At 73.4% G+C, this 56,269-nt stretch carries 54 protein-coding genes and 2 rRNA genes (1 of these 56 cut by a window edge); 39 read left to right on the plus strand and 17 right to left on the minus strand.

Annotation, left to right across the window (positions count from 1 at the left end):
- The 4 genes from BM385_RS04260 to BM385_RS27470 form a co-directional block, all read left to right on the plus strand.
- Positions 1-342: ribosomal RNA gene (locus BM385_RS04260) — 23S ribosomal RNA — on the plus strand; the annotation flags it as partial.
- 103 nt (positions 343-445) lie between these two features.
- Positions 446-562: ribosomal RNA gene (gene rrf, locus BM385_RS04265) — 5S ribosomal RNA — on the plus strand.
- A gap of 230 nt (positions 563-792) precedes the next feature.
- On the plus strand, positions 793-1,668 hold the full coding sequence (locus BM385_RS27465; protein WP_217650942.1) for a hypothetical protein: 876 nt from the start codon (positions 793-795) through the stop codon (positions 1,666-1,668).
- Entirely contained in the window at positions 1,668-2,309 is a 642-nt protein-coding gene (locus BM385_RS27470; protein WP_019434650.1) for a hypothetical protein, read from the plus strand. Before BM385_RS27465 ends, BM385_RS27470 begins: the two co-directional genes overlap by 1 nt.
- Before the next feature lie 86 nt (positions 2,310-2,395).
- Here BM385_RS27470 and BM385_RS04275 read toward each other — a convergent pair whose 3' ends face one another.
- Genes BM385_RS04275 through BM385_RS04285 form a run of 3 tightly spaced genes read right to left on the minus strand, consistent with a single transcriptional unit; the run spans position 2,396 to position 6,238 of the window.
- Positions 2,396-4,261, minus strand: a complete 1,866-nt coding sequence (locus tag BM385_RS04275; protein WP_093842238.1) for an IucA/IucC family protein — start codon at positions 4,259-4,261, stop codon at positions 2,396-2,398.
- Positions 4,262-4,276: 15 nt separating this feature from the next.
- The gene (locus tag BM385_RS27610; protein ID WP_093842239.1) at positions 4,277-4,861 is read right to left on the minus strand and encodes a GNAT family N-acetyltransferase; all 585 of its coding nucleotides are present in this window, start codon (positions 4,859-4,861) and stop codon (positions 4,277-4,279) included.
- 48 nt (positions 4,862-4,909) lie between these two features.
- Positions 4,910-6,238 (minus strand): DUF1015 family protein, encoded by a 1,329-nt coding sequence (locus BM385_RS04285; RefSeq protein WP_019434647.1) that lies wholly within the window; start codon positions 6,236-6,238, stop codon positions 4,910-4,912.
- Between the two features lie 79 nt (positions 6,239-6,317).
- On the opposite strand from BM385_RS04285, the gene BM385_RS04290 reads away from it, so the two are divergent.
- Both BM385_RS04290 and BM385_RS04295 read left to right on the plus strand, forming a co-directional pair.
- Complete coding sequence (locus tag BM385_RS04290) at positions 6,318-7,409, plus strand: HAD hydrolase-like protein (protein ID WP_019434646.1); 1,092 nt, start codon at positions 6,318-6,320, stop codon at positions 7,407-7,409.
- On the plus strand, positions 7,406-7,870 hold the full coding sequence (locus BM385_RS04295; protein ID WP_026047569.1) for a GNAT family N-acetyltransferase: 465 nt from the start codon (positions 7,406-7,408) through the stop codon (positions 7,868-7,870). Before BM385_RS04290 ends, BM385_RS04295 begins: the two co-directional genes overlap by 4 nt.
- Positions 7,871-7,942: 72 nt before the next feature.
- Here the strand turns inward: BM385_RS04295 and BM385_RS04300 are convergent, their stop codons facing one another.
- Positions 7,943-8,851 (minus strand): siderophore-interacting protein, encoded by a 909-nt coding sequence (locus BM385_RS04300; protein ID WP_093842240.1) that lies wholly within the window; start codon positions 8,849-8,851, stop codon positions 7,943-7,945.
- Between the two features lie 234 nt (positions 8,852-9,085).
- Here BM385_RS04300 and BM385_RS27615 point away from each other — a divergent pair, with 234 nt between their 5' ends.
- The 5 genes from BM385_RS27615 to BM385_RS04325 all read left to right on the plus strand — a co-directional run bounded on the left by BM385_RS27615 (position 9,086) and on the right by BM385_RS04325 (position 14,197).
- A complete protein-coding gene (locus BM385_RS27615; RefSeq protein WP_019434643.1) occupies positions 9,086-9,400 on the plus strand; it encodes a hypothetical protein in 315 nt (104 codons plus the stop codon).
- A gap of 31 nt (positions 9,401-9,431) precedes the next feature.
- Complete coding sequence (locus tag BM385_RS04310; RefSeq protein WP_276035047.1) at positions 9,432-10,232, plus strand: TlyA family RNA methyltransferase; 801 nt, start codon at positions 9,432-9,434, stop codon at positions 10,230-10,232.
- A complete protein-coding gene (locus BM385_RS04315; RefSeq protein ID WP_019434641.1) occupies positions 10,229-11,152 on the plus strand; it encodes an NAD kinase in 924 nt (307 codons plus the stop codon). Before BM385_RS04310 ends, BM385_RS04315 begins: the two co-directional genes overlap by 4 nt.
- Before the next feature lie 41 nt (positions 11,153-11,193).
- A complete protein-coding gene (recN, locus tag BM385_RS04320) occupies positions 11,194-12,981 on the plus strand; it encodes a DNA repair protein RecN (protein WP_093842241.1) in 1,788 nt (595 codons plus the stop codon).
- A gap of 118 nt (positions 12,982-13,099) precedes the next feature.
- Positions 13,100-14,197 (plus strand): glycosyltransferase family 4 protein, encoded by a 1,098-nt coding sequence (locus BM385_RS04325; protein WP_019434639.1) that lies wholly within the window; start codon positions 13,100-13,102, stop codon positions 14,195-14,197.
- A gap of 16 nt (positions 14,198-14,213) precedes the next feature.
- On the opposite strand, the gene BM385_RS04330 is transcribed toward BM385_RS04325, so the two are convergent.
- On the minus strand, positions 14,214-15,017 hold the full coding sequence (locus BM385_RS04330) for a GntR family transcriptional regulator (protein WP_093842242.1): 804 nt from the start codon (positions 15,015-15,017) through the stop codon (positions 14,214-14,216).
- A 226-nt stretch (positions 15,018-15,243) separates the two neighbouring features.
- Between BM385_RS04330 and BM385_RS04335 the strand changes: the two genes are divergently transcribed.
- The gene (locus BM385_RS04335) at positions 15,244-15,522 is read left to right on the plus strand and encodes a hypothetical protein (RefSeq protein WP_093842243.1); all 279 of its coding nucleotides are present in this window, start codon (positions 15,244-15,246) and stop codon (positions 15,520-15,522) included.
- Positions 15,523-15,533: 11 nt separating this feature from the next.
- On the opposite strand, the gene BM385_RS04340 is transcribed toward BM385_RS04335, so the two are convergent.
- A complete protein-coding gene (locus BM385_RS04340) occupies positions 15,534-16,577 on the minus strand; it encodes a LacI family DNA-binding transcriptional regulator (protein ID WP_026047567.1) in 1,044 nt (347 codons plus the stop codon).
- 202 nt (positions 16,578-16,779) lie between these two features.
- Between BM385_RS04340 and BM385_RS04345 the strand changes: the two genes are divergently transcribed.
- Positions 16,780-17,952 (plus strand): beta-1,3-glucanase family protein, encoded by a 1,173-nt coding sequence (locus BM385_RS04345; RefSeq protein WP_093842244.1) that lies wholly within the window; start codon positions 16,780-16,782, stop codon positions 17,950-17,952.
- 77 nt (positions 17,953-18,029) lie between these two features.
- Here the strand turns inward: BM385_RS04345 and BM385_RS04350 are convergent, their stop codons facing one another.
- A complete protein-coding gene (locus BM385_RS04350) occupies positions 18,030-19,841 on the minus strand; it encodes a glycoside hydrolase family 15 protein (RefSeq protein ID WP_037756202.1) in 1,812 nt (603 codons plus the stop codon).
- 213 nt (positions 19,842-20,054) lie between these two features.
- Here BM385_RS04350 and pyrG point away from each other — a divergent pair, with 213 nt between their 5' ends.
- From pyrG to der, 13 genes are all read left to right on the plus strand, one after another.
- Positions 20,055-21,710, plus strand: a complete 1,656-nt coding sequence (gene pyrG / locus BM385_RS04355; RefSeq protein ID WP_019434633.1) for a CTP synthase — start codon at positions 20,055-20,057, stop codon at positions 21,708-21,710.
- Between the two features lie 7 nt (positions 21,711-21,717).
- Positions 21,718-22,350, plus strand: a complete 633-nt coding sequence (locus BM385_RS04360; RefSeq protein ID WP_093842245.1) for an NUDIX domain-containing protein — start codon at positions 21,718-21,720, stop codon at positions 22,348-22,350.
- Positions 22,351-22,674: 324 nt separating this feature from the next.
- A complete protein-coding gene (locus tag BM385_RS04365; protein ID WP_093842246.1) occupies positions 22,675-24,696 on the plus strand; it encodes an ATP-binding protein in 2,022 nt (673 codons plus the stop codon).
- 115 nt (positions 24,697-24,811) lie between these two features.
- Complete coding sequence (gene ald / locus BM385_RS04370; protein WP_093842566.1) at positions 24,812-25,927, plus strand: alanine dehydrogenase; 1,116 nt, start codon at positions 24,812-24,814, stop codon at positions 25,925-25,927.
- A 309-nt stretch (positions 25,928-26,236) separates the two neighbouring features.
- Positions 26,237-27,337: a ParA family protein gene (locus tag BM385_RS04375; RefSeq protein WP_078576194.1), complete on the plus strand. Its 1,101-nt coding sequence runs from the start codon at positions 26,237-26,239 to the stop codon at positions 27,335-27,337.
- A complete protein-coding gene (locus BM385_RS04380) occupies positions 27,334-27,837 on the plus strand; it encodes a hypothetical protein (RefSeq protein ID WP_380980094.1) in 504 nt (167 codons plus the stop codon). The genes BM385_RS04375 and BM385_RS04380 overlap by 4 nt, the downstream gene beginning before the upstream one ends.
- Before the next feature lie 234 nt (positions 27,838-28,071).
- Positions 28,072-29,325, plus strand: a complete 1,254-nt coding sequence (locus BM385_RS04385; RefSeq protein WP_093842248.1) for a segregation and condensation protein A — start codon at positions 28,072-28,074, stop codon at positions 29,323-29,325.
- Positions 29,318-29,941 (plus strand): SMC-Scp complex subunit ScpB, encoded by a 624-nt coding sequence (gene scpB / locus BM385_RS04390; RefSeq protein ID WP_093842249.1) that lies wholly within the window; start codon positions 29,318-29,320, stop codon positions 29,939-29,941. Before BM385_RS04385 ends, scpB begins: the two co-directional genes overlap by 8 nt.
- A complete protein-coding gene (locus tag BM385_RS04395) occupies positions 29,941-30,924 on the plus strand; it encodes a pseudouridine synthase (RefSeq protein WP_093842250.1) in 984 nt (327 codons plus the stop codon). Before scpB ends, BM385_RS04395 begins: the two co-directional genes overlap by 1 nt.
- Positions 30,925-30,953: 29 nt before the next feature.
- Positions 30,954-32,039, plus strand: a complete 1,086-nt coding sequence (locus BM385_RS04400) for a prephenate dehydrogenase (protein ID WP_019434624.1) — start codon at positions 30,954-30,956, stop codon at positions 32,037-32,039.
- 146 nt (positions 32,040-32,185) lie between these two features.
- Positions 32,186-32,887, plus strand: a complete 702-nt coding sequence (gene cmk / locus BM385_RS04405) for a (d)CMP kinase (protein WP_254791434.1) — start codon at positions 32,186-32,188, stop codon at positions 32,885-32,887.
- Positions 32,884-33,543, plus strand: a complete 660-nt coding sequence (locus tag BM385_RS04410; protein WP_093842252.1) for a lysophospholipid acyltransferase family protein — start codon at positions 32,884-32,886, stop codon at positions 33,541-33,543. Before cmk ends, BM385_RS04410 begins: the two co-directional genes overlap by 4 nt.
- Before the next feature lie 105 nt (positions 33,544-33,648).
- Positions 33,649-35,118, plus strand: coding sequence for a ribosome biogenesis GTPase Der (der, locus tag BM385_RS04415; RefSeq protein ID WP_019434621.1), 1,470 nt, complete (start codon positions 33,649-33,651; stop codon positions 35,116-35,118).
- 54 nt (positions 35,119-35,172) lie between these two features.
- On the opposite strand, the gene BM385_RS27620 is transcribed toward der, so the two are convergent.
- Positions 35,173-35,556, minus strand: coding sequence for a hypothetical protein (locus tag BM385_RS27620; protein WP_019434620.1), 384 nt, complete (start codon positions 35,554-35,556; stop codon positions 35,173-35,175).
- A gap of 78 nt (positions 35,557-35,634) precedes the next feature.
- Positions 35,635-36,447 (minus strand): DUF8842 C-terminal domain-containing protein, encoded by an 813-nt coding sequence (locus BM385_RS04425; protein WP_019434619.1) that lies wholly within the window; start codon positions 36,445-36,447, stop codon positions 35,635-35,637.
- A 439-nt stretch (positions 36,448-36,886) separates the two neighbouring features.
- Between BM385_RS04425 and BM385_RS04430 the strand changes: the two genes are divergently transcribed.
- Entirely contained in the window at positions 36,887-37,114 is a 228-nt protein-coding gene (locus BM385_RS04430; protein ID WP_019434618.1) for an I78 family peptidase inhibitor, read from the plus strand.
- Here BM385_RS04430 and BM385_RS04435 read toward each other — a convergent pair.
- Entirely contained in the window at positions 37,077-37,994 is a 918-nt protein-coding gene (locus BM385_RS04435; RefSeq protein ID WP_175542939.1) for a phosphatase PAP2 family protein, read from the minus strand. The genes BM385_RS04430 and BM385_RS04435 overlap by 38 nt on opposite strands.
- Positions 37,995-38,401: 407 nt before the next feature.
- Here BM385_RS04435 and BM385_RS04440 point away from each other — a divergent pair, with 407 nt between their 5' ends.
- Complete coding sequence (locus BM385_RS04440; RefSeq protein ID WP_019434616.1) at positions 38,402-40,006, plus strand: MFS transporter; 1,605 nt, start codon at positions 38,402-38,404, stop codon at positions 40,004-40,006.
- A 41-nt stretch (positions 40,007-40,047) separates the two neighbouring features.
- Positions 40,048-41,235 (plus strand): acyl-CoA dehydrogenase family protein, encoded by a 1,188-nt coding sequence (locus BM385_RS04445; RefSeq protein ID WP_019434615.1) that lies wholly within the window; start codon positions 40,048-40,050, stop codon positions 41,233-41,235.
- Between the two features lie 51 nt (positions 41,236-41,286).
- On the opposite strand, the gene BM385_RS04450 is transcribed toward BM385_RS04445, so the two are convergent.
- Entirely contained in the window at positions 41,287-41,727 is a 441-nt protein-coding gene (locus BM385_RS04450) for a cell division protein SepF (RefSeq protein WP_019434614.1), read from the minus strand.
- A 367-nt stretch (positions 41,728-42,094) separates the two neighbouring features.
- Between BM385_RS04450 and BM385_RS04455 the strand changes: the two genes are divergently transcribed.
- The 3 genes from BM385_RS04455 (at position 42,095) to BM385_RS04465 (ending at position 45,835) form a co-directional block, all read left to right on the plus strand.
- Positions 42,095-43,012, plus strand: a complete 918-nt coding sequence (locus BM385_RS04455; RefSeq protein ID WP_093842254.1) for a S1 family peptidase — start codon at positions 42,095-42,097, stop codon at positions 43,010-43,012.
- A 419-nt stretch (positions 43,013-43,431) separates the two neighbouring features.
- Positions 43,432-44,505, plus strand: a complete 1,074-nt coding sequence (locus BM385_RS04460) for a S1 family peptidase (RefSeq protein WP_026047563.1) — start codon at positions 43,432-43,434, stop codon at positions 44,503-44,505.
- Positions 44,506-44,632: 127 nt separating this feature from the next.
- Positions 44,633-45,835, plus strand: a complete 1,203-nt coding sequence (locus BM385_RS04465; protein ID WP_093842255.1) for a DUF5685 family protein — start codon at positions 44,633-44,635, stop codon at positions 45,833-45,835.
- Between the two features lie 84 nt (positions 45,836-45,919).
- Here BM385_RS04465 and BM385_RS04470 read toward each other — a convergent pair whose 3' ends face one another.
- Positions 45,920-46,951: an aspartate-semialdehyde dehydrogenase gene (locus BM385_RS04470; protein WP_019434610.1), complete on the minus strand. Its 1,032-nt coding sequence runs from the start codon at positions 46,949-46,951 to the stop codon at positions 45,920-45,922.
- A gap of 220 nt (positions 46,952-47,171) precedes the next feature.
- Here BM385_RS04470 and BM385_RS04475 point away from each other — a divergent pair, with 220 nt between their 5' ends.
- Genes BM385_RS04475 through BM385_RS04500 form a run of 6 tightly spaced genes read left to right on the plus strand, consistent with a single transcriptional unit; the run spans position 47,172 to position 51,679 of the window.
- Positions 47,172-47,474, plus strand: a complete 303-nt coding sequence (locus BM385_RS04475; protein WP_026047562.1) for an urease subunit gamma — start codon at positions 47,172-47,174, stop codon at positions 47,472-47,474.
- 24 nt (positions 47,475-47,498) lie between these two features.
- Positions 47,499-47,810 carry an urease subunit beta gene (locus tag BM385_RS04480; RefSeq protein WP_019434608.1) on the plus strand — a complete coding sequence of 104 codons (312 nt, stop codon included), beginning with the start codon at positions 47,499-47,501 and terminating at the stop codon, positions 47,808-47,810.
- Complete coding sequence (locus BM385_RS04485) at positions 47,803-49,527, plus strand: urease subunit alpha (protein WP_093842256.1); 1,725 nt, start codon at positions 47,803-47,805, stop codon at positions 49,525-49,527. The genes BM385_RS04480 and BM385_RS04485 overlap by 8 nt, the downstream gene beginning before the upstream one ends.
- Positions 49,527-50,204: an urease accessory protein UreF gene (locus tag BM385_RS04490; RefSeq protein ID WP_093842257.1), complete on the plus strand. Its 678-nt coding sequence runs from the start codon at positions 49,527-49,529 to the stop codon at positions 50,202-50,204. Before BM385_RS04485 ends, BM385_RS04490 begins: the two co-directional genes overlap by 1 nt.
- 12 nt (positions 50,205-50,216) lie before the next feature.
- Positions 50,217-50,915, plus strand: a complete 699-nt coding sequence (gene ureG / locus BM385_RS04495; protein WP_019434605.1) for an urease accessory protein UreG — start codon at positions 50,217-50,219, stop codon at positions 50,913-50,915.
- On the plus strand, positions 50,912-51,679 hold the full coding sequence (locus tag BM385_RS04500; RefSeq protein WP_093842258.1) for an urease accessory protein UreD: 768 nt from the start codon (positions 50,912-50,914) through the stop codon (positions 51,677-51,679). Before ureG ends, BM385_RS04500 begins: the two co-directional genes overlap by 4 nt.
- Before the next feature lie 25 nt (positions 51,680-51,704).
- Here BM385_RS04500 and BM385_RS04505 read toward each other — a convergent pair whose 3' ends face one another.
- From BM385_RS04505 to BM385_RS04525, 5 genes are all read right to left on the minus strand, one after another.
- A complete protein-coding gene (locus tag BM385_RS04505) occupies positions 51,705-52,340 on the minus strand; it encodes a response regulator (RefSeq protein ID WP_093842259.1) in 636 nt (211 codons plus the stop codon).
- On the minus strand, positions 52,333-53,571 hold the full coding sequence (locus tag BM385_RS04510; protein ID WP_019434602.1) for a sensor histidine kinase: 1,239 nt from the start codon (positions 53,569-53,571) through the stop codon (positions 52,333-52,335). Before BM385_RS04510 ends, BM385_RS04505 begins: the two co-directional genes overlap by 8 nt.
- 65 nt (positions 53,572-53,636) lie before the next feature.
- Complete coding sequence (locus tag BM385_RS04515) at positions 53,637-54,395, minus strand: ABC transporter permease (protein WP_019434601.1); 759 nt, start codon at positions 54,393-54,395, stop codon at positions 53,637-53,639.
- 1 nt (position 54,396) lies between these two features.
- Positions 54,397-55,305 carry an ABC transporter ATP-binding protein gene (locus BM385_RS04520; RefSeq protein WP_019434600.1) on the minus strand — a complete coding sequence of 303 codons (909 nt, stop codon included), beginning with the start codon at positions 55,303-55,305 and terminating at the stop codon, positions 54,397-54,399.
- Between the two features lie 138 nt (positions 55,306-55,443).
- Positions 55,444-56,106, minus strand: coding sequence for an HAD family hydrolase (locus tag BM385_RS04525; RefSeq protein ID WP_026047559.1), 663 nt, complete (start codon positions 56,104-56,106; stop codon positions 55,444-55,446).
- 66 nt (positions 56,107-56,172) lie between these two features.
- Between BM385_RS04525 and BM385_RS04530 the strand changes: the two genes are divergently transcribed.
- Positions 56,173-56,269, plus strand: partial view of an Lrp/AsnC family transcriptional regulator gene (locus BM385_RS04530; RefSeq protein WP_019434598.1) — the 5' end (the start) only. Its footprint extends 344 nt past the window's final position; the window shows 97 of its 441 coding nt (coding positions 1-97); it begins with the start codon at positions 56,173-56,175; the stop codon falls past the right edge of the window.

Below are 56,269 nucleotides of genomic sequence, written 5' to 3' on the forward strand. Positions count from 1 at the left end.
CCATTAAAGCGGTACGCGAGCTGGGTTTAGAACGTCGTGAGACAGTTCGGTCCCTATCCGCTGTGCGCGTTGGAGTCTTGAGAAGGGCTGTCCCTAGTACGAGAGGACCGGGACGGACGAACCTCTGGTGTGCCAGTTGTTCTGCCAAGGGCATGGCTGGTTGGCTACGTTCGGGAGGGATAACCGCTGAAAGCATCTAAGCGGGAAGCCTGCTTCGAGATGAGGGCTCCCACCCACTTGATGGGGTAAGGCTCCCTGTAGACGACAGGGTTGATAGGCCAGATATGGAAGCCTTGTGAGAGGTGGAGTTGACTGGTACTAATAGGCCGAGGGCTTGTCCTCAGATGCTCGCGTCCACTGTGAACTGTCCAAGAGGCAGATCTTGAACAACAAATTTCTTCAAACTGAAAAGTGTGCTTGTTCACGCTGAGACGTTTGTAAGCGTTTCGGTGGTCATGGCGAAAGGGAAACGCCCGGTTACATTCCGAACCCGGAAGCTAAGCCTTTCAGCGCCGATGGTACTGCATGGGGGACCGTGTGGGAGAGTAGGTCGCCGCCGAACAATCTTTAGAAGACCGGTTGGTCTTCCAGCACACTTGCTGGGAGACCAACCGGTCTTTTTTCATGCCGTAGGAACAGGAGCAGGACCCGCCATGTCGTATTCACCCGAGGACCGAACTGAGAGGCGTGGGCCCCGGCGTGACGACCGTCCGCGCCGTGATGGCGACCGGCCGGCCTTCCGGCGGGATGAGCGTCCGCGCTGGGAGGACCGTGACCGGCCCCGCCGGGACGATGGCCCGCGCGGCCAGGGGGAGCGGCCGGCTTTCCGCCGTGACGACCGGCGCGACGAGCGCCCGCGTCGCGATGGTGACCGGCCTCCGTTCCGGCGTGACGATCGCCGGGACGACCGGCCCCGTCGTGACGGCGATCGGCCTGCCTACCGGCGGGATGAGCAGCCGCGTCGTGACGGTGACCGGCCCGCCTATCGGCGCGATGACCGGCGCGATGACCGGCCCCGGCGTGACGGTGACCGGCCGGCTTTCCGCCGGGATGAGCGGCGGGACGATCGTCCGCGCCGTGATGGCGACCGGCCTCCGTTCCGGCGCGATGACCGCCGGGACGACCGGCGTGGCGGCGGCGGCGGATTCCGCCGCGACGAGCAGCCGCGTCGCGATGGTGACCGGCCCGCGTTCCGGCGTGACGACCGGCGGGATGACCGACCCCGTCGCGATGGCGATCGGCCCGCGTTCCGGCGCGATGACCGGCGCGACGACCGGCCCCGTCGTGAGGGTGACCGACCCTCCTTCCACCGGGATGAGCGGCGGGATGACCGTCCGCGCCGTGATGGCGACCGGCCTCCGTTCCGGCGCGATGACCGCCGGGACGACCGGCCCCGGCGTGACGGTGACCGCCCCGCCTACCGGCGGGATGACCGCCGGGACGATCGGCGCGGGGGCAACGGCGGTGGTGGGTTCCGCCGCGACGATCGGCGGGATGACCGGGGTGGCCGTGGAGGCGGCTACCGCGGGCGTGATGACCGGCGCGGTGGCGGCGGTGGCGGGTTCCGGCGCGATGACCGGGGGCAGCGGGGTCCCGCGCCGCGGAAGCTGCCGATCCCCGATGACGTCACCGGGGCCGAGATCGATCCTTCGGTGCGCCAGGAGCTGATGAGCCTGCCGAAGACGCTCGCCACCGACGTGGCGCGCAACCTCGTCATGTGTGCCCAGCTGCTGGACGAGGACCCCGAGCGCGCGTACGCGTACTCGCGGGTGGCGCTGCGGCTGGCCTCGCGGGTGGCCGCGGTGCGGGAGGCGGCGGGGTTCGCCTCGTACGCCGTGGAGAAGTACGCCGAGGCGCTGGCCGAGTTCCGGGCGGCGCGGCGGATGTCCGGCGCCGATCACCTGTGGCCGGTGATGGCCGACTGCGAGCGCGGTCTCGGGCGGCCCGAGCGGGCGCTGGCGATGGCCGGCGAGCCCGAGGTGCGGCGGCTGGACAAGGCCGGCCAGGTCGAGATGCGGCTGGTGGCGGCCGGTGCCCGGCGTGACATGGGCGAGGCCGAGGCCGCCGTCGTCACGTTGCAGAGCCCCGAGCTGAACTCCAGCTCCACCCAGCCGTGGGTGGCCAGGCTGCGGTACGCGTACGCGGACGCGCTGCTGGCGGTCGGGCGTGAGGCGGAGGCCAGGGACTGGTTCGCGAAGACGCTGGACGCGGATTCCGGTGGCGTGACCAATGCCTCGGACCGGCTGGCCGAGCTGGACGGCGTGGAGTTCGTCGACGCGCTCGACCCCGAGCTGGACGAAGAGGACTGAGCACCGCCGCACGCGGCGGCGGACCGTGAGCGGCAGGCGGTGGAAGGGAATCCTCCCTTCCACCGCCTGCTGTCGTTCCGGCTGGCTCAGGCGAATTTCGCGATCGGGTTGTCCAGGGTGCCGATGAACTGGAGGGCGCCCGAGGGGTCTGCCAGGTCGACCATCTGCTGGTTGTTGCGCAGCTGGAGGCGGTTGAGGCAGGACAGCGTGAACGTGCCCGCGAACAGGTCGTACCGCTTGAAGGCGTCGGCCAGTTCGGGGTGCTGGTCCTGGTAGTCGCTGACGCAGCGGGCGACCGTTTCCCAGAAGGCGTCCTCGGTGAGGACACCGGCCTCGGCCAGGATGGCGTTGAGGAAGCGGAGGAAGCAGTCGAAGACGTCCGTGAAGAGAGAGAGCACGCGCTCCTCCTCCGGGATGTCGATCTGGATGCGGCCGATCGCGGCGGGGACGGGGGTCGCCGGGTCGAAGACCGCGATCTCCTCGGCGATGTCCTTCATGATGGCCCGCTCGGGCACCCCGTCGCGCAGGACGAGGATGACGTTCTCGCCGTGCGGCATGTAGACGAGGCCGTACCGGTAGAAGCAGTGCAGCAGTGGGGTGAGGTAGGCGGTGAGGTACCGGCGCAGCCACTCCTCGGGGGCGAGTCCGGAGTCCTCGATGAGGGCGGCGGCCAGGGATTCGCCCCGGGCGTCCACGTGCAGCAGGGAGGCCATGGTGGCCAGCCGCCGGCCCGGTTCAAGGGAGGGCACGGGACTCTCCCGCCACAGGGCGGCCAGCATTTTCAGGTACGGGGAGCCCTTGCCGGCCGCGGCCTCGTACTGGCGGTGGTGGTAGCCGATGGCGGCGCGCTCGCGCAGGATGCTGAAGCCCAGGGCGCCCAGCTGCTCGTCGCCGGTGATGAGGTCGTGCAGCCAGTCGTTGATGGCGGGGGTGACGGCCATGTACGGGGTGGAGAGACCGCGCAGAAAGCCCATGTTGAGGACGGACAGCGCGGTTTTGACGTAGTGCTTGCCGGGGGCGCTGGTGTTGAAGAAGGTACGGATCGACTGCTGGGCGCGGTAGGTGTCCTCGCCGCTGCCGAGAAGGACGAGGTGGCGCCGGGCGACTTCGCCGGCGAAGGTGACGGAGATGCGGTTCCGCCACTGCCAGGGGTGGACGGGCAGGAGCCGGTAGTCGTCCGGGTCGAGGCCGAGGGCGGTGAGCCGGGCGGCGAAGGCGTCCCGGGTGGTGGGGGAGAGTTCGCCGCTGATGAGCCGGTCGTAGTCGAGTCCGGCGGAGGAGGCGAAGGTGGTGAGGTCGCGGCGGGCGGCCAGCCAGACGAGCTGGACGGGGCTGCCGGTCTCGGGGGCGTAGGCGTGGTACTCGGCGCTGTCGAGGCCGAGGCGGCCGTTGTTGGCGACGAAGCAGGGGTGGCCCTCGGTCATGCCGGCTTCGATGGTCTGGAAGTCGGCGCGGGCCAGTTCCGCGGCGCCGGGGCGGTGGGCCGCCGGAGTCGCCGGGGTCGCCGGGTCGGTGCCGAGTTCCCCGGCGAGTTTGTAGGCGCTGCCGGCGAGGGTGGAGCTGATCTCCTCCAGGTAGACGGGGAGGACGGTGTCGCTGAGGCCGAGGGTGGTGCGCAGTTCGACGAAGAAGTCGAGGGCGGACAGCGGCAGCCGGGTGCCGTCCCGGTCGTGGCGGGTGATGCTGTCGGCGTCGATGTGCCAGTGGTCCAGGGCGTACCGGCGGGCGGTGAAGCGGTAAGTGAGGGCGCCGTCGTCGGTGGGGACGGTGTAGTGGCCGGGCCGGCCTGGCTCTTCGGCGGGGGTGAGCAGGCGTTCGTGGGAGAACTCGGCGAGGGCCTTGCGTATGAGCCGGCGTTCGGCGTTCTCCCACAGTTCGGGGGTGAGGTGCGCGGTGGCCCGGTGGGGGTCCTGGGCGGGTGAGTGGCCGGGGGAGTGGGGGTGGGGGTGCATGGGTGGGTGTGCTCCTCAGTCGGTGGTTGCCGTGTGCTGCCGGAGGGTGGCGGCGGTGTACTGGTCGCGGGTGCAGAAGCTGAGCAGGGCCGCTTTGCCGGGCAGTTCGACGGTGGCGGCCACCTCGAAGCCCACGGCGGTGTTGAGGGCGTGGACGGGGCGGTTGCGGGCGTCGGGTTCGACGACGACGCGGTGGGTGGCCGGGTCGGCGAAGAGCAGTTCCATGACGGTGGTGATGACGGCGAGGGTGAAGCCGTGCCGCGGGGTGTCGGTGGGGGCGGTGAGGAAGTGCATGCCCACGTCGCCTTCCCGGACCGGGTAGACCTCGCCGACGGCTTCGGCCGCCGGGTCGTAGCGTTCGGCGAGGAAGGCGGGGTTTCCGTCGTGGAGGCCGAGGTAGGCATGGTGTGCGGGGGCCGCGGCGATGGCCTCGAAGTAGCGGCGCACCTCGTCCTGGGTGGTGTTCTGCATCAGCCAGAACGCCGATTTGGGGTGGGTGAGCCAGCGGTGCAGCAGCGGGGTGTCGGTGGCCGGGTCGACGGCGCGGACGGTGAAGCGGCCGAGGCGGTCGTCGGTGCGGGTGAACAGGGCGGTGCTCATGCGGCTCCCGGGTGCGATGGGGCAACTCGGAAGTGAGGTTAGCCTAACCTAATTTTCTGGGGCAACGGGTCCTTCCTCCAGCGGCCTGATCACCAGGCCCGAAGCGGGTTTCGGGCCGAACGACGTGGACTTGCGCGGCATCATGACGCCCGCTTCGGCCAGCGCGCGCACCGTCTCCTCGGCGACCGGGCGCAGCAGGACGGCGGTGCCGCCGGCGCGTTCGGCCTGTGCGAGGGCGGAGGCGGTGTCGTGCAGATAGCGGATGCTGCCGGGCTGGTCGGGAATCCGCCACACGGCCCGGAGCAGGGTGGAGTGCAGCACGGTGGCGTCCAGGGCGCGCCAGGCGGCGGGCCGGCCGGCCGGGACCGTACGGTCCAGCAGCGCGGGGTCGGGACGGTCCAGCAGGTGGAGCGCGCCCGGTTCCCGGCCGCTCAGCAGGAAGGCGGGGCCGGGAGCGGCGTCCAGGGTGCGCAGGGCGTCGTCGAGCGGGGCGGAGAGCCGGCGTACGCGGAAGGCGGCGGTGGCCCGTACCCGCTCCAGGGCCCGGTCGGCGGGGAGTCGGGGCAGTACCCGGTGGATGGCCTGGACCTGCAGGGGGTAGCGGGCGGTGTTGACCAGCAGCACCATGGCCCGGTCCCAGGGCGGCCGGCCGGCGTGTTCGTCGCGCAGCCGCAGGGAGGTGGCCCAGCGGTGGTGGCCGTCGCTGATCAGCGCCCGGTGCCGGTGCAGCGCGGCGCGCAGCCGGGTGAGGGCGGCGTGGTCGGTGACGGCCCACAGCCGGTGGGCGATGCCGTCGCCGGTGCGGGTGGCGAGCAGGGGTGCGGTGCGGGTGGCCGCGTCGATGACGTGGTCGGCGTCGTCGGGGTGCTCGGCCCGGTAGGAGAGCAGCAGGGGTTCGAGGTTGGCGGCGGTGGCGCGGGTGAGGGCGGCGCGGTCGGCGACGACGTCCGGCATGACGTCCTCGTGCGGCAGGACGGTGCCGTCGCCGGGGCCGGTCAGGGACAGCGCGCCGATGACTCCGCGCTGGAGGCTGCCGGGGGCGGGGCCGCGCTGCTCGTAGACGTACAGGGCGGGCCGCGGGTCCTGGCGGAGGACGCCCTCGGCGCGCCAGCGGCGCAGGGTGCGGGCGGCGCGGCGGTGGCCCTCGGCGGGGTCGGCGGCCTGCGGCAGGATCAGCCGGACGATGTTGTAGGGGTCGGCGGTCTCCAGTTCGTGCAGTCCGTCGGGGCGGACCACGACGTCGTACGGGGGTGAGGTGACGGCGGCCGGGTCGCCGACGCGGCCCGGCACGTAGCGCAGCCCCCGGAAGGGCGCGAGGTCCAGTCCTTCGGGGCCGGGGCCGGGGCCGGTGCGGGCGGCGGGGGCGTCGGGAACCATCCCGGCATGCTATGCCGATTGCCCCTGTCCGGGGCAGATGGGAGGCGATGGGTGCCGGTGGGGGATGATCGGGGGTGTTATGGCTGATGACAGGGTTGAGACGAAGGTCAGGACGAGCCCGGCGGGCAGCGAGGGCGCCCCGGCACGGGCGTACGACACGGCGCTGCTGGACCTGGACGGGGTGGTGTACGCGGGCGGTGCGGCGGTACCGCACGCGGTGGAGGCCCTGCGGCTGGCGCGCGAGGGCGGGATGCGGCTGGCGTACGTCACCAACAACGCCTCCCGGACGCCGCAGACGGTGGCCGCCCATCTGACGGAGCTGGGGGTGCCGGCGGAGGCGGCCGAGGTGGTGACGTCCGCGCAGGCGGTGGCGCGGCTGATCGCGGAGCGGCTGCCGGCCGGGTCGCGGGTGCTGTGCGTGGGCGGTGCGGGGCTGCGGGTGGCGCTGGCCGAGCGGGGGCTCGAACCGGTGGCGTCGGCGGACGACGATCCGGCGGCGGTGGTGCAGGGGTACGGCGGTCCCGAACTGCCGTGGGGGGCGCTGGCGGAGGCGACGCTGGCGGTGAACCGGGGGCTGCCGTGGTTCGCGTCGAACACCGATCTGACGATTCCGAGCGGGCGGGGCATCATGCCCGGCAACGGCGCGGCGGTCGAGGTGGTGCGGATCGGGTCCGGTGGGCGGGTGGAGCCGGTGGTGGCGGGGAAGCCGCTGCCGCCGATGCACCGGGAAACGATTCTGCGGACCGGGGCCGAGCGTCCGCTGGTGGTGGGGGACCGGCTGGACACCGATATCGAGGGCGCGTTCAACGGGGGCGTGGACTCGCTGCTGGTGCTGACCGGGGTGACGGACGCTGCGGGGCTGGTGGCGGCGCCGCCCGAGCACCGGCCGACGTTCGTGGCCGCGGATCTGCGCGGGCTGCTGGTGGCGCAGCCGCCGGTGACGGCGGAGCCGGGGGACGGCGGCGGGTTCCGGTGCGGCGGCTGGCGGGCGGTGGCCGGGGCCCGGGCGCTGGAGCTGACCGGGGACGGGGGCCGGGAGGCCGATCCGGTGGACGCGCTGCGGGCGCTGTGCGCGGCGGCCTGGACGGCGGCGGGGGAGGGGCGGTGCGGGCTCGCGCTGCCGGACGGGTTCGCGGCGTTGTTGGCCGCGGCGGCGGCCGGGCGCGGATGAGCGGGGCGACGGCGCCTTCCTGGTCGCTGCGACCGGCGGCGCAGGCGGATGTGGAGCGGATCGCCGAGCTGAAGGCCCAAGTCCTGCGGGCGGATCTGGAGCGGCTGGGCCGGTTCGACGCGCACCGGGTGCGGCAGCGGGCACGGGACGAATTCGCCGCCGGGTACACCTCGCTGATCGAGGCGGGGGACGGCTCCTTCGCCGGGAGTGTGACGTTCCGGCCGGCCGGGCCCGGGGAGTGGGCGCTCGGACACTTCTATCTGGCACCGGAGTTCCAGGGCCGGGGGCTGGGTTCTGCGGTGCTGGGCGCGTTGCTGGCGCGGGCGGACGCGGCCGGGGTGGCGGTGCGGCTGACGGTGCTGGCGGGGAGCGCGGCGTGCCGGCTGTACGAGCGGCACGGGTTCACCGTGGTGGGGCGGGACGCGATCGATGTGTTCATGGTGCGGCGGCCCGCGGGGTGACGGGCGGCCCGGTGCGGCTGTGGCGGAGGCCGTACCGGACCGCCCGGGTCGGGGGCGGCGGGCCGCCCGGGGTCAGGCGGTTGCCCCGGCCCGCGCCGCGCCGGCTGTCTCGCCGGCGGTGTCGCTGCCGTTGCTGTCGTCTTCGCTGGTGGCGGGGGCCGTGTCGGTGGCGATCTGGGCGATCAGGTCGTCCTCGGTGGTGCCCTTGCGCCAGTAGCCGGTGAACTTGATGTTCTTGCGGTCGATGCCCCGGTCGTTGACCAGGTGACGGCGCAGGGTGCGCACCGAGCCGGCCTCTCCGGCGATCCACGCGTAGGGGCGGCCGGCGGGCAGGTGGGTGGCGCGTACCGACTCCAGCAGGGTGGCGCCGGCGCGGTCGCGGATGATCCAGGTGATGTCGGCGTCGGCCTCGGTGGCCAGCTCCTGCCGGTCGTCGGGGTGGGCGACCTCCAGCCAGACCTTGGCGCGGATGCCGGGCGGCAGCCAGTCGAGGATGCCGGCGACGGCGGGCAGCGCGGTCTCGTCGCCGGTGATGAGCATCCAGTCGGCCTCCGGCGGCGGGCGGAAGTCGACGGCGGCGTTGTCCTCCTCCAGCGGGCCGAGGACGGCGACGGCGTCGCCGGGGGCGGCCTGCTCGGCCCAGCGGGAGGCGGGGCCGCCCTGCTCGCCGTGCAGGGCGAAGTCGATGTCCAGCTCGTCGGGTCCGCGGCGCTGCTCGCGGGCGGTGTAGGTGCGCATGATGCCGCGCTCGGCGGGGTCCATCCGCTGCCAGGCGGGCCACCAGGCGTGGCCGGCGTCCCGGGGGATGGCCACCTCGCGGCAACCGGGCTGGGGGAGGAAGAGTTTGAAGCGCTGGTCCCGGCCTCCGCTGGCGAACCGGTGGAGGGTGTCGCCCCCGAGGGTGACGCGGGTGAAGCTCGGGCTGATCCGGGTGGTGCGGAGCACCTGGAGATCGAAGAACTCGAAGGGCGCGGCGGTCATGGTCGTGTCCTCTCGTTGCCTCTCGGAAAGCCGGAACCGAAGGTTAGGCTAACCTAACTCAGCGCCGAGCGTGAGAGCTGCCGAGGGGAGTTGCGGGTGGGCGCGGAGGTGCGCAGGGGCGCGCCGGCGCCGGACGGGGCGCGTACGGCCCCCGTACACCACCCCGTTGGGCGGCTGCGCCGGGCCGCGCGGGGCGAGCACCCGCGGCGGCGGGCAGGCGGTAGCGTCGGGCGCATGGAAGAGCCCACCGCCATGGACCCCGCCGGAACCGGTACAGGCACCCGCAGCGGCACCGAAACCGGCACCGGGCCTGCGCACGGGCCGGAGGCCGCGGAGGCGCCCGAGGCCGGCGCGCCGCGCCCGCTGGGGGTCGGGGTCACCGCCACCGGGCACCCCGGGATCGATGCCGTACTGGCCCGGCTCGCCGACGCCGATCACCTCGCCGTCGGCGGCCACGGAGAGGTGTACGAGGATGTTCACCGCGGACTGCGTGACACGCTGACCGCGCTCGATGTCCCGCACCCCGATCCCGTGACCCCCAGGAGCTGAACCACCCGTGGCCGCAGCGACCCGCCGACGCCTGTCCCGTCTCGACGCCGAACTGGTGCGGCGCAAGCTCGCCCGCTCGCGCGAGCACGCCAGGACGCTGATCGAGGCCGGCCGGGTATCGGTCGACGGTCTGGTGGCGGCCAAGCCCGCCACCCAGGTCGCCACCAGCGCCGCCCTGCTGGTGCGCGAGGACGCCGACGACCCCGGCTACGTCTCGCGCGGCGGCCACAAACTCGCCGGCGCCCTGGACGCCTTCACCCCGCTCGGGCTGCGCGTCACCGGCCGCCGCGCGCTGGACGCGGGCGCCTCCACCGGCGGGTTCACCGACGTCCTGCTGCGGGCCGGCGCCGCGCACGTGATCGCGGTGGACGTCGGGTACGGGCAACTCGCCTGGACGCTCCAGGCGGACGAGCGCGTCACGGTACGGGACCGCACGAACGTACGGGAGATGACCCTCGAACAGATCGGCGGGGTCCCGGCGGAACTGATCGTCGGGGATCTGTCGTTCATCCCCCTAGGACTGGTGCTGCCCGCCCTGATCGCCTGCGCCGCGCCGGACGCCGATCTGGTGCTGATGGTCAAACCGCAGTTCGAGGTCGGCAAGGAACGGCTCGGCAGCGGAGGCGTCGTCCGCAGTCCGCGGCTGCGCGCCGAGGCGGTCACGGCCGTCGCGGAGCGGGCCGCGGAGCTGGGGCTCGGCGTCCGGGGCGTCACCGCCAGCCCGCTGCCCGGACCGTCGGGCAACGTCGAGTACTTCCTGTGGTTGCGCGCCGGCGCACCCGCACTCGACCCCGCCGATGTCGAACGCGCCGTGACGGAAGGGCCCCAGTGACCACGATCAACCCGCCGCGCACCGTCTTCCTGCTCGCCCACACCGGCCGGCCGGCGGCCGTGCGCAGCGCCGAACTCGTCGTGCGCGGACTGCTGACGCACGGTGTGGGGGTGCGGGTGCTGGCCGAGGAGGCCGCCGACCTGCCGATGCCGGGGCACGGCGCCTACGACGACCGGGTGGAGTGGGTGGAGCCGGGCCCCGGCGTTGCGGACGGCTGCGAACTGCTCATCGTGCTCGGCGGGGACGGCACCCTGCTGCGCGGCGCCGAGTTCGCGCGCGCCTCCGGGGTGCCGATGCTCGGGGTGAACCTGGGCCGGGTGGGCTTCCTCGCCGAGGCGGAGCGCGACGACCTGGACCAGGTGGTGGACCGGGTGGTCACCCGCGCCTACGAGGTCGAGGAGCGGATGACCCTGGACGTGCTGGTCACCGACGACGGCCGGGTCATCCACCGGGACTGGGCGCTGAACGAGGCGTCGGTGGAGAAGGCGGCCCGCGAGCGGCTGCTGGAGGTCGTCATCGAGGTGGATGGCCGCCCCGTCTCCGGGTTCGGCGGCGACGGGGTGGTGTGCGCGACCCCGACCGGCTCCACCGCGTACGCCTTCTCGGCCGGCGGGCCGGTGGTGTGGCCGGAGGTCGAGGCGCTGCTGATGGTGCCGATCAGCGCGCACGCGCTGTTCGCGAAACCGCTGGTCACCGCGCCCGGCTCGGTGCTCGCGGTGGAGGTGCGCCCGGACACCTGGCCCGCCGTGCTGTGGTGCGACGGGCGCCGCACGGTCGAACTGCCGGCCGGTGCCCGCGTGGAGGTACGGCGCGGGCTGGTGCCGGTCCGGCTGGCCCGGCTGCACCGGGCGCCGTTCACCGACCGGCTGGTGGCCAAGTTCGCCCTGCCGGTGGCCGGATGGCGTGGTGCTCCGCACTGATGTTCGACCCCGGGCGTCGCCACATCCCCCGATGACCTCGTATGGTCGTATCCGTGTTGGAGGAGATGCGGATCAAGGACCTGGGCGTGATCGACGACGCGATCGTCGAACTGTCCACCGGCTTCACCGCGGTGACCGGCGAGACCGGCGCCGGCAAGACCATGGTCGTCACCAGTCTCGGCCTGCTGCTCGGCGGGCGCGCCGATGCCGCGCTGGTGCGCGCCGGCGCGGCCACGGCCGTGGTGGAGGGCCGCATCAGCCTGCCGCCCGGAGCCCCGGCCGCGCACCGCGCCGAGGAGGCCGGCGCCGAACTCGACGAGGGCGCGCTGCTCATCAGCCGCACCGTCTCCGCCGAGGGACGCTCCCGGGCGTACGTCGGCGGCCGGTCGGTGCCCGCAGGGCTGCTCACCGAACTGGCCGACGAACTGGTCGCCGTGCACGGCCAGACCGACCAGCAAGGGCTGCTGCGCCCGGCCCGGCAGCGCGAGGCGCTCGACCGGTACGCGGGCGAGGCCGTCGCCGGGCCCCTGGCCGGCTACCGCGAGGCGTACCGGCGGCTGCGCGACGTCTCCGCCGAGCTGGCCGAGCTGACCACCCTGGCCCGCGAACGGATGCAGGAGGCCGACCTGCTGCGCTTCGGTCTGGAGGAGATCGCCGCCGCCGAGCCCCGGCCCGGCGAGGACGTCGAACTCGCCGCCGAGGCCGCCCGGCTCGGCCACGCCGAGGCCCTGGCCTCGGCCGCCGCCACCGCGCACGGCGCGCTGGCGGGCGACCCGGCCGACCCGTCCGGGGTGGACGCCGGCGAGCTGGTCGGCGGCGCGCACCGAGCCCTGGAGGCGGTACGCGGCCACGACCCGGCCCTGGCCGAACTCGCCGACCGCCTCGCCGAGGTTCACATCCTGCTCTCCGACGTCGCCGGTGAACTCGCCTCCTACGCCGACGGCCTGGACGCCGACCCGCTGCGGCTGGCCGCCGTCGAGGAGCGGCGCGCCACCCTGGCCCACCTCATCCGCAAGTACGGCGGCGGCCCCGAGGAGACGGCGGCGGGCGACGGCTGCTCGGCCCTGCTGGTGTGGGCCGAGGGCAGCGCCGCCCGGCTCGCCGAGCTGGAGGGCGACGACGAGCGGATCGCCGAGCTGACCGCCGAGCGGGACGCGCTGCGGGCGGAGCTGAGCGTGCTCGCGCAGCGGCTGAGCGACGCCAGGGCGGAGGCCGCCAAGCGGTTCGGCGAGGCCGTCACCGAGGAGCTGACCCAGCTGGCCATGGCGCACGCCCGGATCGAGGTGGCGCTGCGGCACACCGATGCCGCGCTGCCCGCCGAGGGCATCGAGGTCGGCGGGCGCACCGTGGCGTACGGGCCGCACGGGGTGGACGAGGTCGAGCTGCTGCTGGCCCCGCACCCCGGGGCCACCGCGCGGCCGATCGCCAAGGGCGCCTCCGGCGGTGAGCTGTCCCGGGTGATGCTGGCGATCGAGGTGGTGTTCGCCGGCTCCGCGCCGGTGCCCACCTACCTCTTCGACGAGGTGGACGCCGGCGTCGGCGGCAAGGCGGCGGTCGAGATCGGCCGCCGGCTGGCGAAGCTGGCCGACTCCGCGCAGGTGGTGGTGGTCACACATCTGCCGCAGGTCGCGGCCTTCGCCGACCGGCACCTGGTGGTGGAGAAGACCAGCGACGGCTCCGTCACCCGCAGCGGGGTGCAGTCCGTGCACGGGGAGGGCCGGGTGCGGGAGTTGTCCCGGATGCTGGCGGGGCAGGAGGACTCGGCGCTCGCCCGCGCGCACGCCGAGGAACTGCTGGCGACCGCCGCCCGCCTCGGCCGCCGGGGGTAGTCCAGGAGAGTGGCGCGCGCTACCGCGATGCCGCCGCCAACTGGCATTCTGGACGCCGCGCGCGGTGCGTGACCGCGACGTGACCCCGCACACAGCCGAGGAGAGGAGCGTGCCCGCCATGCCCGTGGTGCCGCCGGTGGCCGGACGTGCCCCGCAACTGCACGTCGTGCAGCTGCTCGGCGGTGGCAGCGCCGGCACGGGGGCGCATGTGCGCTCCCTGGCCGCCGGGCTCGACGCCCGGGGCGTGCGGGTCACCGTGTGCGCCTCCCAGTACGCCGAGCGCCGGTACGACTTCGGCGGCACCGGCGCCCGCTTCATCCCGCTGCCGGTACGCGCCCAGGCCGACGCCGTCCGCACCCTGCGGGCGATCTGCTGCGACGCCGACCTCGTCCACGCCCACGGCATGCGGGCCGGCCTGGTCGCCGCCCTGGCCCTGCGGCGCCGCTCCGTCCCGCTCGTCGTCACCTGGCACGCCAGGCCCGCCGACCAGGGCGTCCGCGAGCGGCTGCGGCGGCTCACCGAGCGGTGGGTGGCCCGCGCCGCCTCCGTGGTGCTCGGCGCCACATCCGACCTGGTGGCCCGCGCCCGGCGGCGCGGAGCGCGCGACGCCCGGCTGGCCCCCGTCGCGCTGCCCGCCCAGCGCACGGCCCGCAGCCAGGAGAGCGAGCCGCACAAGGTACGGGCCGAGCTGGGCGTCGTCGACCGGCCGCTGCTCATCGCCGAACAGGGCCACGACATGCTGCTGGCCGCCGCCCGCGGCTGGCGGTGGCTGGACCCGCAGCCGCTGCTGGTGATGGCCGGCGAGGGGCCGCAGCGCCCGGTGTGGCAGCGCCGCATCGAACGCGAGGGCCTGCCGGTGCGGCTCCTCGACCGCGCCCAGGACGTGCGGCGGCTGCTGCCCGTCGCGGACGTGGCGCTCGCCGCGCCGCGCTGGGAGGCCAGGCCGGAACTGGCCCAGGAGGCGCTGCGCGGCGGCGTCCCGCTGGTGGCCACGGCGGTGGGCGGCGTCCCGGAGCTGGTGGGCGACGCGGCGGTGCTGATCCCCTACGGTGAGGTCGCCGCCCTGACGGCGGCGGTCCGCACCCTGCTGGCCGACCCGGACCGACGCGCGGCCCTCACCCTGGCCGGCCGCGCCCGGGCCCGCTCCTGGCCGACGGAGGACACGACGGTGGCGCAGGTGCTGAGCGTGTACGACGAACTGTCCGGTACCCGGTGATCCCCGGCGACGCGGGTCAGCCCTGATAGAAGTCGGCGGTGGCCGGGGCGACCGGCCACGCTGCCGCGCCCCGCCGGGTCAGCGGGTACTTCACACTGAACAGTTCCCCGGACATCCGGATGTCGTTGACCTCCGCGATCAGGGTCTTCCCCTCGATCCGGACCGTCGAGGTACGGATCACCCGCAGCAGCGGAACGCCGGGCGGCAGCAGAAGTGCCGTGGCCTCGGACGGGCTCGGGGTCGCCGCGGTGATCTCCTCTTCCCACGCGATCGGCTGCCCCGCCCACTCCTCGATGCGGTCATAGATCCCGCCGAGCCCGGAGTCTCCCGTCAGCGCCGGCAGCTCAGCCACCACGGTCGGGTGCAGCCAGCTGTCGGTGAGCTGCCGGAACCGCTCGTTCTCCGGGTCGCCGTTGAGCCGCTTGCGCACCACAACGGGTTCGCCCGCGCCGACGCCGAGCAGTTCCGCGATGTCCGGCGGCACGGGGGCGGTTGCCACCTCCGTCCGGGTGCCGGCGACCAGGCGCCAGTGCTGCACGTTGCTGCCGGAGTAGTAGCCGAGACCGTCCCGCTCCATGGACCGGGAGCGCACCATCCGCCGCCCGGGACGCTCCCGCACGAAGGTCCCGGTCCGCCCGCCCTTGTACTCCACCAGCCCTTCGGCCTTGAGCTGGTTCAGTGCCTGCCGTGCGGTCTGCCGGGACACGCCGTGTTCTGCCGCCAGAGCCTCCATGGTCGGCAGCCGCTCACCAGGTGCCGCAGCTCCGGTCCGGATCAGCTCCCGCAGCTGGCTCGCGATCTCTTCCGCTGTCTGCGCCATGGGGGTGGCAGCTCCTCTCGTTTTCGCTCTCGCGTTCGCGACGTCAACTAAGTGCTAGCACCTAATCCTTGACGGCTGAATCCACCGCGGGCATCATCATGCTACGAGATAGGTGCTAGCACCTATTCTCCGATGGGCCTCAGTGTCCTGATTCCACCGCGCCTGCCCCCGGAACCGGGTGGGCCCGGCACCGACGTGTTTCCCCGACGCCGAAGGACGGATCATCATGAGCGAGGGCATCAGCCCCTGCCCCCCGGGATCAGCCGCGTACTACCTCGACCGCATTCAGCGGCTCAGCCACGTCGTCGACGACGCCAGCGCCGACCGTGACCTGGCTGTCCTCCGGGCGCATGAGCGCGGAGCCAGCCATCAGGAGATCGCCCGACGGGCGCATCTCAAGCCCGCCGAGGTGGAGGCCGTCGTCACCGCGCTGCTCGCCGAGGAGGACATCGCCGACTGGTGCGACGGGCCCGACTATCTGCCCGCCTACTCGCGCTACCACTGAGCCCGGGACGACTACGACGAGGCGCGCACCACCAGTTCCGCCGGGGTGACGATCGGGGCCGGCGGGCGGGTGTCCGTATCCGGCGATGCCGGGGTGGGGGTCAGCTGCCGCAGCAGCAGCTGGGCCATCAGGCGGCCCATCAGCTGGACGTCCTGGCGGACCGTGGTGAGGGCCGGTTCGGCCCAGGCCGCCGGTTCGAGGTCGTCGTAGCCGGTCACCGCCACGTCCTCGGGTACCCGCCGTCCGTGGCGGCGCAGGGTGCGCAGGGCGCCGGTGGCCATCAGGTCGTTGGCCGCGGCGACCGCGTCCAGGTCGGGGGCGCTCTCCAGCAGCCGGGACATCGCCGCCTCGCCGCCCCGTGCCGTGAAATCGCCGTGCGCCAGCAGGGCGGGGTCGGCCTCCGTGCGGCCGAGCGCGTCCAGGCAGCCGGCCAGCCGGTCCTGGGCGGCGGTCTGGTCGAGCGGGCCGGTGATCACCGCGATCCGGCGCCGGCCGCGGGCGAGCAGATGTTCCACGGCCTGCCGCGCCCCGTCCCGGTTGTCGGTGTCGACGTACAGCGGGGCCGGGCCCGTACCGGCGGCCTGCCAGCCCGGCCGGCCGCCGTAGACCGTGGGCAGCCCGGAAGAGCGGGCCAGGTCCGGCAGCGTGTCGTCGGTGTGCAGGGAGAACATCAGTACCCCGTCGACGTGGCCGCCCGCCAGATACCGGCCGATCCGGTCGTCGTCGCCCGGCCGTTCGACGAGCATCAGCAGCAGCTGCATGTCGTGGGCGGCCAGTTCGCGGCCGATGCCGCGCAATTGCTGGGCGAAGAACGGGTCGGCGAACACCCGTGACTCCGGCTCGGCGATCACCACGCCCACCGCCCCGGTGCGGCGGGTGACCAGGGAGCGGGCCGCGCTGTTGGGGACGTAGCCGAGCGCCGCCACCGACCGCCGGACCCGCTCGCGCAACTCCTCCCGCACCCCGGGCGTTCCGTTGACCACCCGCGAGACGGTGGCGCGCGAGACACCGGCGTGGGCGGCGACGGCTTCGAGTGTGGGCTGATGTTCTGACACCTTAAGGTCCCCTTGAGTCGCGGGCTCTTGACCGTACCGTCCGGCCCCGGCAAGGTGCTTGACAACGCTCTGAGAGCGCTCTCAATCAATCCCCCCACGGGACCTGTTCGACGTGACAACGCACCCCCACCGCCGCGACCGAACCCGGCCGCGCGTTGCGCGTCGACCGCGTCCCCGACCAGATCGGTGAGGTGTGATCCGCATGGTCAACCGCAGGAACCTGCTCAAGGGCGCCGCCGCCGGCGCGCTCGCCGTCCCGGCCGCCGGGCTGCTGGCCAGCCGGGCGTTCGGCGGTACGGACTCCGCCGCCCCGCCGGCTGCCGCCGCCACCCTCCCCGTCCACATCGTCAACAACACCGGCGAGTGGACCAACAGCAGCATCCACCTCTACGTCGTCGGCAACGTGGACGGCCGCCAGGTACGGCTCACCCCGGACGGCACCCTCGCCCCGATCTCGCTCGACGACAACGGCCCGGACGGCTTCACCGACTACGCCATCCCGCTGGCCGGCTCCGGCACCACCACCCTCCAGCTGCCGTACATGTCGGGCCGCATCTACACCGCGCTCGGCGACAAGCTCAAGTTCAAGGCGGTCCTGGACGGCAACGGTGTGCCCGCGCTCGCCTACCCGGCCGGCTGGGTGACCTCCGACCCCAACTACGAGGTGCTGCACGACTGCGCCGAGTTCACCTACAACGCGGACGGCATGTTCTGCAACGTCACCATGGTGGACATGTTCAGCGTGCCGCTGGACATCCGGCTCCAGGGCACCGCCGACCAGACGGCCGGCCGGCTCAAGGACGGCGGACGGCAGCAGATCTTCACCGAGGTCGGCCGGCACGAGGCGTTCGCGCCGCTGGTGATCGGCGACCGCCGGGTGCTCGCGCCCAGCCACGGCCTGGACGCCGGACTGTTCCCCAGCGGCTACTTCGACTCCTACATCGACCGGATCTGGGCGGACGGCCACCAGCTGAACATCCGTACCAACGAGGGCTACTACACCGGGCGCGCCGCCGGCGGCCGGCTGGTCTTCAACGGCCCGGCCGAAGTGATCGTCGACCGGCCGACCACCCGCGACCTGCTCTTCTGCGACGGGGCGCTGCACGCCCCCAACGACGGCATCCGCGGCCCGGTCGCCGCCATCCTCGGCGCAGCCCTCAACCGCACCACCGCGCACAGCCACCCCGAACAGCCGGTCACCGACGCGGCGGCGTTCTACCAGCACGACGTCACCCACCACTACGCCAAGGCGCTGCACGCGGCCATGGTGGACGGCCGCGCCTACGGGTTCGCCTTCGACGACGTGGCCGACTTCGCGTCCTACATCCAGGACCACGCGCCGCGGCAGTTCACGCTCACCATCAGCCCCTTCTGACGGACCGCCCCACAACGCCGGTGGCCGCCCCGGACTCCAGCCGGGGCGGCCACCTCCGCTCGTGCGCGGGCGCGCGATCAGCCGCCGTACGCCCCCGAGGCCGTCAGCCGCAGCGCGGTGTCGATCAGCGGCACGTGCGAGAACGCCTGCGGGAAGTTGCCGACCTGCCGCTGGCGGCGCGGGTCCCACTCCTCGGCCAGCAGCCCCAGGTCGTTGCGGAGCGACAGCAGCCGCTCGAACAGCTTGCGGGCCTCGTCCACCCGGCCGATCATCGCCAGGTCGTCGGCCAGCCAGAACGAGCAGGCCAGGAACGCGCCCTCGTCACCCTCCAGGCCGTCGACCCCCGCCTCGTCCCCGGCGGTCGGGTAGCGCAGGATGAAGCCGTCCAGGGTGGACAGCTCCCGCTGGATCGCCTCGATGGTGCCGATGACCCGCTTGTCGTCCGGCGGCAGGAAGCCCATCTGCGGGATGAGCAGCAGCGAGGCGTCCAGTTCCCGCGAACCGTAGGACTGGGTGAAGGTGTTGCGCTCCTTGTCGTAGCCGTGCTCGCACACGTCCCGGTGGATCTCGTCGCGCAGATCGCGCCACCGCTCCAGCGGGCCGTCCACCTCGCCCGACTCGATCAGCTTGACGGTGCGGTCCACCGCGACCCAGGCCATCACCTTGGAGTGCACGAAGTGCCGGCGCGGCCCGCGCACCTCCCAGATGCCCTCGTCCGGCTCGTTCCAGTGGTCCTCCAGGTAGCGGATGAGCTTCAGCTGGAGGAGATTGGCGTGATCGTTGCGGGCCAGGCCCGTCATGTGGCCCAGATGCAGTGCCTCGGTCACCTCGCCGTACACGTCCAGCTGGAGCTGGCCGGCCGCGCCGTTGCCGATCCGCACCGGCTGCGAGTTCTCGTAGCCGGGCAGCCAGCTCAGCTCGGCCTCGGACAGCTCGCGCTCGCCCGCCACGCCGTACATGATCTGGAGGTTCTGCGGGTCGCCGGCCACCGCGCGCAGCAGCCATTCGCGCCAGGCCCGCGCCTCCTCGTGATAGCCGGTGCGCAGCAGCGAGGAGAGGGTGATCGCCGCGTCCCGCAGCCAGGTGTAGCGGTAGTCCCAGTTGCGGGAGCCGCCGATCTCCTCGGGCAGCGAGGTGGTGGGGGCCGCGACGATGCCGCCGGTCGGCGCGTAGGTGAGCGCCTTGAGGGTGATCAGCGAGCGGATCACCGCCTCCCGGTACGGGCCGTGGTACGTGCAGTGGCTGACCCACTCGCGCCAGAACTCCTCGGTGGCGGTCAGCGCCTCCTCGGGCTGCGGCACCGGCGGCGGCTCCTTGTGCGAGGGCTGCCAGCTGATGGTGAACGCGATCCGGTCCCCGGGGGCCACGGTGAAGTCGGAGTAGGTGGTGAGGTTCTTCCCGTAGGTGTCGGCCTCGGTGTCCAGCCACACCGAGTCGGGGCCCGCCACCGCGACCGTACGGTCGTCAACCTTGTGCACCCACGGGACCACCCACCCGTAGGAGAAGCGCATCCGCAGCACCGAACGCATCGGCACCCGGCCGCTGACGCCCTCCACGATCCGCACCAGCTGCGGCGCGTCGCTGCCGCGCGGCGGCATGAAGTCGGTCACACGCACGGTGCCGCGCGTGGTGTCCCACTCGGACTCCAGAATGAGCGAGTCGCCCCGGTAACGGCGCCGGGTGGCGGGCGGCGGCGGCACGTCCTTGCCGTGCGCAGGCCCGATGCGCCAGAAACCGTGCTCATCTGAGCCCAGCAGACCCGCGAAGACCGCGTGGGAGTCAAAACGGGGCAGACACAGCCAATCAGCCGAGCCGTCCCGGCAGACAAGGGCGGCGGTCTGCATGTCGCCGATGAGTGCGTAATCCTCGATGCGCCCGGCCACTTGCATCTCCAGTCGAACGGTGGGGCCGCCCCCGTGGGACGTGCGATATCTCGGTCGCTCAATTGAGCGTCCGAGCAGGATACGACGGCTCGCGGGTGTCCGCGTGCCATTCGTGTACCGCCCGGCTACCGCCCGCTCACTGATACGCTGGTAGCCCGTGGAGCGGAGGGCAGCAGGACCCCCGAGCCGCATCCGACCTCGCGACCACGGGAGCCCGTTTTGGCCACTGCCTCCAGTCCCCGCACGACGACCAAGCACATCTTCGTCACCGGCGGGGTCGCCTCCTCGCTCGGCAAGGGGCTCACCGCCTCCTCACTCGGTGCCCTGCTCAAGGCGCGCGGGCTGCGCGTCACCATGCAGAAGCTGGACCCGTATCTGAACGTGGACCCCGGCACCATGAACCCCTTCCAGCACGGCGAGGTCTTCGTCACCAACGACGGGGCCGAGACCGACCTGGACATCGGCCACTACGAGCGCTTCCTCGACGTCGATCTCGACGGCACCGCCAACGTCACCACCGGGCAGATCTACTCCACCGTGATCGCCAAGGAGCGGCGCGGCGAGTACCTGGGCGACACCGTGCAGGTCATCCCGCACATCACCAACGAGATCAAGCACCGGGTCCGCCGGATGGCCGGCGACGACGTGGACGTGGTCATCACCGAGGTCGGCGGCACCGTCGGCGACATCGAGTCGCTGCCGTTCCTGGAGGCCGTGCGCCAGGTGCGGCACGAGGTGGGGCGGGACAACGTCTTCGTCGTGCACATCTCGCTGCTGCCCTACATCGGCCCCTCCGGCGAGCTGAAGACCAAGCCCACCCAGCACTCGGTGGCCGCGCTGCGCAACATCGGCATCCAGCCCGACGCGATCGTGCTGCGCGCCGACCGCGAGGTGCCGCTGGCCATCAAGCACAAGATCTCGCTGATGTGCGACGTCGACGAGGCCGCCGTGGTGGCCTGCATGGACGCCCCGTCCATCTACGACATCCCCAAGGTGCTGCACTCCGAGGGCCTGGACGCGTACGCCGTGCGCCGCCTCGACCTGCCGTTCCGCGACGTCAACTGGACGCAGTGGAACGATCTGCTGCGCGTCGTCCACCACCCCGAGCACGAGGTGCGGGTGGCGCTGGTGGGCAAGTACATCGACCTGCCCGACGCCTATCTGTCGGTGACCGAGGCGCTGCGGGCGGGCGGCTTCGCCAACAACGCCCGGGTGAAGATCAAGTGGGTCACCTCGGACGACTGCAAGACGCCGGGCGGCGCGGCCGAGCAGCTGGCCGACTGCGACGCGGTGTGCATCCCGGGCGGATTCGGTGACCGGGGCGTGGACGGCAAGATCTCCGCGATCACCTGGGCCCGGGAGAACCGGGTACCGCTGCTGGGCCTGTGCCTGGGCCTGCAGTGCGTGGTGATCGAGGCCGCGCGCAATCTGGCCGGGATCGAGGGCGCCGACTCCACCGAGTTCGACCGCGCCACCGCGCACCCGGTGATCTCCACCATGGCCGAGCAACTGGACATCGTGGCCGGTGAGGGTGACATGGGCGGCACCATGCGGCTCGGCCTGTACCCGGCGAAGCTGGCCGAGGGTTCGATCGTGCGCGAGGTGTACGGCGGCGAGCCGTACGTCGAGGAGCGCCACCGGCACCGGTACGAGGTCAACAACTCCTACCGGGCCGATCTGGAGAAGAAGGCCGGGCTGCTGTTCTCCGGGACCTCACCGGACAACAAGCTCGTCGAGTACGTCGAGTACCCGCGCGAGGTCCACCCGTACCTGGTCGCCACCCAGGCGCACCCGGAGCTGCGTTCCCGGCCCACCCGTCCGCATCCGCTGTTCGCCGGCCTGGTGAAGGCCGCAGTCGAGCGAAAGGCCGCCTGAGAAGACGATGACCGCCGAACTCCGCGACATTCCCGACTCCTGGCCGGTGCAGGCCACCGCCACCCCCTTCACCGGCAACAAGACCAGCGTCCGCACGGACGACGTGGTGATGCCGGACGGCTCCGTGGTGCGCCGCGACTACCAGGTGCACCCGGGTTCGGTGGCGGTCCTGGCGCTGGACGCGGCGGACCGGGTGGTGGTGATCCGGCAGTACCGGCACCCCGTACGGCAGCGGCTGTGGGAGATCCCGGCCGGGCTGCTGGACGTCCCCGGCGAGAACCCGCTGCACGCCGCCCAGCGCGAGCTGTACGAGGAGGCGCACATCAAGGCCGAGGACTGGCGGGTGCTGGCCGATGTGTACACCACGCCGGGCGGCTGCGACGAGGCGGTGCGGATCTTCCTGGCCCGCGAGCTGTCGGACGCGGAGGGCGAGCGGTACGCGGTGGCCGAGGAGGAGGCCGCGATGGAGCACGCCCGGGTGCCGCTGGCGGAACTGCTGCGGGGGGTGCTGGCGGGCGAGCTGCACAACAACTGTCTGGTGGTGGGCGCCCTGGCGCTGGCCGCCGCCCGGGCGGGCGAGGGCGAGGACGCGCTGCGTGATGCGCTGGCGCCCTGGCCGGCCAGGCCCTTCCCGGCGTAGGACTCTCCCGGGCCGGCCGCCCGGCCGGGGGCGCGGCGTGAGGGTGTGGCGGGTGGCGCAGCGCCGGGCGCGGTCCCGGGCCGCTGCCGTGCGCTGCCCGCCGGCCGCTGTACCCGGCGTCCGCACCGCCCGCCGCTTCTCTCCGGAGCCCGGCGCGTGCCGCGCCCCGGTACCTCCCGCGCGCCCGGCGTGCCCCGCCGGGAGCGGCCCGGACCGGGCGGCGGGGTCCCGTGTCATGGCAGGGCGCACGCCCCCGGTGGCATACGCTGCGCTCACCACTCACCACGCACGCGAAGCAGAGGGCGCGCAGTGACGGAAGCGGCGGTGCACGAGTCCCCTGGCCTCGGGGGACTGCTCGGACGGCAGGGCGAACTCGCGCGGTTGCGCGCCGACATCGACGGGGCCGGGCTGGCCACCCTGGCGGGCCGGCCGGCGCCGCGCAGCCGGGTGCTGCTGGTGGCCGGGCCACCCGGCAGCGGGCGGACCGCGCTGGCAGAGGAGTTCGCCCAGGAACAGCTGGCCACCGGCCGCTACCCGGACGGGCTGCTGCGCGCCCGGCTCACCGACCCGGGGGGCGAACCGGTCCCCGTGGAGCGCGCCGCCCGCGAGCTGCTGACCGCCCTCGACGTACCGGCTCCGGCGGGCGCGGACGAGGAGGAGCTGACCGACATCCTGCGCGGTGCCCTGGTCAAGCGGCGGGCGCTGCTGCTCCTGGACGATGTGAGCGCGGCGGGGCAGCTGGCCGAGCTGATCCCCGACACCCGCGACTGTCTGGTGCTGGCCGTCTCCCGGGGGCCGCTCACCGGGGTTCCGGACGTGCGGCCGTGCACCCTGGGCGGGCTCAAGCGGACCGCCGCGCTGGCCCTGCTGCGGCGCGGCGCCGGGGAGATCCGGATCACCGTGGACCCGACAGCGGCGGACCGGCTGATCGAGGTGTGCGGCGGGCTGCCGGCCGCCGTGGTGCTGACCGCCGGGTGGCTGGCGATGCGGCCGGAGGCCACGATCGCCGAGGCGCTGGCCCGGATCACCCGGCCGACCGACGAGGACGGGCTGGCCGGTCACGAGGACCCGGTGGCGCTGGCGTTCCGGCTGGTGTACGCGGCCCTGCCGCCGGCCGCCGCCCGTACGCTGCGGCTGCTGACCCTGGCCCCGGCCGGGGCGCTGGACGCGCACACCGTGGCGGCGCTGGCCGGCTGCTCGCTCGGGGCGGCGCGCGGCGCGCTGGAGAACTTCGCCCTGCTCGGCCTGGTCCGGGCCGCGCCGCCGGGCAGCGAACGCGGGGAGTACCGGCTGCCGGGCGCCCTCGATCCGCTGCTGCGGGTACTGCTGCGGACCGGGGAGCGTCCGGCCGAGGTACTGCTGGCCCGGGCCCGGATGCTGGAGCGCGCGGTGCGCCGGCTGCGGGCCGCGCAGGCGGTGACCGAGCCGCTGGGCAGTCCGGCCCGGCAGTGGCTGGCGGGGCTGCCGGCGGCGCTGCGGTTCGAGGACCCGGCGGACGCGGCGCGCTGGCTGTCGGCCGGGCTGCCCGCGCTGAGCGCCGCCGCCCGGACGGCGGTCGAGGACGGCGGGGATCTCGACACGCTGGCCAGACGGCTGGTGGGGGCGCTGACCGGGGCTTTGCTGGCGCACCGGGGGCGGGAGGGCGCGGCGCCCGAGCTGTACCGGCTGCACGAACTGGTGCTCGGGGTGGCGACCCGGCGCGGGATGGCGGGGGAGCGGGCGGCGGCGCTGCTGGTGCTGGGGGACCTGGATCTGGCGGCCGGGCGGTCGGCGCAGGCGCTGGAGCGCTACCGGGCGGCGCTGGACGCCGCGCGGGCCGACCGTGCCGGGCCGGACGGGCCGCTCGCCGCGCGCGCGGTGGAGTCGGTCGGGGACACCTACGCGGAGCTGGCGGACTGGCAGCGGGCCGCCGACTGGTACGGGCGGGCGCTGGCGAGCCGGCAGGCGCGCGGGGACGGCGCGGCGGTGGCCCGGCTGCACGGGCGCATCGGGGCGGCCCTCACCCGTACCCGGCACTGGGGCGAGGCGCTGCGGGCGTGGCGGGCGGCTGCCGCGGCGCACCGCCGGGAGGGGGACCGGCGGGGCCAGGCGGTGGCGCTGGCGGAGCTGGCCACGGTGCAGGAGTACGCGGGGCGGCCCCAGGAGGCGCTGCGCTCGGGAGAGGAGGCGCTGCGGCTGGCTTCCGCGCTGGGGGACCGGGAGCTGGCGGCGCAGCTGCGGGTGCTGCTGGCGCGGATCGCGGAGCGGATGGGGCGGATGGCGCAGGCGGCCGGATACCGCTCGGCGCAGGCGGGTTCCGGGGTGGAATCCTCTGGGAAACCCCAGGGAAGGACTTGCGAAACATAGAGTTCTCTCCCGGGTGATCGATCGAAAGTAAGGCTGGACAGGCTCCGCACCTTCTTTACACTGGTCTGACACTGCCCGTTCTGCCTTCGGCAATGACGCAAGGACCGTGATCCACGTGAAGGTCGGGATTCCCCGCGAGGTCAAGAACAACGAGTTCCGGGTCGCCATCACGCCGGCGGGCGTGCACGAACTGGTCACCGCAGGCCACCGGGTCGCCGTCGAGCGCGGCGCCGGGCTCGGCTCGGCGATCACCGACGAGGAGTACACGGCGGCCGGCGCCGTCATCGCGCCCGGCGCGGACGAGGTGTGGGCCGAGGCGGAGCTGGTGCTCAAGGTCAAGGAGCCGGTGGCCGAGGAGTACTCCCGCATGCGCAAGGGGCAGGTGCTGTTCACCTATCTCCATCTGGCCGCCTCCCGGGAGTGCACCCGGGCGCTGCTCGACTCCGGTACCACGGCCATCGCGTACGAGACGGTGGAGACCGCCGGACGGGCGCTGCCGCTGCTGGCTCCGATGTCGGAGGTGGCGGGCCGGATCGCGCCCCAGGTCGGCGCCTACCATCTGATGCGCTCGGCCGGCGGGCGCGGGGTGCTGCCCGGTGGCGTCCCGGGCACCGCGCCCGGCGAGGCGGTGGTGATCGGCGGCGGGGTCTCCGGCTGGCACGCCACCCAGATCGCGGTCGGGCTCGGCTTCCATGTGACGCTGCTGGACCGGGACGTGACCAAACTGCGCGAGGCGGACCGGATCTTCGGCACCCGGGTGAAGACCGTGGTCTCCAACGCCTTCGAGCTGGAGCGGGCCGTCCTCGGCGCCGATCTGGTGATCGGGGCGGTGCTCGTTCCCGGAGCCCGGGCACCGAAACTGGTCAGCAACGAGCTGGTGGCCCGGATGCGCCCGGGAAGTGTCCTTGTCGACATCGCGATCGACCAGGGCGGCTGCTTCGCCGACTCGCGGCCCACCACCCACGCCGAACCGACCTTCCGGGTACACGATTCGGTCTTCTACTGCGTGGCCAACATGCCCGGCGCGGTGCCCCACACCTCCACATATGCCCTGACGAGTGCCACTCTCCCGTATATCGTGGAGCTGGCCGGACGGGGCTGGGCGGACGCCCTGCGCCGCGACCCCGCGCTGGCCCTGGGCCTCAACATCCATGAGGGACAGGTCGTCTACGGTCCCGTCGCCGAGGCCCACGGACTGCCGCACACCGAACTGGGCGAAGTTCTGGCCTGATCCGATCGATCCGTCAACCGGAGGCGTCAACATCGGGAAGATCACATCCTCTTGTCGACACATCGGCTGACAGGACGGCGCCGGCTGCCGCCGGTGCCCCTTTCAACCAAGTGGGCGCGGCGGGAACGGACCTCGGGACGGCTCGCGCACCCTTGACAAGGGGGTGTGCGAAGCCCGACACATCGGTACCGGTCCGGCGGATTGTGTTGCCGCTGACCGCCGACACGCCATAGAGTCGCCAATCGTCGGCATGGTGCAACGCTGACTCTGTCCAGAAGTTTCCTGATCCCCATGGAGGTAGGACGACTTGTGAATGAGTCGACAATTACTCCCCGGGGAGGGCATGCGGGCAGCGGCTCCATCGCTGTCCGTACCTTCGCAACTCACCAAAGCCACGCAACCATGACAGCGCCTCAGAGCACGGACGGCCACGACGTGAAAGACGCCGACCGTATCCCCGATGACGAAGAGCTGGCCGACGGTCAGTTCTACGACCCGGACGCGGAATACGAACCCGACCCCGAATACGCGGCGACCATCGCGCCCGACGCGGCCCGACAGCGCCGCGAGCGCATCGGCCCCACCGGGCGCCCGCTGCCGTACTTCCCGATCCCCGGCCCGCTCACCGAGCGCGGGCCGGCCAAGATCATCGCCATGTGCAACCAGAAGGGCGGCGTCGGCAAAACGACCTCCGCCATCAACCTGGGTGCGGCGCTGGCCGAATACGGCCGCCGCGTCCTGCTGGTCGACTTCGACCCGCAGGGCGCCCTCTCGGTCGGCCTGGGGGTCAACCCCATGGAACTGGACCTCACCATCTACAACCTGCTGATGGAACGCGGCATGGCCGCGGACGAGGTCCTGCTGAAGACCGCCGTGGCCGGCATGGACCTGCTGCCGAGCAACATCGACCTGTCGGCGGCCGAGGTGCAGCTGGTGAGCGAGGTGGCGCGCGAGTCGACCCTCAGCCGCGCCCTGCAACCGCTGCTGCCCGACTACGACTTCATCGTCATCGACTGCCAGCCCTCGCTCGGCCTGCTCACCGTGAACGCGCTCACCGCCGCGCACAAGGTGATCGTGCCGCTGGAGTGCGAGTTCTTCGCGCTGCGCGGCGTCGCGCTGCTGACCGAGACGATCGAGAAGGTGCAGGAGCGGCTCAACCCCGCGCTGAGCCTGGACGGCATTCTCGCCACCATGTACGACTCCCGCACCGTGCACAGCCGCGAGGTGCTGGCGCGCGTCGTGGAGGCGTTCGACGACAGCGTGTACCACACCGTGATCGGACGCACCGTCCGCTTCCCGGAGACCACGGTCGCCGGTGAGCCCATCACCACCTACGCCTCCAACTCGGTGGGCGCCGCCGCCTACCGCCAGCTCGCCAGGGAGGTGCTCGCCCGGTGCCACGCCGAGTGAGTCTCCCGGCAGCCGACGAACTGTTCCGCACCACCGGGGGGTCGGCGGCCGTCCAGCCCTCCAACCCGAACGAACCAGCACAGCCCCCCGCCGAGAACCCGGCGCCCACGGCGCCGGGCGGCGGGGGAGGCGACAGCGGCGCCCCGGCGGCGGTGCCGGGGCAGGGCAAACGGCGCTCCCCGCCGCAGCAGCCCCCGGCCGGATCCGCGGGCGCGGCGGGCGCGGGGGCCGCCGCACCGGCGGCCGGCCAGCCGCAGCCGCGCAAAGGCCGCGCGGCGCGCCGGCCCAGCGGGCGCGAACGGCACGACGAGAAGATCACGGTCTACGTCTCCGCCGAGGAACTGATGGACCTCGAACACGCGCGCCTGGTGCTGCGCGGCGAGCACGGACTGGCGGTGGACCGGGGCCGGATCGTCCGGGAGGCGGTCGCCGTGGTCCTGGCCGATCTGGAATCCCGGGGCGACGCCAGCATCCTGGTACGGCGGCTGCGCGGCCGTTAGGGCCTGTCTGACACATAGCGCCGGTCAGGCCCGCGTCGTCTGGTGCGGTGCATCGCAAGGCGGAGGGGCGCCCTCGTAGTGGGCTACTCGGGCGACTCGACAACGCAGCGAGGTGCCGTGCCAGGCGACGCGGGCCAGGCGGGATTTGTCAGACAGGTCCTAGACCGGAGCGCCGGGGGTGTCGCCGACGCGGCACGTCCCAATTGTCAGCACCGAGGGGTAATGTGCCCCGCGATGTCCCCGGCCGACCCGTCCACCCCGCCACGCCGCCGTCCTCTGGGCCCCGGTGCGGCAGCGCTGCGCGCGTCCGGCACCGGGGAAACACCCGCGGCGCAGCCGAACGACGGCCCAAACCCGGGCACTTCGCCCGCACCGGAGGCCAAAGCGGCGTCCGGGCCGGACGAGACCGAGCGGCTGCGGCCCGGTGAGCACCCGGCCCCGGACGAGGACGCGGGCGGCCCGGCCCGGCCGGAACCGGCGGCGGACGGCGAGCCGTTGGCCGACGGCACGGCGGGCGACGGCACCGCATCCACCGGCACCGCGTCCACCGGCACCGTACGGACGGCACCGGGCGACGCCGCGAGCGCGCCCGGGCCCGGCGCTGACCGCGGCGGCACGGCGGAGCCCGTACCGCAGGACGCAGGACCGCGGGAAGCCCCCGACGCGGCGCAGGCCGATACCCCCGCCCCCGGCGAGGGCCGGTTCCGGCTCCGGCTCGACAACTTCGAAGGCCCCTTCGATCTGCTGCTCCAGCTGATCTCCCGGCACAGACTCGACGTCACCGAGATCGCGCTCGCCCGCGTCACCGACGAGTTCCTCGCCCATCTGCGGGCCATGGGCCCGGACGGCGACCTCGACCAGACCACCGAATTCCTGGTCGTCGCCGCCACCCTCCTCGACCTCAAGGCCGCCCGGCTGCTGCCCGCCGCCGAGGTCGAGGACGAAGGCGACCTGGCGCTGCTGGAGGCCCGCGACCTGCTCTTCGCCCGGCTGCTCCAGTACCGCGCGTACAAGCGCGTCGCCGAGATCTTCGCCGAACGGCTCGGCGCCGAGGCCCGCCGCCACCCCAGGACCGTCGGTCTGGAACCGCACCACGCCCAGCTGCTCCCCGAGGTGATGATCAGCGTCGGCCCCGAGGGGTTCGCCGCGCTCGCCGTCAAGGCCATGCAGCCCAAGCCGGTGCCCCAGGTGTACGTCGACCACATCCACGCCCCGCTGGTCAGCGTCCGGGAGCAGGCCGGGGTGGTCGTCGAGCGGCTGCGCGCCGCCGGAGCGGCCAGCTTCGCCGAGCTGACCGCCGACGCCCCCGACACCCTCACCGTCGTGGCCCGCTTCCTCGCCCTGCTGGAGCTCTACCGGGAGCGCGCCGTCCAGCTCGACCAGCCCGAGGCGCTCGGGCCGCTGCTGGTGCGCTGGAGCGGCACGGCACAGGAAGCGGGAGATCCGCTGGTGACCGACGAGTTCGATCAGGAGGCATCCGATGAGTGACCCGGACCCGGGCCCCGCGCCCGCCCCCGCGCTCAAGCCGTCCCTGGAGGCCGTGCTCATGGTCGTCGACGAGCCGGTCACCGAGGAGACACTGGCCAAGGTCCTGGACCGGCCCCGCCGGGAGATCGGCGACGCGCTGCGCGAACTGGCCGACGAGTACACCGTCCAGGACCGCGGCTTCGAGCTGCGCCACGTCGCCGGCGGCTGGCGCTACTACACCCGCGCCCGGTACGCGGAGGCCGTGGAGAACTTCGTGCTGGACGGGCAGCAGGCCCGGCTCACCCAGGCCGCGCTGGAGACCCTGGCCGTGGTCGCCTACCGGCAGCCGGTCAGCCGATCCCGGGTCTCGGCGGTCCGCGGCGTGAACTGCGACGGGGTCATGCGCACCCTGCTCCAGCGCGGGCTGATCCAGGAGGCGGGCACCGAACCCGAAACTAGTGCGATCCTGTACGGGACGACTCACTACTTCCTGGAGCGGCTGGGCCTCACCGGCCTGGACGAGCTCCCGCAGCTGGCTCCGTTTCTGCCCGAGGCCGATCAGGTCGAGGGCGAGAGCCGGGAAGGAGTGCCGTCGTTCGATGCAGACGACAGCGGCGAGACTCCTACGGATCATTGATGCGAAGCAGCGGCAACAACAGCAACCGGAACCACCGGGGCGCGGGCAACGGCCGCGACGACAAGCAGAAGCGGACGGGCAAACCCCCCCGTCCCGAAGAACGCAGGTACGGCAAGCAGGGCGGGCCCGGCGCCCCGGGCAAGCCGGCCCGCAAGCGGGCGGCGCCCGCCCGGTCCCGCGAGTACGACGCCCAGATCGAGGAGCGCAACCGCGCCCGGCACAGCAAGCAGGCGCCCAAGCTGCCCAAGACCCACGGGGAGCCCGAGGGCGAGCGGCTGCAGAAGGTGCTGGCGCGCGCCGGGCTCGGTTCCCGCCGCGCCTGTGAGGAGCTGATCGACCAGGCCAGGGTGGAGGTCAACGGCAGGATCGTCACCGAACAGGGCCGCCGGGTCGACCCGGACAAGGACGAGATCAAGGTCGACGGGCTGACCATCGCCTCTCAGTCGTACCTGTTCTTCGCGCTCAACAAGCCGGCCGGCGTCGTGGCCTCCATGGAGGACCCCGAGGGCCGCCAGTGCCTGGGCGACTACGTGCAGAACCGGGAGACCCGGCTCTTCCACGTCGGGCGCCTGGACACCGAGACCGAGGGCCTGATCCTGCTCACCAACCACGGCGAGCTGGCGCACCGGCTGACCCACCCCCGCTACGGCGTCAAGAAGAGCTACCTCGCCGCCATCCGCGGGCCCATCCCGCGCGACCTGGGCAAGCGGCTCAAGGACGGCATCAAGCTGGAGGACGGGTACGCCCGCGCCGACCACTTCAAGGTCGTGGAGAACACCGGGAACAACTACCTCGTCGAGGTGAGCCTGCACGAGGGCCGCAAGCACATCGTGCGCCGGATGCTCGCGGAGGCCGGTTTCCCCGTGGACAAGCTGGTCCGTACCCACTTCGGCCCGCTGGCTCTGGGCTCGCAGAAGTCCGGCTGGCTGCGCCGGCTCACCAACACGGAGGTGGGCCAGCTGATGCGGGAGGTCGGTCTGTGACCGTCCGCTGACCCCATTACGCTGGTCGGATGCGCACCGCCCTGGTCATCGGCACCGGTCTGATCGGTACCTCCGTCGCCCTCGCCCTCAGCGCCCGCGGCGTCCGGGTGCACCTGGAGGACCGGGACCCGGACCAGGCGCGGACCGCCGCCGCGCTGGGGGCCGGCACCGAGGAGCCGGTGACCGGGCGGGTGGAGCTGGCCGTGATCGCCGTGCCCCCCGCGCACATCGCGAAGGCGGTGGCCGAGGTCCAGCGGCGCGGGGTGGCGGACGGCTGCATCGACGTCGGCAGCGTCAAGGGGGTGCCGCGTCGCGAGCTGGCCGGGCTCGGCGGCGACCCCTCCCGGTACCTGGGCACCCACCCGATGTCCGGCAAGGAGCGCTCGGGGCCGCTGGCGGCCACCGCCGACCTGTTCGAGGGCCGGCCCTGGGTGCTCACCCCGACCCCCGAGACCCGCACCGAGGTGCTGAACCTGGTGCTGGAACTGGTCGCGCTGTGCCGCGCCGTCCCGGTGGTGATGGAGGCGGACGCCCACGACCGGGCGGTCGCCCTCGTCTCGCACACCCCGCAGCTGGTCTCCAGCCTGCTGGCCGCCCGGCTCCGGGACGCCGACGAATCGGCCGTCCGGCTCTCCGGGCAGGGCCTGCGCGACGTCACCCGGATCGCCGCCTCCACCCCGCAGATGTGGCTGGACATCCTGTCCGCCAACCCGGGCCCGGTCGCCGATGTGCTGGCCGCGCTCGCCGCGGACCTGGAGGAGACCGTACGGTCGCTGCGCGCCCTGGACTCCGGCGACCCGGAGCGGCGCGCCGACGGCCTGGCCGGCATCGAGTCGCTGCTGCGGCGCGGCAACGCCGGCCAGGAGCGGGTGCCGGGCAAGCACGGCACGGCGCCCGTCGTGTACGAGACGGTCGGGGTGCCGATCACCGACCGGCCGGGCGAGCTGGCCCGGATCTTCGCGGACGCGGGCGCGGCGGGCGTCAACATCGAGGACGTCCGGATCGAACACGCCACCGGTCAGCAGGCGGGCCTGGCGCAGCTGATGGTCGACCCGCTGGCCGCTCCCCGGCTGATCGCCTGGCTGCGCGAGCGCGGCTGGTCGATACGGCAGTGACCCACCCCCGTACACCTGTGCGGGAAGCCCGGGCGGGGCGCGGGAGGGGCACGGGGTGCCGGTACCCTTGGCCGGGGCCATCCGCTGCCTGATCCAGGAAGCGCGCCCGCTCTCCCCGCCCGCCGCTGAGAAAGGTGCGCAGCCACGTGTCCGCACATCCCGTCATCGTCGCCATCGACGGACCCTCCGGTACGGGTAAGTCCAGCACCTCCAAGGCGGTGGCCGCGCGGCTGGGCATGGGCTACCTCGACACCGGGGCGCAGTACCGCGCCATCACCTGGTGGATGCTCAGCAACGGCGTCGACGTGAACGACCCGGCCGCCGTCGCCGCGGTGGCCGGCAAGCCGGAGATCGTCTCCGGCACCGACCCGCTGGCCCCCACCATCACGGTGGACGGTACGGATGTGGCCGGCCCGATCCGCACCGCCGAGGTGACCGGCGCGGTCAGCGCGGTGAGCGCGGTCCCCGCCGTCCGCACCCGGATCACCGAGCTCCAGCGCGGCATCGCGGCCGGCGCCCCGGCCGGGATCGTGGTGGAGGGCCGGGACATCGGCACCACCGTGCTCCCCGGCGCCGACGTCAAGATCTTCCTGACCGCCGACCCGGAGGCCCGCGCCGCCCGGCGCAGCGGCGAACTGCGGGGCACCGCGCCGGGCGCGCCCGACCTGGCCGCCACCCGCGAGGCGCTGATCAAGCGGGACGCGGCCGACTCCGGCCGCACGACCTCCCCGCTGGCCAAGGCGGACGACGCCACCGAGCTGGACACCACCGAGCTGACCCTGGAGCAGGTCATCTCCTGGGTGATCGGCGTGGTCGAGGACGCGGGCCGGAAGCAGCCGAGGTCGTGACCGTCTCCCGCATCCCCGTCGCACCCGCCGAGCGCGGCGCCGAGGTCGGCCGGCGGATCGGTGTCGGCCTGATCTACGGGCTGTTCCGGCCCCGGGTGCTGGGCGCCTGGCGGGTGCCGGCGACCGGCCCGGCGATCATCGCCGTCAACCACACGCACAACGTCGACGGCCCCGTCGTGATGGGGGTGGCGCCCCGTCCGGTGCACTTCCTGATCAAGAAGGAAGCGTTCATCGGGCCGCTCGACCCGTTCCTGCGCCGCATCGGCCAGATCGAGGTGGACCGCACCACCACCGACCGCACCGCGATCGGCACCGCCCTGGACGTGCTCAAGGGCGGCGGGGTGCTCGGTATCTTCCCCGAGGGCAGCCGGGGCGAGGGCGACTTCGCCGCGCTGCGGTCGGGCCTGGCGTACTTCGCGGTGCGCTCGGGCGCCCCGGTGGTGCCGGTGGCGGTGCTGGGCAGCAACGAGCGGCGCAGTGCGGTGATACCCGGGATGCCGCCGATCCGCGGCCGGATCGACGTGGTCTTCGGCGACCCGTTCACGGTGGGCGAGGGCGGCCGGCGGACCAGGGCGGCGCTGGACACCGCCACCGAGCGGCTGCGGGACGGGCTGACCGGCCATCTGGAAAAGGCGCGGCGGCTCACCGGCCGCTGAGCGACACTGGAGGAGGAGCCCCCGGCCCCCGGCCGGGCGTGCCGCCTCACCCCGCCCCTGCGACACCTTCCGTTTTTCCGTCTCTTCGCATTGAGGACCACACCCATGAACGACCAGATCGAGCCCGGCGACGCGGGCGGGCACGGCGCGCTGGGCGATGCCGAGTACGCGGAGTTCATGGAGCTGGCCGCGCAGGAGGGCTTCGACGCCGAGGAGATCGAGAGCGAGCTGGCGGCGGCGAACGCCGGGCCGCTGCCGGTGCTGGCCGTCGTCGGCCGGCCGAACGTCGGCAAGTCGACCCTGGTGAACCGGATCATCGGCCGCCGTGAGGCCGTCGTGGAGGACCGCCCCGGTGTGACCCGGGACCGCGTCACCTACGAGGCCGAGTGGACCGGCCGCCGCTTCAAGGTGGTGGACACCGGCGGCTGGGAGCAGGACGTCCTCGGCATCGACGCCTCCGTCGCCGCCCAGGCCGAGTACGCCATCGAGGCCGCCGACGCGGTCGTCTTCGTGGTGGACGCGGCGGTCGGCGCCACCGACACCGACGAGGCGGTCGTACGGCTGCTGCGCAAGGCCGGCAAGCCGGTGGTGCTGTGCGCCAACAAGGTCGACGGCCCTTCGGGCGAGGCGGACGCCGCCTATCTGTGGTCACTGGGCCTCGGCGAGCCGTACCCGGTCTCCGCGCTGCACGGCCGGGGCACCGGCGACATGCTGGACGCGGTGCTGGAAGCCATGCCCGAGGCGCCCGCCCAGACCTTCGGCAACGCACCCGGCGGGCCGCGCCGTATCGCCCTGATCGGCCGGCCGAACGTCGGCAAGTCCTCGCTGCTGAACAAGGTGGCCAAGGAGGACCGGGTCGTCGTCGACGCCACCGCAGGCACCACCCGGGACCCGGTGGACGAGCTGATCGACCTCGGCGGCAAGGTCTGGCGCTTCGTGGACACGGCCGGCATCCGGCGCCGGGTCCACTTCCAGGACGGCGCCGACTACTACGCCTCGCTGCGCACCGCCGCCGCCCTGGAGAAGGCCGAGGCGGCGGTCGTCCTGATCGATGTCACCGAGCCGATCAGCGTCCAGGACACCCGCATCATCACCATGGCGGTGGAGGCGGGCCGGGCGCTGGTGATCGCGTACAACAAGTGGGATCTGCTGGACGAGGAGCGCCGCTTCTATCTGGAGCGGGAGATCGAACGCGATCTCGTCCAGGTGCAGTGGGCCCCCCGGGTGAACATCTCCGCTCAGACCGGCCGCCACATGGAGAAGCTGGTGCCGGCGATCGAGACCTCGCTGGAGTCCTGGAGCACCCGGGTGCCCACCGGGAAGCTGAACGCCTTCCTGGGCGAGCTGGTGGCCTCCCATCCGCACCCGGTGCGCGGCGGCAAGCAGCCGCGGATTCTGTTCGGCACCCAGGCGGGCACCAAGCCGCCGCGGTTCGTGCTGTTCGCCTCGGGCTTCCTGGAGGCCGGCTACCGGCGGTTCATCGAGCGGCGGCTGCGCGAGGAGTTCGGCTTCGAGGGCACCCCGATCAAGGTGTCGGTGCGGGTGCGGGAGAAGCGCGGCCGGGTGAAGAAGTAGCCGCCGGCGCGCCGGCCCCGCCGCCGCACGCCGGGCGGCCCGGCGCGCTCCCGGTCAGCCGCCCGCGTCGCGCCGCGCCGGGGGCAGCGCGGCCGGGAAGTTCCGGCCGGGCACGGACACCTCCCCGTGGTAGTACGCACCGGGGAGGTGCCCCTGCTCGGCCCGCCCGTAGTACCGCCAGCTCGCCGCCCCGCCGCTGGTGCCGGTGCCGTGGATGGTGCCGAACCCCTCGAACCGCAGCTCCTCCTCGCCCGTGCGGTCCCCGGGCAGCGCCCGGAACAGCCGCCGGTACTCGTCGTAGAGCGAGTCGAAGATCGGCGTCTCCGAGGCCGGCCGGCCCTGATCGTACGGTCCCCGGCGGGCGGGGGAGCCGAGCTGGCCGGGGATCGCGGCGTGGGTGGGGGAATGCTGGGGTCGGGTGGATTCGTAAGGGTGCACGTCCGGTCAACGATCATCCGGGGCGGCGGATGCGGGGCGCCGGCCCCGGATACCTGATCGCTTCGGAAGCGGGACGGCTCAGGTGCCCGCCAGCGGCATCGCGGCGGCCACCAGGAGTCCGCCGGCCGCCGCCTTCTCCAGCGCCTCGCGCAGCAGGTCCTCGCGCGGCTGCTGGCCGATGGAGCCGGCCGGCGCCGCGTACACCAGCACCATCTGCTTCTGGTTGGCGCTGGTGCGCCAGCCCTCGGTCACCGCGAGCGGCTGGTGCGCCTGCCACCAGGCGGCGGTCTGCCCGGTGGCGGCATCGGCCTGGAGCACCGAGTGCAGCTGCCCCATGGCCAGCAGCACCGACCAGCCGGGCACCTGGGCGGGGGCGGCGGACACATCGGTGACCGGCAGGAAGCCGGCCTCGATGAGCAGCGGCAGGAAGTCGTCGCCCGGACCGTCCGAGCCGGGGCGGGCCACCGGGCCGGAGGGCTCCACCACCAGCGCCGGGTAGAGGTCCTCACCGATCAGGATCTGCCCGCAGGTCACCCCGAGCACCACCTGGCCGCTGCTCTCCTCCAGCTCGGCAGGCGAGGGCGCGCCGGGCGCCTGGCCCTCGGCGACGGTCGACTGGCCGGTGATGGAGGCCACCGCGCCGCGCAGCTGCTCCTCGGAGACCGTCACCACCTGGGAGGGGATGCAGGCCGCGTGCGCGAAGGCGAGCACCGCGGTCTCGCCGCCGACGAAGAGCACGGTGGAGGTGCGCTCCTGGCCGGTGTCGCCCTGGGTGCGGCAGGAGGTGCAGTCATAGGTGCCCGGGGCGTTCTCGCCCGCGAGCAGCCGTTCCGCTTCCTTGTCGCCGATCTCGGCGCGAACCTCGTCACTGACGTCGAGCAAGGGGGACATGTGGCTCCTCGGTTGGGAATCTCGGCCCGCAGCCGTCGCGGGCCCCGTGCACAACGGCCCGGGCGGCGCGAGGGTCACGCCGAGGGCGTGTGTTTCGCACACATCGGGTACGGGGAGCCGTCCGGTTCGTACGGGTGCGCGAACGAGGGGCGGGTGTGCGAAGTGATCGGAGGGCGCCGCGGACCCGCCGCCGCGCGACCGGTGGAGAAAAAGGAGCCGGGCACGGAGGCCATTCCCGGCGGGCACGCACCGCGGCGTCCGGTGATTTCCCGGGGCCTTCCGCTCGAATGCCGGGGCGATTTTCCATTACACGAAGCGCACGAACCAGCCGGCGGCGCCCGGCCGGGGGCACCGTGACAGAAGCGTGACAGTCCGCTGATCCGGGCGGGACCCGGGTCCGGTACTTCCCGGGGCGCCGGGCCCGGCCTACGGTGGGCACATGACCCCTTCGCAGCCCTGGCGCCCCCAGCGCCCCCAGACGCCGGACGACGACCCCGAGACCTATGTGGGGCTGGCCGCCGACCGTGCGGAACGGCAGGCCACCGAGCGCGGCTGGGGCACGGTGCGGCGGCTCGCGCCGGACGCCATCATCACCATGGAGTACATGCCGGGGCGGCTGAACCTCGCGGTCAAGGACGGTGAGGTGGTGCGCTGCTGGCAGGGCTGAACGAGCCCCCCAGCGGCTCCACGGGCCGCACCCCCGGGTGGCCGGCCGCCGGCCTGCCCTCGGTCTGGAGCGGCCGGACGGCGGGGGAGCGGGTGTGGGCCTTCGCCAGCCGGGCCGGCAGCGCGGCGGCCCTGGCCGGGGCGCTCGCCGGGTCGGGCGGGAGCGTGACGGGCGGTACGTCCGGTGGCGGCAGCACGGGGTGCGGCTGCCGCCCGGGTCTCCCGCTCAGCCGGTCCCGCAGTACCAGCAGCCGGCGCTCCACCTCGCGGATCACCGGCTCGCACCACGGCAGCGCCAGCAGGATCAGCAGGCCGGCCGCCCAGCCGAGGAGCACATCGCTCACCCAGTGGGTGCCCAGATACACGGTGGTGGCGCCCACGCCGAGCGCGAACACCGCGGCGATGATCGACAGCGTTCTGCGGGCCCGGGGCGTGGTGGCCAGATAGGCGAGAATCCCCCAGGTCACCACGGCGTTGGCGGTGTGGCCGGAGGGAAATATATCTCCGTTCAACCACATCTCGTTGGAGCCGATGTCATTCGCGTAGTGCGGCCCTTCCCTGGCCATGCCCAGCTTCGCCGCGCCGACCGAGAGATTCAGCGCCAGCAGCGCCACACCCATCACCAGCAGCGGGCGCAGCGTGCGCTGCCGCCACGAGCGCCACCCCAGCCAGGCGGCCACCAGCACCGCGGTGGGGCCGCGCTGCCCGAGCACCACGAAGTAGTCGAGGAAGGCGTGCAGGCCCGGCCACTGCTTGTACGGCCGGAACAGCATCACCTGCCAGTCGAACCTGACCAGCCAGGACGTGCTCAGCACCGCCGCCACGATCGTCGCGTACGCGCCCAGCGTCGCCCACAGGAGTGCGATCCGGGTACGGCTCATGCCGGGAGCCGCGACGGCCGGTCGCTGCGGCTCCTGCTCGAGGCGGGCAAAGAATCGGTCGGTACGCACCTCAGCAAGATTACAGCCGGTGATAGGAGCACTTCGACTCCGGCCTGCTTTCGTGATGCCGATGTGATGTGCCGGGAGTCTTTTCCGGGGGTGATTGGCCTGGAGTTTTCCCGCTGTTCACCCGGCTTTACGAATTTCCCGGAACCCATGATTTGCCGATCTGGCGATGATGGTACGGCCATTCGGATTGTTTTTCTTTCAGGGCTTTTCGGGTGACGCGCGGCCGGCCGCACGGCCCGCCGGTCACGCACCGGAGTCCCTGGGGCCGCGGGCCACCCCTGACGTACGCTGTGGCTCGTCCGTCCCCGCTCCGCCCCGTCCCCAAGGTGCCTGCGCCCATGGCGAGTCCGCTCCCCGCCCGAGACCGCAACCGCTGGTCGGTTCTGGTCGTGCTGTGCGTCAGCCTGCTGCTGGTCGCCATCGACGCGACCGTGCTGCACGTCGCCGTGCCCGCCGTCACCGAGGACCTGCGGCCCGGCGCGGTCGAGCTGCTGTGGATCGTGGACGTCTACCCGCTCATGTGCGCCTCGCTGCTGATCCTCTTCGGCACCCTCGGGGACCGGATCGGCCGGCGCCGGGTGCTGCTGCTCGGGTACGCCTGCTTCGGGCTCGCCTCCGCGCTGGCCGCCTTCGCCGCCACCCCCGGGGTGCTGATCGTGGCCCGCGCGCTGCTCGGCATGGGCGGGGCGATGATCATGCCGGCCACCCTGTCGATCCTGCGGCACGTCTTCCCCGACCGCAGGGAACGCGCGCTGGCGATCGGCATCTGGAGCGCGGTCGCGGCGGTGGGCGCGGCGATCGGCCCGCTGGTGGGCGGCGCGCTGCTGGAGTACTTCTGGTGGGGCTCGGTCTTCCTCGTCAACATCCCGCTGATGGTGCTGTGCCTGCCGGTGGCGCGCTGGCTGCTGCCGGAGTCCACCGGGGACCGCCAGGGCCCCTGGGACGTGGCCGGGGCGCTGCTGGCGGCCGGCGGCCTCTTCACGGTGATCATGGCGCTCAAGCGGGCGGGCGGCGGGGAACTGTACAGCCCGCTCACCCTGCTGGCCGCGCTGACCGGGGCGGTGCTGCTGACGCTCTTCGTCCGCCGCCAGCGCGCGCAGCCGCATCCGCTGATCGATCTGCGGGCCTTCGCGCGCCCCGCCTTCGGTACCTCGGTGGGCTGCATCGTGCTGACCGTGCTGGCGCTGGTCGGACTGGCGCTGATCGCCGCCCAGTACCTCCAGCTGGTGCTCGGACTCACCCCGCTGCAGACCGGGCTGCGGCTGCTGCCGCTCAGCCTGGCCGCGATCACCGCCGGGCTGCTGGGCGCCCGGCTGCTCCAGCGGCTGGGGCCGCGGCTGATGGTCTCGCTGGGCTTCGTGCTGACCGCCTGCGCCGTGCTGACCCTGATGCAGCTGGGCGAGCAGGACCGGCCGCTGCTGATGGCCGCCGGGTTCGTGCTGCTCGGCTTCGGCCTGGAGACCGTGCTGTTCGCCTCCTACGAGTCGATGCTCTCCGACGCCCCGGCCGGCCGGGCGGGCGGCGCGGCGGCGATCGGCGAGACGGCGTACCAGTTCGGCGCCGGGCTCGGCATCGCGCTGCTGGGCAGCATCATGAACGCCGTCTACGGGCCCGCCGTGCGCGGCGCCCAGGGCGTGGGCGAGGAGCACACCGCGGCGGCGGCGCACTCGCTGGGCGAGGCGTACTCGGTGGCCGCCCAGCTCGGCGGCGGTCCCGGCCTCGCCCTGCGGCAGACGGCCCGGGAGGCGTACGTCCACGGCATGCACCTGACGCTGGCCGCCAGCGCCGTCCTGCTGCTGCTCGGCGCCCTGGCGGCGCTGCGGCTGCCCCGGCTGCCGGCCGCCACCGGCCCGGGCGCGCCGGAGAGCGCCGCGGTGCCGGTCGGGCCGCAGCACGGCCCGCGGGAGCGACCGCTCTTGCCCACCGGGGTCACCCGGCCCTAACGTCGCCCCGTCCCGCGTCCCCGGCCCCAGGAGGCACCGCCATGCCCACCGGTACCCCGCCGCCCTTCGACCCGGCCGATCCGCTCGGGCTCGACGACCTCCTCGGCCCGGAGGACCTGGCCGTGCGGCGCACCACCCGCGCGTGGGCGGACGAGCGGGTCCGGCCGCACATCGCCCGCTGGTACGAGGAGGGGCGTGCCCCGGTGCCCGAGCTGGCCCGGGAGCTGGGCGCCCTGGGCGCGCTGGGCATGACGCTGGAGGGGCACGGCTGCGCGGGGGCGTCCGCCGTGCAGTACGGGCTGACCTGTCTGGAGCTGGAGGCGGCGGACTCCGGGATCCGTTCGCTGGTGTCGGTGCAGGGGTCGCTGGCGATGTACGCGATCCACCGGTTCGGCTCGCCGGAGCAGCGCGAGCGCTGGCTGCCGTCGATGGCGCGCGGCGAGACGATCGGCGCGTTCGCGCTCACCGAGCCCGATCACGGCTCCGATCCGGCCGGGATGCGGACCCGTGCGGAGCGCAGCGGCGGTGACTGGGTGCTGACGGGCCGCAAGATGTGGATCACCAACGGTTCGGTGGCGGGCGTCGTGGTGGTGTGGGCCCGTACGGAGGAGGGGGTGCGCGGGTTCGTGGTGCCCACCGACCGGCCCGGGTTCACCGCGACGGAGATCCGGCACAAGTGGTCGCTGCGGGCGTCGGTGACCAGTGAGCTGGTGCTGGACGGGGTACGGCTGCCCGCCGGCGCGGTGCTGCCGGAGGCGCGGGGGCTCGGTGCGGCGCTGGCCACCCTGGCGCACGCCAGGTACGGGATCGTCTGGGGCGCGCTGGGGGCCGCCAGGGACTGTTTCGAGACAGCGCTGTCCTACGCGGGGGAGCGGGAGCAGTTCGGGCGGCCGGTGGCCGGCTTCCAGCTCACCCAGGCCAAGCTGGCGGACATGGCGGTGGAACTGCACAAGGGGTTGTTGCTGGCGCACCATCTGGGCCGCCGGATGGACGCGGGGCGGCTGCGGCCGGAACAGGTGAGCTTCGGCAAGCTGAACAATGTCCGGGAAGCGCTGGAGATCTGCCGTACCGCCCGGACGATCCTGGGTGCCAACGGGATCTCGCTGGAGTACCCGGTCCTGCGGCACTGCGGGAATCTGGAGTCGGTGCTCACCTACGAGGGCACCAGTGAGATGCATCAGCTGGTGCTGGGCAAGGCGCTCACCGGACTCGATGCGTTCCGGGGCTGACGCCCGGAACACGCGCCGGGGTGGTGCGCGCCCGGCCGGGCGCGCACCACCTCAGCTCTGGTTGAAGAAGCCGGTGGCGTGCCGGCGGCTGTCGCTGACCACCTGGTAGTCACCGGGGGTCAGCAGGAAAACCCGGTTGGCGACCCGGTCGATGGAGCCGCGCAGGCCGAAGATCAGGCCGGCGGCGAAGTCGACGACGCGCTTGGCGTCGCCGGGCTCCATGGCGGTGAGGTTGATGACCACCGGGACCCCGTCGCGGAACAGTTCACCGATGCGGCGGGCGTCGCGGAAGCTTTCCGGCGTCACCGTCGCGATCCGGCCGCTGTCCCCCTCCGGTGCCGGCTCCTCCACCGCCCGCACCGCCGGGTCGGTGGCCCACGGCTCGGTGCCGTCGCCCGGCTCGGGCCCCTCGGCGTACTCGTCGTCGTAGTAGCGCATCTCGCGGTCCTCGACGAGCCCGAGCCAGGCGCTCGCCTTGCGTACCGATCCCATGGATGCCTCCTCTCTCACGCGGCTCGAAACCGCCCACACCCCTATCGTCATCCATGATGCGGATGATGCGCCAAGTGGATTGGCGCCCGAACCGGATTTCGTGACGGTTCTGGTGCAATCGATTATGGCGCCCCATCAGGACATCGCGCGCCCGGAGCAGCTGACGGAGAGTGAAATCCGGGCAGGATGCGCGCCGGGTGGGGAGGTTCCGTGGAGTGGCTGAAAGTGGTTCTTGGCAAGGGGTCCGGGCTTGGTGAAGATTCGGTGCAGCGCTTGTCAGGGTCATGCCGATGAATCGCGGCAGGCCCCGACCACGCCTCACGGGCCCGCACACCCAGCGGGCCCCGGATTCCCCACGGAGGACATCGTGAGTACCGAGCGCCCCAACCCCCACAGACGCCTCGTCAAGCGGCTGCGGCTGATCGCCGCCGCCTCCGGTGTGGCGGCCCTGACAGCCTTCGCGCTGCCCAGCACGGCCGGTGCCGAGCCGGTCCAGACCTTCAGCACCGCCCAGCTGGCCACGGCGGACTCGGCCGTGCTCGCGGCCGACATCGCCGGCACCGCCTGGACGGTCGACGAGGAGACCGGCAAGGTGCTCGTCACCGTGGACTCCACCGTCACGCAGGAGGAGATCGCGGAGATCAAGGAGAGCGCCGGTTCCCTCGCCGGTGCCATCGAGGTGGAGCGCACCCCCGGCACGCTGGAGAACTACCTGTCGGGCGGTGACGCCATCTACGCGAGTGGCTGGCGCTGCTCGGCCGGCTTCAACGCCACCCGCGGCGGCACGACGGTCATGCTGACCGCCGGCCACTGCACCGACGGCGCGGGCACCTGGTGGGCCAACTCCGCCCGGACCACCGTCATCGGCGGCACGATCGGCTCCAGCTTCCCGGTCAACGACTACGGGCTGGTGTCGTACACCAACTCCTCCATCGCGCGTCCGAGCAACGTGTACCTGTACAACGGCACCTACCGCACCATCACCGGCGCGGCCAACGCCACCAACGGCCTGGCCGTCCAGCGTTCCGGCTCCACCACCGGCCTGCGCTCCGGCTCGGTGACCGGCCTGAACTACACCGTCAACTACGGCGGCGGCGACATCGTCTACGGCATGATCCGCACCAACGTCTGCGCCGAGCCCGGCGACAGCGGCGGCCCGCTGTTCTCCGGCAACACCGCCATCGGTCTGACCTCCGGCGGCAGCGGCAACTGCACGATCGGCGGCACCACCTACTTCCAGCCGGTCGTGGCGGCGCTCAACGCGTACGGGGCCACCATCCCGTAACGGGCCCGTCCGCCGTAGCGGTTCATCCTCCCCGCTGCCCCCGTCCGGTTCACCCGGACGGGGGCAGCGGCATCTCGTTCGGGGGATGTCGGATGTCACGAAAACCGGACTGCGGCGAACGGTGAGCGAACCCGGAGCGACGGTTTTCAGACAGGTCTAGTCCTTACCCTCGGCGAGCTTCGAGGGGCGCAACGCGCGTAGCGTGGCGGTGAGTTGGCAGATACCGGGCGTGTTCGGGACACATCGACCGGCCTCCCGTGCGGTGATCGAACTCCCGTCCGGGGCGTGAAGTCGTTCTTGTGTGGGCCCCCGCAGGATGGGAATACTCGCCATCACCGCTTGGCATGAACGTGGCTGAAGAGTCAGGTTCCTGCCTTCTCCGGAGCTCTCGGCTCCAACCCCCACAGGAGGAAACAAGCGTGACAAACCGACGCATGTCCGCGCGGCGCATCACCATGGCCGCCACCGGTGTCGCGGCACTGCTGGCCGGGTCGTTCACCATGTCGCAGGCGAACGCCCAGACCCCCACCTTCACCCCGGACGTCCTGTCCTCGCAGGCGGCCGTCGAACTGGCGACCACCCTGGACGACACTCTGTCCGCCGAGACAGCAGGCACCTTCTACGACGCCGAGACGGAAACCCTCGTGGTGAACGTCACGGACAGCTCCGCCGTCTCCGAGGTCCGGGCCACCGGCGCCGAGGCGCGCGTGGTGGAGCACACCCTGGCCCAGCTGGAGGCCGCGGCCGACGAGGTCGAGGAGTACGCCGTGCCCGGCACGGCGTGGGGCATCGACCCCGTCTCCAACGCCGTCAAGGTGACGGTGGACTCGACCGTCTCCGGCGACGCGCTCGCCGAACTCCAGGCCACCGTGGACGGCCTCGGCGGCCAGGCCGTCCTGGAACAGGTCGAGGGCGAGTTCTCCCCGTACATCGCGGGCGGTGACGCCATCTACACCTCCGGCGCCCGCTGCTCGCTCGGCTTCAATGTCACCATCGGCGGCCAGCGCGGCTTCCTGACGGCGGGCCACTGCGGCTCGACCGGCAGCAGCTGGTCGGCGACCTCCGGCGGCGCGGCGTTCGGCACCCTGAGCACCAGCGTCTTCCCGGGCTCCGACTACGCGGCCGGCACCTACAGCTCCAGCATCGCCAGCCCCAGCTCGGTCAACCTGTACGACGGCTCCACCCGCGCCATCACCGGTGCGGCCAACCCGGTCGTCGGCCAGACCGTCGAGCGGTCCGGCTCCACCACCGGCCGGCACAGCGGCACGGTCACCGCGCTGAACGTCTCGGTCACCTACCCGCAGGGCACGGTGCGCGGCACCATCCAGACCACCGTCTGCGCCGAGCCCGGTGACAGCGGCGGCGCCCTCTTCTCGGGCAACACCGCGCACGGCCTGACCTCGGGCGGCAGCGGCAACTGCTCCAGCGGCGGCACCACCTTCTTCCAGCCGGTGGTCGCGGCGCTGAACGCGGTGGGCGCCACCATCCCGTAACAGGATCACCACAGACCCCGCTCCCGCCGCTCAGCACAGCGGGAACGGGTGGCACACTGCGAAGCCCCCGGCCGATTCCGGCCGGGGGCTTTGTGCTGGAGAGAACGAAGCAACGGGGGAACAGGGCGTGTTCGGCATCATCCGACCCTGCCGGCACCGGCTGCCCGGCGGGCTCGGCGAGCAGTGGCTGGCCCATCTGTGCGGTCTGTGCCTGGCGCTGCGCACCACGCACGGCCAGGCGGCGCGGCTGGCGACCAACTACGACGGGCTGCTGATATCGGTGCTCTACGAGGCGCAGGCGCAGCCCCCGGAGGCGGGCACCGCGCCGTGGCGCCGTACCGCGGGGCCCTGCCCGCTGCGCGGGATGCGCACCGCGTCGGTGGCCCGGGGCGAGGGCGCCGCACTGGCCGCCGCCGTGTCGCTGGTGCTGGCCTCGGCCAAGCTGCGCGACCACGCGGTGGACGGCGACGGGTTGCTGCGGCGCCGCTCCCTGGCGGCAGCGGCCGGGCGGGTGGCGCGCGGCTGGGAGCGGGCCGGCGCCCGGGGCGGGGCGGCGGTCGGTTTCGACGCGGGGCTGCTCACCGAGGCGATCGGCCGGCAGCAGGAACTGGAGGCGGCGGCGGTGCCCGGCGGTCCGCTGCTCGCGGTGACCGAGCCGACCGAGACGGCGACGGCGGCGGCGTTCGCGCACACCGCCCGGCTGGCGGGCCGGCCCGGCAACGCCCGGGCGCTGGCGGAGGCGGGCCGGTACTTCGGGCGGCTGGCGCATCTGCTGGACGCGGTGGAGGACCAGCGGCAGGACGCGGCGGACGGTTCCTGGAACCCGCTCACGGCCACCGGCACCAGCCGGGCGGAGGCCCGCCGGCTGTGCGACGACGCGGTGCTGGGGGTGCGGCTGGCGCTGGCCGAGGCGGAACTGCGCGACCAGCGGCTGGTGCATGTGCTGCTGGTGCACGAGCTGCGGCGGGCGGTGGACCGCGCCTTCGCCGGGCCCGGCGGGCGCACCTGCGGGCACCCCGCCACGGCGGAGAGCGTCCCGGGGCTCACCGACCCGCCGGGCCTCGTGGACCCGCCGGACACCGGGCGGCGCCGGCGCGGCTGGGCGGCGGGGTGTCTGGTCTGGGCGGGCATGTTCTGCACCTGCCAGGTGTGCTGCCGCGAGGACTACCCCGATCCGTGGACCGGCAAGGAACGCCACGGGTGCTGCCACTACTGCGACTGCTGCAGCGGCTGTGACACCTCGTGCTGCTCCTGCTGCTCCTGCGGTGAGGACAGCGACGACGGCGGGTGCTGCGACAGCTGCGACTGCAACTGCGGCTGCGACTGCTGAGCCGGCGGGGCGCGGGCGTGGCCGGACGGCGCCGGGCGCCCGCCGGGTGACGGCCGCCGGCCGTCACCCCGCGGGCGGCGGCGGTCAGCCGTTCAGCTCGGCCGCCACCAGCTCCGCGATCTGCACCGCGTTGAGCGCCGCGCCCTTGCGGAGGTTGTCGTTGGAGACGAACAGCGCCAGGCCGTTGTCCACCGTCTCGTCCCGGCGGATGCGGCCCACGTAGCTGGCGTCGCGGCCGGCCGCCTGCTGCGGGGTGGGGACGTCCGAGAGGATCACGCCCTCCGCGTCCGCCAGTAGTTCACGGGCCCGGTCCGGGCTCAGCGGCTGGTCGAAGCGGGCGTTGATCTGGAGCGAGTGGCCGGAGAACACGGGGACGCGCACACAGGTGCCGGAGACCTTCAGCCCGGGGATCTCCAGGATCTTGCGGCTCTCGTTGCGGAGCTTCTGCTCCTCGTCGGTCTCGTCCAGGCCGTCGTCCACCAGGGAGCCGGCCAGCGGCAGCACATTGAAGGCGATCGGGCGCACGTAATTGTCCGGGGCCGGGAAGTCCACGGCGGTCCCGTCGAAGGCCAGCCGGGTGGCGTCCTGGGCGATCGCGGCGCGCGCCTGCGCGTCCAGCTCGGCGACGCCGGCCAGTCCGCTGCCGGAGACCGCCTGGTAGGTGGAGACCACCAGCGAGGTGAGGCCGGCGGCGGCGTGCAGCGGGCGCAGCACCGGCATCGCGGCCATGGTGGTGCAGTTCGGGTTGGCGATGATGCCCTTGGGGCGGTCGGCGACGGCGTGCGGGTTGACCTCGGAGACCACCAGCGGGACCTCCGGGTCCATCCGCCAGCCGGAGGAGTTGTCGATGACGACGGCGCCGGAGGCGGCGACCTTCTCGGCCAGCGCGCGCGAGGTGGTCTTGCCCGCCGAGAACAGCACGATGTCCAGACCGGAATAGTCGGCGGTGGCGGCGTCCTCGACGGTGACCTCGCCGTCCTGCCACGGCAGGGTGCGGCCGGCCGAACGTGCGGAGGCGAACAGCCGCAGCTGGTCGACCGGGAACTTCCGTTCGGCCAAGATTGCGCGCATCACGCCGCCGACCTGGCCGGTGGCTCCGACGATCCCGATCTTCATGGGGCTCCTTGCGTTATGACTGTGCAGCTCACGTCCCGTGCGCTGTGGCTTCTACCCTGCACTGTCCCGGTCCATCACAGCCAATTCTTTGATGTCGGTCACGTGGGGGCGGACGGGAATGAAGATACTTCTGTACGGAAGTAACGCCCATGAAACGCGCCCGCACTAGCCTCCCGGTGTCCGGCGCGTGGCGCGCGGTGACGACGGTGAGGTGGAGCGGATGCGACTGACCCCGCACGAACAGGAGCGGCTGCTGATCCACGTGGCCGCCGATGTGGCCGCGCGGCGGCGCGAGCGCGGCCTGCGGCTCAACCACCCCGAAGCGGTCGCCCTGATCACCGCGCACCTCCTCGAAGGTGCCAGGGACGGGCGGACCGTCGGCGAGCTCATGGCCTCCGGGCGCGAGGTCCTCAGCCGGGACGAGGTGATGGAGGGCGTCCCGGAGATGCTCCCCGACGTCCAGGTCGAGGCCACCTTCCCGGACGGCACCAAGCTCGTCACCGTGCACGACCCCATCGTCTGACCCACCACCGGCGGGAGCGCCCCTGTGATCCCTGGCGAAGTCCTGTACGCCGACGAACCCGTCCCGCTCAACGAGGGGGCGCCCGTCACCCGGCTGACCGTCCGCAACACCGCCGACCGGCCGGTGCAGGTCGGCTCGCACTACCACTTCGCCGAGGCCAACCCCGGCCTGGAGTTCGACCGCCGGGCCGCGTACGGCAAGCGGCTGGCGATCGCGGCCGGCACCGCCGTCCGCTTCGAGCCGGGCATCCCGGCCGAGGTCGCGCTGGTGCCGATCGCGGGGCGGCGGATCGTGCCGGGGCTGCGCGGCGAGACCGGAGGGCCGCTCGATGACTGAGCCGCTGAGCAGGGCCGCGTACGCCGACCTCTTCGGCCCCACCACCGGGGACCGGGTGCGGCTGGCCGACACCGGGCTGCTGATCGAGATCGAGGAGGACCTGTGCGGCGGCCCCGGCCGGGCCGGCGAGGAAGCCGTCTTCGGCGGCGGCAAGGTCATCCGCGAATCCATGGGCCAGTCCCGGGTCAGCCGGGCCGAGGGCGCCCCCGACACCGTGATCACCGGGGTGATCGTGCTGGACCACGACCGGACCGGCAAGGCGGACATCGGCATCAGGGACGGCCGGATCACCGCGCTCGGCAAGGCCGGCAACCCCGACACCATGGACGGCGTCCATCCCGCACTGATCATCGGCCCGGAGACCGAGATCATCGCGGGGCACGGCAAGATCCTCACCGCCGGCGGCGTCGACGCCCACATCCACTTCATCTGCCCGCAGATCGCCGAGGAGGCCCTCGCCTCCGGCATCACCACCCTCATCGGCGGCGGCACCGGGCCCGCCGAGGGCTCCAAGGCCACCACCGTCACCCCCGGCGCCTGGCACCTGGCCCGGATGTTCGAGGCCATGGACGGCTACCCGGTCAACGTCGGCTTCCTCGGCAAGGGCAGCACCACGGGACCGGACGCCCTGCGCTCCCAGCTGCGCGCCGGAGCCGTCGGCTTCAAGATCCACGAGGACTGGGGCGCCACCCCCGCCGTCATCGACGCCTGCCTGCGGGTGTGCGACGAATCGGGCGCCCAGCTCGCCCTGCACACCGACACCCTCAACGAGGCCGGATTCGTCGCCGACACCCTCGCCGCCATCGGCGGCCGGACCGTCCACGCCTACCACACCGAGGGCGCCGGCGGCGGGCACGCGCCCGACATCATCACCGTGGTCGCGGAGCCGCACATCCTGCCCTCCTCCACCAACCCCACCCGGCCGCACACCGTCAACACCGTCGAGGAACACCTCGACATGCTGATGGTCTGCCACCACCTCAACCCCGCCGTCCCCGAGGACCTGGCGTTCGCCGAATCCCGCATCCGGCCCACCACCATCGCCGCCGAGGACATCCTGCACGACCTCGGCGCCATCTCGATCATCTCCTCCGACTCCCAGGCCATGGGCCGGGCCGGCGAAGTCGTCCTGCGCACCTGGCAGACCGCGCACGTGATGAAGCGGCGCCGCGGTGCCCTGCCGGGCGACGGCCGCGCCGACAACCACCGGGCCCGCCGCTACGTCGCCAAATACACGATCAACCCCGCCGTCGCCCAGGGACTCGACCACGAGATCGGCTCCGTGACCCCCGGCAAACTCGCCGACCTGGTGCTGTGGCAGCCGGCCTTCTTCGGCGTCAAGCCCGACCTCGTCCTCAAGAGCGGCCAGATCGCCTACGCCCAGCTCGGCGACGCCAACGCCTCCATCCCCACCCCGCAACCGGTCCTGCCCCGCCCCATGTTCGGCGGCACCGGGCGTGCCCCGGCCGCCAACTCCGTCAACTTCGTCACCGAGACCGCCCTCCACGACGGCCTGCCCGAACGCCTCGGCGTCGGCAAACGCTTCACCGCCATCGGCGACACCCGCCGGATCACCAAGGCCGACATGCGGCAGAACGACACCATGCCCCGGGTGACGGTGGACCCCGACACCTTCACCGTCACCATCGACGGCGAACCGGTGGAGCCCGCCCCCGCCACGGAACTTCCCATGGCCCAGCGCTACTTCCTCTTCTGATGCCGGCCGCCGCCGCACTGCTGCTGCTCGCCGACGGCCGGTTCCCCGCCGGCGCCCACGCCCACTCCGGCGGCGCCGAGGCCGCCGTGCACGCCGGCCGGCTCACCGGCCCCGCCGACCTCGCCGCCTTCTGCCTCGGCCGGCTGCACACCACGGGGCTGGTGGCCGCCGCCCTGGCCGCCGCCGCCTGCGCCGGCCACGACCCGCGGCGACTCGACGAGGCCGCCGACGCCCGTACCCCCGTGCCCGCCCTGCGGGACACCGCCCGCCGGCTCGGCCGGCAACTGCTGCGCGCCGCCCGCGCCACCTGGCCCGACCCGGCCCTGGACGCCCTCGCCGCCCGGCACCCCGGCGGCCTCCACCAGCCCGTCGTCCTCGGCCTGGCCGCCCGCGCCGCCGGACTCACCCCCGCCGACGCCGCCCTCGCCGCCGCCTACGAATCCGTCAGCGGACCGGCCACGGCCGTGGTCCGGCTGCTGGGCCTGGACCCGTTCGACGCCACCGCGCTGCTCGCCCGGCTGGCACCCGACCTCGACACCGTCACCCGGCGCGCCGTCACCGCGGCCGACGCCGTCCCCGAGCAGGGCACCGACGCCCTGCCGGCCGCCTCCGCCCCGCTGCTCGACATCGCCGCGGAACAGCACGCCGCCCGCAGCGGCCGGCTGTTCGCCTCCTGAAGGAGCCGCACCATGCACCTGGACCACCCCGACACCTTCCCGCCCCGCCACACGCACCAGGCCCCGCCCTCCCACCCCGGCGGGCGGCGGCGCGCGCTGCGGATCGGGCTCGGCGGACCGGTCGGCTCCGGCAAGACCGCCACCGTCGCCGCCCTGTGCCGCGCGCTGCGCCAGGACCTGGAGATCGCCGTGGTCACCAACGACATCTACACCCGCGAGGACGCCGACCACCTGCTGCGCGAAGCCGTCCTGCCGCCGGAGCGCATCGCGGCGGTGGAGACCGGCGCCTGCCCGCACACCGCCATCCGGGACGACATCTCCGCCAACCTGGAGGCGGTGGAGGAACTGGAGCGCACCACGGGACCGCTGGACCTCGTACTGGTGGAATCGGGCGGCGACAACCTCACCGCCACCTTCTCCCGCGGCCTGGTGGACGCGCAGATCTTCGTCATCGACGTGGCCGCGGGCGACGACATCCCGCGCAAGGGCGGCCCGGGCATCACCGGCGCCGATCTGCTGGTGGTCAACAAGACCGACCTGGCGCCGTACGTCGGCTCCGACCTCGCGGCGATGGCCCGCGACGCCCGGGAGCGGCGCGGGGCGCTGCCGGTCGCCTTCACCTCGCTGCGGCAGCCGGACGGGGTGGCGCCGGTCGGCGCCTGGGTACGGGAGCGGCTGGCCGCCTGGGCCGCCCGGCCCGCGGCCGTATGACGGTCACCGCGCGGGCCCGGATCACCGCGGCACCGGGCGGCCGGCTGCCGCTGCTGGCGGGGGAGGGGCCGCTGGCGCTGCGCCGCACCCGGGCGCGGGAGCCGGGCTGGGCGCAGGTCACCACCGTGGGCGCCATGAGCGGACCGCTGGGCGGGGACCGGCTGCGGCTGACGGTGACGGTGCTGCCGGGCGCCGCGCTGCGGGTGACCTCGGCGGCGGCGATGGTGGCGCTGCCGGGGCGGGACGGTGCGCAGGCCCGGTACGACACCGTCCTGACGGTCGGCGAGGGCGGGGTCCTGCACTGGCTGCCGGAGCCGGTGATCAGCGCGGCGGGCAGCGCGCTGCGGATGACCACCCGGGTTGAACTGGCGGCCGGGGCCCATCTCGTCCTGCGTGAACAGCTCGTGCTGGGCCGGGCGGACGAACCCACCGGGCGGCTGACCACCCGGCTGACCGTCCGCCGCGCGGGCCGTCCGCTGCTCGACCAGGAACTGGACATCGGTCCTGGCGCCCCGGGCTGGGACGCGGGCGCGGTCCTCGGCGGCCACCGGGCGGTCGGCCAAGTGCTGGTGGTGGACCCGGAGCGGATGAACGAGCCGGTGGCGGTGGCGCTGCCGGGCCCGGCAGCGGTGCTGGCCCCGCTGCCCGGGCCCGGCGCGCTGGCCACGGTGCTGGCCCCGGACGGCCTGGCGCTGTCCCGGCAGCTGACCGGGATCGCCGAGCGGATGACGAGCGGAGCACGGCGGGAACCGGTGGCGGTGTGAACCGCTGCCGGTTCCCGCCGGCCGGTCAGCCCAGGATGCCCCGTTCGTAGCCGGTGGCCACCGCCGCCGCCCGGTCGTTGACGCCCAGCTTGGTGTACAGGTGGGCGAGATGGGTCTTCACCGTGGCCTCACTGATGAACAGCTCGGCCGCGATCTCCCGGTTGGAGCTGCCCTTGGCGACCAGCCCCAGCACCTGGCGCTCCCGGGTGCTCAGCGCCTCGCCGACCGGCTCGCGCACCCGGGAGACCAGCCGGGTGGCGACCGCGGGGGAGAGCACGGTACGGCCCTCCGCCGCCGCGCGGACCGCCGCGAACAACTCGTCGCGCGGGGTGTCCTTGAGCAAATAGCCGGTCGCGCCCGCCTCGATGGCCGGCAGCGTGTCGGAATCGGTGTCGTAGGTGGTGAGCACCAGCACCTTGCAGCGCAGCCGCCGCCGGACCAGCTCACGGATCGCCGCGACCCCGCCGCCGCCCGGCATCCGCAGATCCATCAGCACCACATCGGGGGCCAGCCGCTGGGCCAGCTCCACGCCGGTCGGCCCGTCCGCGGCCTCACCGAGGACCGTGAAATCGGTGGAGGTGGCGAACATGCCGCGCAGCCCGTCCCGGACCACCGGGTGGTCGTCCACGATCAGCAAGGAGATGGGGAGTTGATCAGCCATGGCGGACCAACGGTACGCGAGCGGAGACGGCCGTGCCCTGGCCGGGCTCGGATTCGACGTCCACCGTGCCCGCCAGCCGCGCCGCGCGCGCCCGCATGCCGCCGAGGCCGAAGCCGCCCGTGCGGCCCGGGGACCGGGGCGCCGCCGGCTCGAAGCCCCGGCCGTCGTCGCGGACGTCCAGGGTCACCTCGTCGTCCATGTAGGACAGCGTCACTCCCACCCGGCCCGCCTCCGCGTGCCGCCCGGCGTTCGCCAGGGCTTCCTGTGCGATCCGCAGCAACGTCGCCTCGACCTCCTCGTGCAGCGGCTCCACGGTGCCGGTGATGGTGAACGTGGCCGGCACCGCGAACTCCTCCGTCCAGCCGTCGACCGCCTTCTTCAGCGCCTCGGGAAGGCTGTGGTGCTCCAGCGCCCCGGGCCCCAGGTTCTGCACGGAACGACGGGCCTCGCCCAAACTGGCCCTGGCCAGGGTCGCGGCCCGCGCCACATGGGCCCGGGACGTGGTCTCGTCGGTGGTCGCCGTGGCCGCCTGGAGCTGGGTGATGATCCCGGTGAGCCCCTGGGCGATGGTGTCGTGGATCTCGGCGGCCAGCCGCTGCCGCTCCTGGGTGACCCCGGCCTCGCGAGCCTGCACCACCAGCATGTTCTGCAGGGCGGCGTTGTCCCTCAGGGCCTGCTCCAGCCGGGTGTTGGTGCGCTCCAGCTCGGCGATGGTGGCGGCCCTCGCCCGGCTGCGCTCCTCCTCCCGTCCCGCGAGGTGGCCGAACAGCAGGGTGAGCGAGCCGTGCAGAGCGAACAGCCCCGCGAACATGGCCCACGTCATCCCGCTCCGGAGCGGAAACCCTCCCGTGTTGGAGCCGGCCATGATGACCGCCGTCGTCAGCAGACCCGCCCGCACCGCCCGCCGGGGCAGCAGCCGGTCCGCGTCGAAGTAGCCCAGCACCGCGTAGATGCCGAACACCGGGTTCACCCAGTTGAAGGCGAAGGCGAGCGCGGTTCTGGTCCAGAAGTACACCTGCCCGGACACCGCAACCGGCGGGTCGCCGCGCCGCTCCGTGCGGCCCCGCCACAGCTGGAGGGCGAGCGCGGCGGCCAGCAGCCCCGCCCCCGCGTACATCCCCCGGGTCGTGGTGATGACCCCGTAGGTGAGCACGGCCAGCAGCGAGCTCAGCCCCAGCGTCCCGTAGGGCGCCCAGCGGTACCACCGCTGCCAGCTCTCCTCGACCGTCAACCGGCTCACTGCCCCGCCCTTCCGCATGAATCCCCGTCGCCGCGGCTCCCCGCAGCCGCTCACCGCTACTCCCAGCGGAACCGGCGTATCGCCACGGCCGTCAGCACCATCGTCCACAGCGCCATCACACCCAGATGCGACCAGGCCGGCCACGCCCCCGTCGCCGCCTGGTCCAGGGCCTGGGAAGCGGCCCCGAACGGGGTGAGCTGCACGATGTCCCGCAAGGCGTCCGGCATGGTCTGCACCGGCAGCCACACCCCGGCGGTGAACATCGCCGGGAAGAAGACGACCGTACCCACAGTCTGGGCGATTTTGGTGGTCCGGGACAGAGCCGTGATGACGGCCCCCAGCGCCAGCGCGGCGGCCCCGGTGAGCAGCAGCGCCAGCAGATACCCCGCCAACTGGTCCGGCAGCGCCACGGAGAAGGCCAGCCGGCCGACCACCAGGGCCAGCGCCACCGACACCGCGATCGCCGTCCCGTGCAGCACCAGCTGCGCCGTCAGCAGAGTCTGCGGCCGGGCCGGGGTGGCCGACAGCCGGCGCAGGATGCCCCGCTCCCGGTAGCCGGAGAGCACCGCCGGCATGGACTGGACCCCGGCCACGATCATCGACAGCAGCACCGCCACCGGTACGTACAGATCGATCACCCGCCGGCCGTCCAGATCCTCGCTCGCCTCCCGGAAGGCCGGGATCAGCCCCAGGATCGAGATCAGCGCGGTGGGGAAGACAAGGATCCAGAAGATCGCCCCCGGCTCCCGGGTGAACAGCCGGAACTCGCTCCTGAGCACCGCCCGCGACGCGCGGGAATCCTGCGTGGTCGCCATGTCAGCTCTCCTTCGCGTGGGCGGTCAGCCCGAGATAGGCGTCGTCCAGGGTGGCGTCGGTGACCCGCAGCTGACGCACCGTGATCCGCTGCCGGGCCAGCAGCGCGATCACCGCGTTGACCGAGGCGTCGTCGCCCTCGATCACCAGCCGGTCGTCCTTGCGCCGGTCCCAGCGCACCAGCGGCAGACCGGCCAGCTCGTCGTCGCTCAGCGGCCGGGACGGCACGAAGGAGATCACCGTGGACGCCGCCGACCGCCCGATCAGCCCGTCCGGGGTGTCCAGCGCGGCGACCCGGCCCCGGTCGATCACCGCGACCCGGTCGCACAGCCGCTGCGCCTCCTCCATGAAGTGCGTCACGAGCAGCACGGTGACCCCCGAGTCCCGCACCTCCTCGATCAGCTGCCAGGTCTCCCGCCTGCCGTGCGGATCGAGCCCGGTGGTCAGCTCGTCGAGCACCACGACCCGGGGATTGCCGATCAGCGCCAGCGCGATGAACAGCCGCTGCTGCTGACCGCCCGACAGCTTCCCGAACCGAACGTCCAGCCGCTCCGCCAGCCCCAACCGCTCCACCAGGGGCTGCCACGCGGCCGGCCGCCGGTAGAAGGAGGCGTACAGCTCCAGCGCCTCCCGCACCGTGATCTTGGGCTGGAGCGCGCTCTGCTGAAGCTGCGCCCCCAGCAGCTCGGTGACCTCCCGGCGATCCGCCAGCGGGTCCAGACCGCCCACCCGGATCTGCCCCTCGTCGGGCACCCGCAGCCCCTCGACGCACTCCACGGTCGTGGTCTTGCCCGCGCCGTTGGGACCGAGGATCCCGAAGATCTCCCCCTCGTCGACGGAGAACGTGACCCCGTCCACCACGGGCCTGCCGCCGTACCGCTTGCGGAGCCCGCTGACCTCGATGATTGCCATGCCCTCAGGATTCCGCGGCCGGCACCCCGGCCACATCGCCCACCGGGCCAGACCTCGCATCCCCCGATCGGCGGATGCGGCATCATCCCCCGAGGGCAGCCGCCCGGTCGTCCCCCGCCCGCGCTCAGCCCCGCGTGCTCAGCCCCGCGCGGCGGCGGCCCGCAGCAGCTCGGGCAGCTTCCGCATGTCCTCGAACACCACCGTGTCCGCCCCCGCCAGCCAGTCCGCCGGCGTCAGCCCGCCCGCGTACCCGAACGCCCGCATCCCGGCCGCCCGCGCCGCTCGCACCCCGTACTGGCTGTCCTCCACCACCGCGCAGCGCGCCGGGTCCACCCCGAGCCGCTGCGCCGCGTGCAGGAACAGATCGGGCTCCGGCTTGCCGCGCGCCACCTCGGAGGCGCTGAAGATCCGCCCCTCGAACCGCTCCCGCAGCCCGGTGCGGCCCAGCGTGCGGCGCATCTTCTCGTGCGAACCGCTGGAGGCGATGCAGGAGGGCAGCACGATCGCGTCCAGCGCCTCCACCACGCCCGGCACCGGCAGCAGCTCCGTGTCGATCGCCTCCGCGAGCCGGGCCCGGTACAGCGCGTTCCACCGGGCCGCCGCCTCCTCGCCCAGCCGCTCGGCGACCTGCGCGGTCACCGAGCGCTCCGAACGCCCCAGGAAGCGGTCGACGATCTCCCGCTCGGTCAGTGGCCAGCCCAGCTGGGCGCCCAGCTCCACACACACCCGCAGCGCCAGGGGCTCGCTGTCCACCAGCACCCCGTCGCAGTCGAAGATCACCAGTTCGATAGCGGAAGACACCCCCGCACCCTACCTCCCGCTCCGCGGCGGCCCCCGGGCCCGCCCGCGTCCGGTAGGTTACGCACCGTGGAGGAACTGGATCGCCGGATCGTGGAGTTGCTCGTCAAGGACGGGCGGATGAGCTATACGGACCTCGGAAAGGCCACCGGGCTTTCCACCTCGG

Source organism: Streptomyces harbinensis, assembly GCF_900116145.1.
Taxonomy (GTDB): domain Bacteria; phylum Actinomycetota; class Actinomycetes; order Streptomycetales; family Streptomycetaceae; genus Streptomyces; species Streptomyces carpaticus.

Excerpts from the sequence above, each read along its gene's own strand:
- BM385_RS04490 (WP_093842257.1), top strand. The coding sequence starts at position 49,527 with ATGCCGGCCGCCGCCGCACTGCTGCTGCTCGCCGACGGCCGGTTCCCC.
- BM385_RS04475 (WP_026047562.1), top strand. The coding sequence starts at position 47,172 with ATGCGACTGACCCCGCACGAACAGGAGCGGCTGCTGATCCACGTGGCC.
- BM385_RS04335 (WP_093842243.1), top strand. The coding sequence starts at position 15,244 with ATGAGCGAGGGCATCAGCCCCTGCCCCCCGGGATCAGCCGCGTACTAC.
- BM385_RS04345 (WP_093842244.1), top strand. The coding sequence starts at position 16,780 with ATGGTCAACCGCAGGAACCTGCTCAAGGGCGCCGCCGCCGGCGCGCTC.
- BM385_RS04385 (WP_093842248.1), top strand. The coding sequence starts at position 28,072 with ATGTCCCCGGCCGACCCGTCCACCCCGCCACGCCGCCGTCCTCTGGGC.
- BM385_RS04275 (WP_093842238.1), bottom strand. The coding sequence starts at position 4,261 with ATGCACCCCCACCCCCACTCCCCCGGCCACTCACCCGCCCAGGACCCC.
- BM385_RS04285 (WP_019434647.1), bottom strand. The coding sequence starts at position 6,238 with ATGGTTCCCGACGCCCCCGCCGCCCGCACCGGCCCCGGCCCCGGCCCC.
- BM385_RS04485 (WP_093842256.1), top strand. The coding sequence starts at position 47,803 with ATGACTGAGCCGCTGAGCAGGGCCGCGTACGCCGACCTCTTCGGCCCC.
- BM385_RS04445 (WP_019434615.1), top strand. The coding sequence starts at position 40,048 with ATGCCCACCGGTACCCCGCCGCCCTTCGACCCGGCCGATCCGCTCGGG.
- BM385_RS04300 (WP_093842240.1), bottom strand. The coding sequence starts at position 8,851 with ATGACCGCCGCGCCCTTCGAGTTCTTCGATCTCCAGGTGCTCCGCACC.
- scpB (WP_093842249.1), top strand. The coding sequence starts at position 29,318 with ATGAGTGACCCGGACCCGGGCCCCGCGCCCGCCCCCGCGCTCAAGCCG.
- BM385_RS04515 (WP_019434601.1), bottom strand. The coding sequence starts at position 54,395 with ATGGCGACCACGCAGGATTCCCGCGCGTCGCGGGCGGTGCTCAGGAGC.
- der (WP_019434621.1), top strand. The coding sequence starts at position 33,649 with ATGAACGACCAGATCGAGCCCGGCGACGCGGGCGGGCACGGCGCGCTG.
- ureG (WP_019434605.1), top strand. The coding sequence starts at position 50,217 with ATGCACCTGGACCACCCCGACACCTTCCCGCCCCGCCACACGCACCAG.
- BM385_RS04505 (WP_093842259.1), bottom strand. The coding sequence starts at position 52,340 with ATGGCTGATCAACTCCCCATCTCCTTGCTGATCGTGGACGACCACCCG.
- recN (WP_093842241.1), top strand. The coding sequence starts at position 11,194 with ATGGTCGTATCCGTGTTGGAGGAGATGCGGATCAAGGACCTGGGCGTG.
- BM385_RS04440 (WP_019434616.1), top strand. The coding sequence starts at position 38,402 with ATGGCGAGTCCGCTCCCCGCCCGAGACCGCAACCGCTGGTCGGTTCTG.
- BM385_RS27465 (WP_217650942.1), top strand. The coding sequence starts at position 793 with ATGGCCCGCGCGGCCAGGGGGAGCGGCCGGCTTTCCGCCGTGACGACC.
- BM385_RS04425 (WP_019434619.1), bottom strand. The coding sequence starts at position 36,447 with ATGTCCCCCTTGCTCGACGTCAGTGACGAGGTTCGCGCCGAGATCGGC.
- BM385_RS04325 (WP_019434639.1), top strand. The coding sequence starts at position 13,100 with ATGCCCGTGGTGCCGCCGGTGGCCGGACGTGCCCCGCAACTGCACGTC.
- BM385_RS04500 (WP_093842258.1), top strand. The coding sequence starts at position 50,912 with ATGACGGTCACCGCGCGGGCCCGGATCACCGCGGCACCGGGCGGCCGG.
- BM385_RS27610 (WP_093842239.1), bottom strand. The coding sequence starts at position 4,861 with ATGAGCACCGCCCTGTTCACCCGCACCGACGACCGCCTCGGCCGCTTC.
- BM385_RS04290 (WP_019434646.1), top strand. The coding sequence starts at position 6,318 with ATGGCTGATGACAGGGTTGAGACGAAGGTCAGGACGAGCCCGGCGGGC.
- BM385_RS04520 (WP_019434600.1), bottom strand. The coding sequence starts at position 55,305 with ATGGCAATCATCGAGGTCAGCGGGCTCCGCAAGCGGTACGGCGGCAGG.
- BM385_RS27615 (WP_019434643.1), top strand. The coding sequence starts at position 9,086 with ATGGAAGAGCCCACCGCCATGGACCCCGCCGGAACCGGTACAGGCACC.
- BM385_RS04360 (WP_093842245.1), top strand. The coding sequence starts at position 21,718 with ATGACCGCCGAACTCCGCGACATTCCCGACTCCTGGCCGGTGCAGGCC.
- BM385_RS04430 (WP_019434618.1), top strand. The coding sequence starts at position 36,887 with ATGACCCCTTCGCAGCCCTGGCGCCCCCAGCGCCCCCAGACGCCGGAC.
- BM385_RS27470 (WP_019434650.1), top strand. The coding sequence starts at position 1,668 with ATGAGCCTGCCGAAGACGCTCGCCACCGACGTGGCGCGCAACCTCGTC.
- BM385_RS04395 (WP_093842250.1), top strand. The coding sequence starts at position 29,941 with ATGCGAAGCAGCGGCAACAACAGCAACCGGAACCACCGGGGCGCGGGC.
- BM385_RS04435 (WP_175542939.1), bottom strand. The coding sequence starts at position 37,994 with ATGAGCCGTACCCGGATCGCACTCCTGTGGGCGACGCTGGGCGCGTAC.
- BM385_RS04350 (WP_037756202.1), bottom strand. The coding sequence starts at position 19,841 with ATGCAAGTGGCCGGGCGCATCGAGGATTACGCACTCATCGGCGACATG.
- BM385_RS04330 (WP_093842242.1), bottom strand. The coding sequence starts at position 15,017 with ATGGCGCAGACAGCGGAAGAGATCGCGAGCCAGCTGCGGGAGCTGATC.
- BM385_RS04295 (WP_026047569.1), top strand. The coding sequence starts at position 7,406 with ATGAGCGGGGCGACGGCGCCTTCCTGGTCGCTGCGACCGGCGGCGCAG.
- BM385_RS04470 (WP_019434610.1), bottom strand. The coding sequence starts at position 46,951 with ATGAAGATCGGGATCGTCGGAGCCACCGGCCAGGTCGGCGGCGTGATG.
- BM385_RS04450 (WP_019434614.1), bottom strand. The coding sequence starts at position 41,727 with ATGGGATCGGTACGCAAGGCGAGCGCCTGGCTCGGGCTCGTCGAGGAC.
- BM385_RS04400 (WP_019434624.1), top strand. The coding sequence starts at position 30,954 with ATGCGCACCGCCCTGGTCATCGGCACCGGTCTGATCGGTACCTCCGTC.